The organism is Peptococcaceae bacterium (assembly GCA_024655825.1).
GTDB lineage: Bacteria > Bacillota > Peptococcia > DRI-13 > PHAD01 > JANLFJ01.
In genome coordinates this window covers 57,672-112,014 of record JANLFJ010000004.1, presented here as the reverse complement: position 1 = coordinate 112,014, position 54,343 = coordinate 57,672, and the positions used below count along the sequence as shown (strand labels likewise).

The window sequence follows — 54,343 nt, the reverse complement described above, 5'->3', positions numbered from 1 at the left end:
TTGTCACTGCCTGTCAGAGGCTGCGAAAAATTATTTTCCGCAGTCTTGTTTTTGTGTTGCCTTTTTACGGTCTATGGTTTTCAGGGTAGCGTTTGTACATGACCTGATATCGTTCCTCAGGAAGCTTTCCGAGTGCCAAATCCTCGTAGAGCTTGTTCAGTATTTTGTCCAGTTCTGCGATTCTCTTTTCTACGGTTTTGAGCTCGCGCTTGCATTTTTCGGTTTCCTGCTTTTTCTTCTCGGTCTTGGCGGTGATGAGCATATCCTTGTATTTTTGCGTCGCCAGCTTCGCTGCCTTCGCATTACGGCGGATGTCCTCCAGCACAAGCTGATTCATGGTTTTCCAGCCGATGGCGTGAGATGTGCATCGCTCCTTGCCATAGTTCTTGTAGACCCAACAGGAAAATCCGGTATACTTGCCTTTCTTCTTATCGAAGCTGACGTTAAGCGATGAACCGCATTTGGAACACTTGACCAGCCCCGCGAACATCTGTACCTCTCCGCTGCTGTTTTCACGTCTGCGGCTCTTCATCAACTGCTGCACTGTGTCCCAAAGCTCCTGTGAGATGATTGGCTCATGTGCGTTTTCGACTACAATCCAATCCTCCTCCGGCGACGGAATTCGGGTCTTGTCAAAGAAGCCCTTCGTCTTTGTTTTTCCGAATACAACCTGTCCTATGTATGCGCGGTTGGAGAGTATAGCCCGCACGGATGTGGCATGCCAGTCAAACGGTTTACGCCAGTAATCGCTTTTGTAGTAATCGGGATTGTTCTGATTGAAGTACGCTATTGGGTTCAGAATTTTCCGCTCTCTTAGGATTTTCGTCATGCGTACATAGCCGATACCATCAGCGAACAACTGGAAAATCTCCCTCACTATGTCGGCGGCAGTAGGGTCGATAATAAGGTGGTGTCGATCATTCGGGTCTTTCAGATACCCGAACGGAGCGTGACCACCGAGGTACATCCCCGCTTTCGCCCGCGCTCTGTGCGCCGCCTTGGTCTTTGTGGACGCCTGCCTTGCATAGTATGAGTTGATGACGTTGGTGAAGGGCAGCATGAGATTATCAACACCGCTTTTTGTATCTATATTCTCCGTCACCGAAATAAACCGGACGCCCTTTTCCTCGAAGTAATGCTCGATGTATAGACCCATCTGGGCGTATTCTCTGCCGAAGCGGGACAGGTCTTTGACTATGACCGTGTTGATCATCCCGGCCTCAATGTCGCCAATCATGCGCTGAAAATCCGGGCGGTCAAAGTTTGTTCCCGACCAGCCGTCATCACAATAATAACCACCGATGGTTATGCGATGGTCACTGCAGTACTGTGTGAGCAGCGTTTTTTGAGTTTGAATGCTGCCGCTCTCTCCGGTCTGACCGTCATCCTGGCTGAGCCGGCAGTAAATTGCCGCTTTTTCTGTTGCCATATATAACACCTCTCTTTCAGCAACACACAATACCATCAATCCTTTTCAATAGCTATACTATTTTTCGATATATTTTCATTCGGAACTGTGTCAGCCTGAGTTGCCCTAAAGGTCTGTTCGATAATGTCCCCGACCTTATCGAATATCAGCTTATCCCCATCGAAAAAGCTGAAGGTTACATACTGTACCCCGTGTATAATTGTGCTGTTGACTCTGAAATCTCCCTTGAATAAAAACGGCATAATGATCCTCCTTATCATAATTTTCAAATGCCTCCATCATTGCGTGACTCCGGCTATGACCCCGCTCTGGACTTCCTTTTTCTGCGGTAAATGCGGCATTTTTTCGTTGCGCGACCCCGAAGCCGACCCCAAGGGGCAATTTCTGACCCCGAAGAAAAATGCCATCCGACCCGCATTGCGGGGCGATGTTCGCCAGAGTGGGGGCGCTCTGCGACCCCGCTCCTTTAACCTGCCTCATTTTCGACCGTATGGTTCACCTCCTGAAATAGGCTGAATAAAGGTAACGGTTGTTTGCGCCGCCATTCCTTCACAAAGCCCCGACAATGGCATTGTCCTGCCTGCGGGTGTATGGTATCATCCTGCCGGGAAAAGGCGGTACAGAGGCGAACAGGCGGTGAATACGGGCTGTTGCCTGCCGGTGTTCATACTTCGTACCTCGTAAATAGTGAGCCAAGTTGGTTTAAGTATCGCTTGTCCGGATTTTGAAAGCCCAAAAGTGAGCCATGTTGGTGCAAGTTCCGCCTGCCGCAAACTGCGTGAAAGTTAGCCAACATGGTATACTTTTGCTGATGTCGGCCCCCGCCATGCCTCAAAGTTAGCCCACTTGGTTACACTTCGCTCCGCAAAGCTTCGGGAAGGTTGCAAGGATGCAAAGCATATAAGACATTGCACCCTTACATCCTTGAATCAGGAATCTGCCAGTACCATTGGCTCCCCAGCTTCACAGACCGAGCGCCGATATTTTTCTTTGCAATGTTGACGGTGCGCTCCGAAATACCCAGCTCTGCCGCCCTCCGGAATACTTCTTCAACAGAGACGGGATCGGTCAGCAACTTTTTCAGTTCGTCCTCCATCAGCATCGTCTTGGTCTTTACGGAGCCGGTTCCGGAAAGAACTTCGTCCACCGTGGCGTCGCAGTATCCTTTCCACTGAAAACCGTTCTCCGCATCCAGAGAAAACGCGATGGATTTTCCCTCAGGAGCCAGGCTGCTTTTATCGTGGGCAGCGATCCGGATACCTGGGTTATCTTTCAGTCTCCCGACCAGAAGCACGCTCCTTGCCGCCGCCCTGAAATCAATGGAGCCCAAACCACGGTAGGAAGCTTTCAATCCCTGCGCCTTATTCATGTGGCCGATGAGGATGACAGCGCAGCCGGTGCGGTCTGCCATGGAACACAGACGTTTAATTACCGGACGCACCTCGTTGGCACGGTACATGTCCACATCACAACCGAGATAGGCCTGCAGCGGATCAAGCACAATCAGACGCGCGCCGGTTTCCTGAACAGACTGCTCCAGTCTTTCATCGCACAGCGTTAACTCTTTGTCCGCTTCATCAATCACAAGCACTCGGGAACAGTCCGCACCCGATCGTTCCAGCCGGGGTTTGATGGTGTCCGCCAGCCCGTCCTCAGCCGACTGGTAGATGACGTTGATGGGAGGACTTGCAGCTTCTTCCTCCGGTAGCGGTTCGCCATTGGTCAGCAGCGCGATCATCGCCAGAACAAAAGATGTTTTTCCCTCTCCGGGATCGCCCTGAATGATGGTGACTTTACCGTAAGGAATGTACGGATACCACAGCCACCGCACCTGCTCTGACGGAATGTCGCTCATCCGGATAAGCCTGTTTTTCTTTTTCTGCATGATTCACCTCCGTTCGTAAAGAGATTTGCACCGCGCTCCCGGCCAGGTTTCTGCCCTGCGGCCTTGCGTGACCAACACGGCGTTCTCATTTCATTGGCACGCTCGCCTGCATTTGCAGGGTCCTGGCATGCTTCGCCTGAAAGTATCCACTCCGGGCGCGGTTATTCAGTTGTCAAAAATTTTTCCTCACTTCTTTAAGGAAAATATCGAGGGATTGAGCGGAGTAAAATTAAAAATTCCCTCTATTAATTTCCACGTTGAGAAGGCTATCTGCACGGAAAAGTTTTTGCTATTTCTGCATTTTCAGCAAAATGCATAAAAAAGACCTACCGGGTTAATGTAGGTCTTTCAATGTGAAACGGTATAAATCGATAATTCGAATCTTGAGGCCGTTTTCGTACATGTCCTCGACGATACTGCTAAAGTTCCCTCCACCGTTGTCCTTGATCCAGACGAAGCCGTGAATCTACACACCGCTTGCCGTCACCGACGGCTTTCGTTTCCGGCACGGGATCGTGTTTTTCAGATGGCGACGGATTGACCACCCCCATGCGAGATGGGCACCGAACTGTTTGGAAATAAAGTAAAGAGCTTGCCAATCTTCCGTCGACAAGCCCGAAGTATACGCCCATAAGAATAGGAGATGCTGGAGACTGTGAAAATGGGACTAGAGAGTAACGTGCAATAAACTTCAATATTAACTTGACATTTTCTCCAATCAGAGCTGTATTAGAACTACGGGAGTTTCCCAGACGAAAAAACGTCATAGCAGGCTGGTGCGATTCCGACACACCAGCCCTGCGAAAGGTGAAGCAGCCACCCCGCGCAACCGTAAACGGCACTATGACGTGATTATTCTAACACTTTTCATGGTGTTCCACAATTCAAAGTTTTCGGCGTATGCAAGGGGTCCTGGCAGCGATGCCGTCCGCCTTTGTGTACGCTTTTTTGTAGAGGGCATACCTTGCCCTCGGGAACCTTCCGACTACATTTGAAAGGTCGGGAGAAAATGAACATTTTTGAAAACGAATCCGGTATTCTTGGCAGTGCATCCGTGGATGAGTTAAAGCGATCATTTAAGGAATTTTTTAAACAGGCGACTGAAATACGTATAAGGCTTGAGAAGCAGGGGTATCTGCTGGACAAATACCTCTCGTACTTATTTGAGGCGACAAACGGGATACTGGCATATGAAGCTGCTTCCGAAGGCTTCGAAACTGAAAGTACCTTAAACAGCCTGTGTGCAGAAATACTCAGAGGTGATACAAAAAGCAACGATCATCCGTTTTACGAACAGGTCAGGACATTTATTGATGCTCATCCCTTAAAGTATCAGGAGAGTTTTACCAAGCTGTCTCTATATGATGTGATGCTTTCGAGCAGTTATCTGGAGTCTGCATACGAGCAGTATTATACAGATCTTGTTGCCGACATCAGGGCTTTCCTTGATATCGTAGACCTGAATAACCTCTACAACGAAATCTGTGAAGCTCTCGGCGGGGAAAATGAAATGGAGCATTTAAACCTGCTGTTTTGCCAGCGGTTCCTGATTGTTAAAGCAATGGATATTTTTCTTCAGGGGATAACCAACCAATTACTGTACTCGCTGACCTACCGGGACAGGGAAACGTCTAAGCAAGTATTTCAGTTGTTGTTGGATGAGGCGTTTTACTATTAATTGATGATAGTACAAAAAGGTGATAAATGTGAGTACAGTGGCCTGCGGAACATTCCGGCAGGCCGCTGTGTTTTTTTTCTGTTTTAATCCATTATCCCGATTTTATGGCCGTTCTCGTACATATCCTCGGCAACGGTGCCGACGTTTCCTCCGCCGTTGTCCTCTATCCAGCCGAAGCCGGGAATCCATACGCTTGGCTTACCATCGATGACGGCTTTCGATCCAGGTGCAGGAGTGAATTTTTCGGAGGGAAGAGTGTCATCTTCTCCCATGATACCAACCATCTTGTTGATGTCGCCTTTGCCGTCTACGATAGTGCCGCCGCCCATCTGTCCAACCTTATTGCCGGTAAGCTCATCTCCGGGACTGCCAACTATTGTTCCTTGTGCACCGCTTCCCTCATCCTTGACCCAGCCGAAGCCTGGAATCCACATACATCGATTACCGTCGATAACAGCTATTGTCCCCGGCTTGGGGTCAGATGAGGGCGGCGCGGATGAGGATGTCGGTTTGGGAGCCGATGAGGGCGTTGACGTCGGTTCTGGTGTACCGGTTGCTTCGGGTTCCAGTATGGCCTCATCAGGCGGTGATGACGCTTGTTCTTTCTCTGTTGTTGATTCTTCGGTTTCCGTCGGTCCGGGTGATTGCGTATCGGCAGAGAAAATGATTTGCATCAGTTCTTCCTGCGTTGCTGCCACGTCGGCGCTTATAACGGGTTTTTCCTGTTTGACGGGTATTACCTCATTCTCGGAGTTTTGAGGCCACACGGCGGCATACATTGCGACATAGGCGGTAATGGTAATGCAGGTAATAGTAATATATCTTTTCATTACGCTTCACTTCCTATTAAATGCCGAGCGGGCATCCGGCCTAACCTTATGGTCAACAGCCGGATGCCCGTCCTTGAAACTATTAAGTTGCTTTGTAATTTGCGATACCAGTGTTTTCGGTATGTAATCCATATGTGCCGCCTCCTATCAGCAACATACATTATCATACCTCAAGTCGAATAGCTATTACGAATTCAAATGTTTCTTAATAATTCCATCCACATCTGCAATATTGAATGAGACATCCCAGCACCACTCACCATAATCGCCAAGACCGTTCACAGCCTCAACCCACTCAGCCAATGCTTTTCGTTTTTCCCGATTTTGGCGGGTATCCTGCCCCTTTGTTTCCAGTACAAGCGTCTTGCCGTTGGAAAGCCTAATCAGGAAATCGGGAACATATTTGCGGACAACGCCATCGAAAACATAAATAATCTCAAATCCAAGGTGGTCGTTCTTTGCCCACGCCATAACATCAGGGTTCTTCTCCAGCACATAGCTTTCCGAGGCTTCCCATGTGCTGTCGAACACACAGTGGCTAATATGAGAGTGCTGTGTAATGAAACATGGCTTGCTTGTATACCATGTGATCATGTCACCGGTGCTGCGTACTTTACGGCTCTGATCGAATACCGGTATGAGCTTTTCCGTCTGCTCCAGCTTGATGAATCCCCAAAGGTGTTGGACTATCTTGTTCATGTTCATCATGTAAATAATCCGCTGGCGCACCGGGTCTGTGTTGAACAGCGGCGGATTAATCACAATTACTCCGGAATTCAGGTAATCCTCAACGAGTCGGATTGCCTGACCGAGCAAGGCAAACTTTGTTCCTTCAGCTTGCCATGAGGACTTCAGAAGGTCATAGACCTGTCCTGCGGTTTCAAATATTATCTGCTGCATACGAAGTCCTGAATCGAGCTTCTGCAAGTCGATTTCCGTACACTTCATCAGATCGGTCTTACCGTCGATGATAGGGGCTAGATCAGCGCGAAGCCGAGTATCTTGCGCCTCTATTACGAGCGTGTCAATCTTATCGATGTCCAGTGACAGTTTCGGCTTCCATACCCGGTCAATGCGAACGATGTTCGGCCAACTGATCTGATATGCGACTTTTTCTTTTAGGGCCTCTATCTGCGTCTTTGGAGGTGTGGTCGGAGCTTTACCGTCCTCTCCAGACTCATGCGGTAAAAACGAGAACGGAATACCGAAGATGTTAACATATTCCGGTGTAAACATATCGCTTCCTTCGGCCAGGTCATAAGATGTCCGACGCAGGCCGCGTCCGACCACTTGCTCACAGAGCAGCTGGCTGGAAAAGGCCCGCAGGCCGAGAATATGAGTAACGGTTTTTGCATCCCATCCCTCGGTTAGCATACCGACAGAGATAACATTCCTGATTTGCTCACCGCGTTTTCCACGCTTGCCGACAGTGTCAACCGTTTCGCGAAGAATGGCGGCTGCGTCTTTCTTGCTATAAGTTTTTTCGGTGCCGCCTTCTTCTTCATCGCTGCTTTCATCAATCTGCTCCGCTTGGGGTGCTTCATCCGCCGCATCGACTGCGTCAAGGACTTTTGAGTCAATATGAATTGTATATTCCGGCACACAGAGTTCATCAACCGGAATCCGTTTGTGGTCGAAAGCATACTTGATACGCGCCGCCGTCTCTGTGCGATTTGCGACAGTGATCATGACCGGAGGCACGACGGAGCCTTGCTCTTTCCATGATTTGTAGATTTCCAGCCAGTCCTTGCCCAGTAAATAGTACGCCTGATTAATCAAGTCGGGCAACGGTTCTTCCTCCTGTGCCTTTCGATTGATGTCCTCTTTAACGGTATCATCTGCGTAAATATGATATAGCTTGGATCGGAAGCTTTCCGCATCCGGCATGCCGTCATCGCGAACAACGACTCGTGGTGTTTTGACAAGTCCGGATTCGATACCGTCGTTGAGCCCAAAGTCGCTGACGATCCAGCCGAATAAAGCTTCTTCATCATTTCTTTTGCCTGACGGCGCAAAGGGCGTCGCCGAAAAATCATAGCAAGTAAGGATACCGCGTGTTTTTTGGATGCGGTCAAGACCTCCGATCCACACAGTGGCCTCCTGCTCCATTTCCTTTTCTTCTTTAGAAAGCTTTACTTTGATTTCGGGGTTTTTCCTCCACGCATGGTGTGCCTCGTCATTAATAACAAGGATATTGCTCGCACCGGCCATATCGCCCAACACTTCTCTGGTATATGCCTCGTCGCTCTTTGCACCACGCTTATCAACGCCTTTTTTCTTTGCCAATTTTTCTTCACTGTCCCACGCCAGCGCCTGCCAGTTGTTTATGATAACCTTGCCCTGACGGAGCTTGTCCATGAGCCCGACAGGCACAACGCTGAACTGCGTGTAATAATTGTCGTCGCCGCCGGTCTGCAGCACCTCCAGACGTCTCCTGACCGTAAGGCCGGGTGCGACGATGAAAACGTTTTTAGAAAAACGCTTGTCCTGCGGATAGGTAACTTTGTTGCAGACCTGCCAGGCGATGAGCATCGCCATGACGGTGGTCTTGCCACCACCGGTACAGAGCTTGGTACAGATACGGCGAAATGACCCACCGTCACCTGGTATATCAATCCCCACTTTATTTGCGTCGGGTGCTTCTGTTAACCAGATCAGCGTTTCGATCGCATCCTGCTGGCAAAAGAAAAACTGATATTGACGTGCGTCTCTGTCATTCCAATGCTCCAGCAGTTTTTTTGTCACTCCGGTTACGCCGGGATACCCCGCCTCGCGCCATGCTTTTACGCGCGGGCGAATTGTGTTCACCAATGGCAGCTCGACGAACTGCCCGATGTCATTGTATTGGTTGCTGCCCTGTCCGGCGATGAAATATCCGGCAGGGCGGCGGCCGGGCTCACGTATAAAGGACTGTGTGTTTAAGTCATATTTCCAGTGGCTTTCCGGCTCCCTGAAAGCCGAATTGATAATAAGTTGGTCGATACCTGCCATCAGCGGTCACCTACCTTTATTACCTTAAGGCTTTCAATGCCCCTGTCGTCGATAATCTTGACTGCGATCTGTGTATTGAATTCAACCTTGAACGGCAGGGACTCGTTACCGGCATATTGCTCGATGAGCTCCTGATCGATTTCGGCCCGCAGTGTCTTAGCCAGCTTGTTCCACCCATCTTTTTTGCCCCCCATCGGGAAAAACACCTGCATTGGTTCAACACACATGCCATCGTAATTAGTGTCCAGCATCCACATGGCAATGCGGTCGGAATTGCCGGATTCCACCGTGCCTTTCTTTACATCGTAATAATCAAAGCCGTTAACCCTGACCTTATATTTTCCTTTGTCCTTGCCTCTGTCGATTTCGATGAGTTCAACATCAGGCTGGCCCACCAGCCAGAAGCTCTGGTTGGAGGAACGCTTTTTCTTGAGGTCTTCGGTCATCAGATCGGTGTTCATCTGTACCTTCAGCAGTGTCATCCCGGGCCAGTTGGTATCGTCGATGTCTTTAGCCGCCTCCGGATCGAACTGAAAAGCGGCAAAAATGATGAGCTTGGGACTTGGCCGTAAATCCTGTGCCTCGTCAAGTGCCAGCGCCACCATGCGGGAATCCATCGGCTTTGTCTCACCGGCGAAGCAGATGACAGCGCGGCGCGGCGTATCTTCTTTTGTTTCAGCTTCGGCCTGCAGGAATTTGGTCCCGGCAAGCGGCTCGACTCGGGAGAACTCTATTTTCGCGCCGTTGCGGGCAAGAATGCCTGTAGCGCGGAGCTCCTCACGCCAGTCGGTCTGTTTGGCTCCAAAGTCTGCCTCCGGCTCCGCCGCATCGTCCAACGGCTTGACAACCGGCGCGGGCAGGGCCTCCACAGTGAACGGACCGGTGATGCGGATTTTGGTTTTATCCACTTCCGGCTGGTCATACAGGGTTTCCTGTGCAGGAGGCTCGTTGTTGGCAATACTCTTTAGCATTATGTGAGGCACGGTTTTGTAGACAAAGCCGCTGCCAACGCCTTGTTCTGGATGTGCCAGCTTATAGTAGTCATAAACTGCCGTCATAAGACGCTTTTTGGCTATTGCTAAGGAAACACGAGATGTATCGCAGGTAATCCAGCGTCGGCCCCATTGTTCGGCAACGTAGGCTGTTGTTCCGCTGCCGCAGGTAATGTCAAGCACAAGATCACCTGGGTCAGTTGACATCAAAAGACAACGCTCAATTACTTTTTCGGATGTCTGTACAACATATATCCGAGCGGTCCTTAATAAGAAATCCACCCAGATATTATTGATAGGCATAACAGGATAGTCGTCAATGTACATGACATATGCAAGATTCTTTCCAGTTGAGACGATCCTATTTGCCTTAATTAAATTGTACATCTTATCTATTGGGACTGACCACTGTCTATCATTTGGAGGATAGTATTCTTTACCTTCAAAAATCAGTGGCGTTGTGCGATGATTCGGATTATCATGTTGTGAACATGGATTAGACAGCTTATATGCTTTCCAGCCATTTGGAATCAGTGACGGATTCTTCTTTTCTTCTTGCGTCATCGGTCTACGAATTGTGCCATCAGGAGATTCCAGCTGGTCGTACCTTTCACCTGTTGACTCTCCTTCACCAACAACTTTGGCTTCAAATAATTGATGATACTTAATTTGCTTTTTGTCCTTGCCGTACCAAATGATGAAGTCAGCAATATTGCTAAGTTGCGAAGCTGTAGCTGTGCCACCTTTTTTATATATGATGATGCTAATAAAATTTTCTGCTCCAAAGACTTCATCGCAAAGATTTCTAACCAAATGAACGTTCTCATCGCTTATCTGTACAAACACACTTCCGCTATCAGACAGCAGTTCTCTTGCCAGCAATAGACGGTTGCGCAGGTAGGTCAGATAAGAATGGATGCCCAACTCCCAGGTATCCCGAAAGGCTTTAATCATTTCAGGTTCTTGGGTTAAGTCCTCATCCTTTTTATCCTTAACGTCGCGCTTGTCCACAAACGGCTGAAAATTGGAGCCGTACTTGATACCGTAAGGCGGGTCGATGTAGACCATCTGCACCTGCCCGGCCATACCCTCTTTTTCCAGCAGGGAGTTCATGATTACAAGGCTGTCGCCGGCAATGAGTCGGTTTGTCCAGTTGACGCCGTGTTGATAGAATTCGATAGCATCCCTGCGGCGGCGCATCCTCTCAACCGGCGTTTCAAATAGACTTATCTGCTTATCCTCATAATCGTCGCCAATGGCCTGCACCGCACGGATAATCTTGTGCGGCTTGATGGACTCATGGATATGTATAGAGGAAGTCGGCACGTCAAAACTCATGCCCTCGGCCTTGCCCGCCCATTGCAGCGTCGGGTCAAGATGCGGGTCAAACTGATAGGTCTTTTTCGTTTCCTGCACCTTGTCGTATTGCGCCATGCCCACAGGCGGATTATTAGTGCGTTTCTTATCCGAGTGTTCATAAGTCTCAATATCGCGCATCTTCGCTATATCGGCGTCGCTGAGCTGCTTTTTTCTTGGACGTGCCATAGTTATTTTGCCTCCTTATCCGCTTTTGGGAATAGTTCTGCGTGCTTTGATAGCAAATAATCCATCGTAAAATTGGGATCATTGCTCACTTCATAATTAAGCTTCTTCCTCAAAAACTCGTATCTGAATTTGTTTTTCTGATCAAGCTCCTTAAGTGTAAGAGTTAAGGTGGGACGTTTTAGTTCAATAACTAAATGTTCATAGCGTTCATAATCAGGACAAGACTGCTGAAACAAGCAAATATCAGGGATCCGCGTTAAATCCTCAGTTGCTTCAGGCGGAATTTCGGGAATAAGGTCATCCCTGCCCAAACATTGTATATGCGCCTTGAGTAAGTTTTTCAAAGAGAAATCGGATGTCCCTAGATAATACTTTTCTCCGAATATCCATAGTTCTTTGAGAAGAATTTTATGAAACTGCGTTCGCTCTTTGATGGGTTTTCCGATCGAGTCGTTATAAACCAACTGTTCAAGCATATAGATGAACGTCAGTCTGTCAGCAACCGTTTTTGCCGTATCGATTATTGCCGTAAGCGTCGTATGCTTCAACAATTCTGCCAGATCATCTTGCTGTTGCTGCGACAAATTGAAAACTTCTGTGAGGATGGTTTGGATACTGGATGGATTTGTGTTGATTGCTTCTTTGATAAGCCGATAGGTAAGTTTTTTCGTTTGCTTATTCGATGTTCTTAACTGAGGGACAGCACGATTTATCTCAACTGCAAATACATCGAATACCCTTTGCTCAACCTTTGCCATCTCATCCGACGGTTCAGATGGATATGGATAAATCCCTTCTTCCTTAATTCTAATGATTTCCGCAGTAGCATCATCTACTTCTTGGTCTTGTGTGAACTCCCTTGCAAATTTTCGTGCTTCGTTGACAAAGTAATCATATACAGGATCTGCCTTCCCAAAAGCTAGGGTGTTCTCCTGGTGCATCTTTTCATAATAGCTGCTCAACAAATAAATTGACGTGTCATTCTTTTGTAACGTAGTATAATCCCGCTCATCAAATACCACGCCGGATTCACCACATATATAGAGCTTACTAAAGTAGGATTCTATCCAGCGTATTGCCACGGCCTTAGCTGAAACGCTTTCTTTTACTTTTTCTCCATATTCATACACGAAGTCACGTTCATCGCGCTTCTTTATCAAATGTTCAGGGTCGATCTTTATGTCGTTATATGTAAGGGAAATATCATTATAAGCAAGAAGGTAAGGAGCAAAAGTGGACAAGATATCTGGGATCATAATTTGATTATCAGCCAGTTTTGAAATAGTACCTATGTTATCTTCGAGAATTCCAGTTATAGTCGCAACTGTTCCCGTGCTTACATCATTACCAACAAGCTCTGGTTTCTCACTGTAATCGACACTTAATCTTGACCCAGAATTAATGTTGATTTCATAACTATATTTTTTAGAATCAACTGCTTGATATACAGTTTTCCATTTTAAGAAAGTGCCGATTGCAAAACACTTATATCTGCCTTGCCCGAGCTTTCCGTGATACACGCGACCATTAGGGCTTTTATGACAGTATGTTTTATCCGAACTACCATATCGGCCGAAAATATCCTGAATTCGCTCAAAGGGAATACCTGTCCCATCATCCTTAACAGTAACGGCAGTAACATTATCTACTCCGATAAAGTTATCAATTTCAAAAGATACCTCTATATTTTTTGCATCGGCATCGCAAGAATTCCAAATAAGTTCTTTTACAGCATCCTTTGGTGAGGCTTTAATACTACGGTCAAAAAGTTCTGGGGTCATATTTAGCTGTATCGACTGATAGCCCATCTCCAAACCTCCTATATCGCATTGCATCCATTTTAAAGTACTTGCTATTCAATAAAACGGACTTATAATATAACGCGCTATAAAAACTATAAAATATTCTCATTTCTGATTCAATTTCGCCGCTTTTGTTCTTCCATCTATCGGTTTCTCGGCATCCTTCGGAATAGCCCAAACACGACCGAGGCGATAAGCTCCGGGGATACGGCCTTTATCGCAGAGCACTTCAACTCTGCGCTGTGTGAGACCCCATTCAATTGCTTTGTCCTTGGGGGTAACATAATCCATGGTAAAAAACTCCTGTCGAAGTATGTCAGCATTATTATACATCTCTCAAACGAACAATACAAGACGAATTTCCCTAATTAATGGATAATCAAATGAGCAATAAAAAACGTGCAGTCATTGAAACTACACGTTTTTTTCATTGGAGCTGGTGAGAGGAATCGAACCTCCAACCTGCGGTTTACGATACCGCTGCTCTGCCTTTGAGCCACACCAGCATATATGGGAGGGCGGGACTTCCGCCCTCGCTTTTATTTTATCAAAACTGTTTTTGCGTTTATATTACCTTATCAACAATTACAGACCTGCTGATTACGAATCAGCTGCTCTGCCGCTGAGCTACACCAGCAACAAATTTTCACATATCAATTATATTGAGGTTAGAGGCGATTGTCAACGAAATCGAGAACTGTTATTACACGGCAGGCATATTAATAAGCCGGGAGTTCTTCATTGAGCAGCCGGGCAGCTTCCCTTGCAGCCCACCGTATTTTATAGGTTACAAGCGATACTTCGATTAAGGCGTGCAAGCGGTAGCTTCCCGACGGGAAGCTGTCGTGCCAGCGGTTTAAGATGTCGTCCATTTTGCACCAGATGCGCGGCTCATCAACCTGAACAAAAGGACGGTTTTCAAGCTTGTTTTTCAATTCGTCATTATTCTTGACGAAAATATCAAGCGCGTTTGATAAAAGATCAAGCACTTCTTGAAATTCAGGACTGATAGGAAGATTACCGGCTTTTTTGCGCCTTTCTTTTCTTTCTTCCGCCAAAAAAAGGACGTCGCGCGTTCTTTGCCAGAGGCCCTTGTTATAGGCCAGGTATTCGTTAAAGTACCTGCTTACTACCTCTTGCTTGTTTTCCTGTTTTTCCGTATGTGGTCCGATGTCGAATCGATAAAGGTCATAAAGGTGCTGGCTTTCCCGAAAGAGGTTTTCTATTTTTTTGGTCATTGTTTCTTTCTCTTCCGCCGTGGGTAAAGAAAGGTGGAGAAAACCCTGCACGGCTTCGCAAAAATGCTGGGAAACCAGCATATTTAATTCGACCAGCTTTTTTTGCAAGGGCTGGCGATAACGGGGAGGAGCAATGGTCAGGTTGACAACCAAGGCTACGCTGACCCCGACAAAGATGGCCAGTGAACGGACCAGGGCATGGTTAAGAAACTCCGCATTGGGGGAAGCCAGGACAAATATAGCGGCCATTACTCCAGCGGAGATGCCGCCCCGCCACTTAAAAATCTTGCATAACTGGATAATTATTATGGTAGAAAGTCCTATGCTCAGCGGGCTGGTACCAATGGTCAAACCAAGAAGAATGGCGATGGAAACAGAAAGAAAATGCACAAGAAGCTGTTCCCTGGCGTTGTAAAGGCTCAAACCCAAGGAAGGCTGCATGTTGAGCACTGTGGCTGCTCCGGCGAAAAGTGACGGCTGAATGTTGAAATAATTGCATATAAACAGGCTTAGGGCAACGGCTATGCCTGTTTTAATAATTCTGGCTCCGGCAAACATGAGATATCCCCTCGTTATTTTATACAGTTGTATTCTAAATCATATCTTAGTATTTGAAAAACTATTTGTTATACTTTTGTTAAAGATTATTGAAAAAAGAGGTGGGAGCATAGTGCCTGGTGTAGAAAACCAGATAAAAAACTGTTTGCTTCTGCAAGAGGAAGCGCTCAAATTGGGGTGCGAGCGGGCACAACTTATTTGGGCGGAAGAAGTAGTCTTTGACCCGAGGGTCACTTTAAAATGCAGGCAGAACCTGTGTTCGCATTACGGCAAGAATTTCATGTGTCCTCCTTTTGTTCCCACCAGCGAGGAGTTTAAGACGGGCGCATCAAAATACAGGCTGGCCTTGCTGGTGGTAAAGGAGCAGGAAATAGAGGCGGGCCTTTCAAACAAAGAAAAGGATAAAGCGTTTAAAAGGTTGAGCCTTGAAATCCTTGGCATACTTACCACCCTGGAGAAAAAGGCGTTAGAGATGGGCTTTTCATTAAGCCTGGGTTTGGGCGGCGGCAATTGTAAACTCTGCGAGATATGCGGCGCGAAACTCGGGGCCGAAAGCTGCAATAAACCTGCCGAAGCCAGGCCGTCCATGGAAGCCGCAGGAATCGACGTGATGGAAACGTGCCGGAGAGCGCAGGTGCCGGTAAGTTTCCGGGAAGGCTCTATACAGGTGGTGGGGCTTCTATTGATAGTTTAAGGTCTGTTAGGCCGGCGAGTTCTTTTATTGCTGCCATTTGCTGATTATCTGCAGCCCTTGCAGGGGGATAGGAAGCGGCTGCAGGCTCAATAACGGGTCTTGCGTGTTCAGGTGATTGGTCACATATGCCCAGGCCCCTTCAAGTTCTATTTCGTCCCGGCGGGTAAAACCGGATGCGCGCTTGGTTTTAATGCTTGTTAAGGCCGCCTCGATAGGCAGAACTTGAAAACAAAGGCTGCCGTTTTGCCGAAAGCGGCGCGTTTTAATTGGTATGTAAGCTGCCTTCTTAAAATAAGGCTTTCTTGTAAGCGGGTCAATCCCGAAATACAGGTTGAGGATGATGCTTGATTCCCTTTCCAGGCCGCGCTGGTCTGAAATGAAGTTTCCAAGTGAATAGGCGGCGAACTTGTTTTTCTCTTCGCCGGTTTGCATGCTTCTCACAACAGCCGGTGGCTGCAGGACATGGGGGTGGTGACCGAGGACGACATCGGCGCCGGCCTCCAGGAAAGCGGCGGCAAGATTTATCTGTTCAGCGTTGGGGTGGGTTTGGTATTCAACACCATAATGCAGGCAGGTAATGACCAGCTGTGCTCCTTCGCTTTTAGCCCTGCCTATATCAAGTATTACTTTTTCCGCTTCCAGGTAATTTACGGAAAAAGGCCGGCTCTTATCCGGCAGTATGCCGTTCGTGCCAAATGTATAAGCAAGTACAGCAATTTTTATTCCCTTTCTTTCAACGACAAGTATTTTGTTGTGTTCTTCCTGGCTGCGTGCCGTGCCTGTGTGTAAAAGCCCTTCCCTGTCAAGGAAGTCCAGTGTGCTTGCCAGGCCGCTGTCACCTTTGTCCAGGCAGTGATTGTTGGCCGTGGTGACTACATGAAAGCCAGTTCTTTTGAGATTTTCAGCCAGGGCCTCTGGAGAATTAAACCTTGGGAAACCGCTGTAGCCGGCTTTTTTACCGGCCAAAGGAGTTTCCAGATTACCGATGACCAAATCGGATGCGCGTAACAATGGTGAAACATATTCAAAAAAACTGGAAAAGTCATAACTGCCGTCGGCAGGCCTGTAACCTGCCTTGATCTGGGTGTTGTGCATCATGATATCGCCAGTAGCCGTTATAACGATCAGTTCATCCGGCGGCGGTACGGCCAGGACTGTTTCAGCAGGCACGGGAGACGGCACGGCTGTGGCGCTGGCATCGGTTCCACAGCCGGCTAAACAAAGGGCTAAAAAGACAAATACCGGCAATTTGTAAAGTTTTTTCATTATCTTCACTCCCTGCCTTGTATTAAAACAATTATACCAATAAAACAAACGCGTTGTCCCCTTCAATGTAGCCAATTCCCTTTTCCCGGCATAAGGTAAATGGAAAGTTTATTTTATGTCAGGAAGGGGAACGAAAAAATGCCAGCTCAAGAAAAAAAAGAAACCTGGGTCAGGAAGGTCGTAACGGCCCGGGATGCCGCTTATTTATCTGATTTGCGCGAAGCTCTCAAAGCTTCCGACGGCAGGATAATAAAAGAACTGCCCCTGATCAACGGGTACCTCTGCGAGTTCCCAAAAGAAGGAAACGTCCTGGCTGAGGCTCGCATTTTATCGGAAAAAGTCAGGGTGGAAGACGATATTACGTTCAAGCTCTGCCTTTTCCCGGCATTGGTTGCTCCAAGGTCGATTTTTCCTTTTCCAGCATTTCCAAAACCTGTTCAGCTGCCCCCTGTGGCCCCGCCCGCACCGGTCAAAGGCGGCAGGATCGTGGACTGGGGGCTGAAACGGATCGGCGCGCCCAAGGTTTGGGGCAAGTTGAAAGAAAGAAGGGTTCGCGTCGGGATCATTGACACGGGAATAAACTATTATCATCCCGATTTGCGGAGAAACGTTCGCGACGGCACCAGTACCCTAGACGGCCAGGCAAGCTTCCTGGACGACTACGGGCACGGCACTCACATCGCCGGGATTATCGGAGCCTGCAACGTTAACGGGATGGTGGGGATTAACCCCTATGTCGACTTTTACGTTGTAAAGGCTTTTAAAAAGGATGGGAGCGGCAACCTTTCCGATATCGTTGAAGGGATGGACTGGTTAATAAGGAGGCAGGTCAGCGTGATTAATATGAGTTTTTCAACGTCTGAGACCAGCGAAGCCATTATTCGTGCCGTCAAAGCCGTTCACGCCAGGGGCATCCTGATGGTCGCCGCTGCGGGAAACGATGGTCAGGAGGTTAATTTTCCGGCGCGTTTGCCGGAGGTTATTGCCGTATCGGCGATTGATAAAAACGACCAGCTGGCCAGTTTTTCATCCTATGGCCTGGAAATCAACTTTTGTGCTCCGGGAGTGGACGTTTATTCGGACTGGCTGGGAACGGGCTATTCAAGAAAAAGCGGTACTTCTTTCGCCGCACCGCACGTAACCGGCGCCGTGGCCGACATTATTAATTATTACGGACCGCTGCCTTCCTCCCGCCTTAGGGAGATGATGTCGGAAAAGGCTGTTATTTTGGAAAACCTTGGCAGGGAGCAGCAGGGACACGGCCTATTGGAACTGCCTCGCCTGATCGACCAAACCTGAAAATAGATTGGATAATAGATATATGGTAATAATTCATTTAAAAAATCTTTTTATTAATATATTTCTAAAAGGGATTATTAACAAAAAGATAGAATAAATTAACATTATAAAAAGTTAACATTAAAATAAGGAGGGGAACAGTTGATCTACAGGCGACGGTTAAAGTATTACTTAATAAGGCTCTGCCGCCTTCATGATTCTCCGAAGTCTGTAGCGGGAGGGATCGCTCTGGGCACCGCTGTTCATTTTTATCCCACCTGCGGTCTTGGCGCTCTTTTTACGGCTGCCCTTTCCGGCCTGTTCAGGACCAACCTCGCTGCGGCCACCCTGGCCTGGGCGCTGACGATGCCTCTTTTTCCTCTCTTTTTTTATTTTAATTTTCTTGTTGGGGATTTTTTTGTTCAACCCGCCCGCCACAACCTTTGTTTTGCCGTCAAAAAAATGTCCCATCTGGGATGGCGGGATGTTCTTATCCTCGGCAAAGCCTTTGTGATAGGCTCTTTAATCAATGGGATCGCAGCGGTTGTTTTACTCTGGTGGTTAGGGTGCTTGCTCTTAAAGAGGCACAGGAAAAACGTGCTTAACTTTATCAGGCGCGCCTTATAAAGAGCAGGAGACGCCTAATGCCGGGCGTCTCCTTTTATCGTAGCGAATGGTTCCATCACCGTTTTTTCCCACAACTTGGGACGCTGGCGGTGCGAACCTCAAGGCTTGCAATATTTTTTCAGCACAGCTCTCAATCTTTCTATCTGGCCGGTTTTTTCCTCGATGAGTTGAGCGAAAAGGTCGCCTGCTTCCGTCGACCCGGCCTGTTCCACGTATTGCTTGTAGTTCCTCAGGATGGCTTCTTCATACGTGATAGAGCGCTGCAGCATTTCACTGGTACCCATGATTTACCTCCTTTCAAGCCCTGCGCAATAAGAAGTCCTGGTATTTGTTGTCGCCTTCGTTGATGACGTAGTCTTTGATAGCGAGAGGTGCATAGCGGGGGTGCTTTATTTTTAGATCATAGGTTCCCGGAGCAATGCCCCTGACTGAGTAAAAACCACGGCCGTCTGTGGCAATTTTGATGCTCGCTTCTATGCTGTCTTTTGGGCAGAATTCAATGATGCATTTGCCGATAGGTATCATAGTGAAGGAGTCCAGCACATAACCGCCGATCCTGCCTTCGGCGGCGTGGGAAAAGTTCATTTTTTTTTCAAGGCTGGTCACTTTTTTAACAAGTTCGTCAATTTGCCCGGAAAGCTGGATTAATTTATCTTCCAATGTTCTTTCCCTTGGTTCTTTTTCTTTTTTTGTTACTGTTTCTGTTCCGGGATCCTGCTCATTTGCGGGGGCGCTTTCCACAAAATCGATTTCGATCAATGTTTCCAGGGTCAGGTATAATGAGTACTTTTTCGAGGATGTTTCCTGAAGGAAGGCGGAAACGCTTCGCGGTTTCTTTTTATACGAGATAGAAAGCGCCGCCGGCAAATTGCCTACCCAATTCAACTCATCTTCCCAGAGAACAGGCAATTCCAGCAAGAGGGGTACCGACTGTCTGCCGCTGTCGTAAGGTTTATAGACAATTTGAATTTTCCAGTTGTCTTTTAGTTTCAGCGTATCTGGCGAGATGTCGTGCAGCGGCTGGGGTCCCGTTTCAACACGCAGCCCGAGTATCGTTATCTTATTATCCAGGGGAAACTGGTAGTCCTTTTGAAATTGTTTATACATGCTTACACCTCCCGTTTCACCTATGTATTTTATGTTGCAGGGCGGAACGGGGTTCATGGTAAAGAGGAAAGAAAGGATATTGCAAAACAAACAGGGCAAGATATAACAGGGGGGTGAGTATGATGAACCAATCGATTGAGCGTTTTCCCGCAGAGCTTTCCGCCGCCATTCGCGACGGCCTGGCGCACGGGCTGACCGATGAAATGATGATTAAGGGAATGGTCAGCATGGGGAACTTGCTGGGACATTTTGTGAAGCCCGATAATGTCGAGGAAGCGCTGATAAAAGAGATTTGGGAGAACGCAAGTGAAGAAGAAAAGAATATGCTTGCGGGTATAGTGCTCAGGATAGGGAAGAAAAAAATTACGCAGCATTAGCGTGGATGCTCAGCCACGCTAATGTTATTTTACTTTTCGGGGACTGCAGCTGATGACGGGTCGTTATCATTTTTAGTTCATTTTTAAGTAGCACTTAACACGTTCTTTTCTATAATGAATTAGAAACACCTTTTTGGGGGAGTACCGCATGGCGCATGTTCGTATAACTCTGTCCAAAGAAATGCTGCAGGCATTGATCAACAACCTGATCGACCTGAGATCCCCTGCCGGTGAGTTTGTGGTGGAGAATGATGTTGACGGAATCAACGAAATTACACGGATTATCAACCTGGCCAGCGGGGACGTTTTTGAACAGGCTGTCCAGAAGCACGAAAGTGACAGTTTAAAAAAAGAAGAGTGCAGGATATATGAATTTCCCAAAAAAAATGCCGCTGCGGATGAACCGGGAGAAGATTAAACTCAAACAAGAAACACTCCCTCAAAAAGGGGGTGTTTCTTGTTTGAGTTTAATCGTTTATAATGAATGTGATTTCAGATGTTGGAGGATCACATGAAGGCTGTGCTTTTCGATCTCGACGGGACGCTTTTGCCGGTTGAGTTCAACGAGTTTTTCAAGTCTTACCTGGAGGCAATTTCTAGTTACTGCTCCTGTTTGGCCAGCCCGGAGGCCTTTATCGAAGAACTCTTAAGATGCACCGCGATCATGATGCGGAACGACGGGTCCTGTACAAATGAGGAACTCTTCATGAAACATTTTCTTCCCGCGTTGAAATTGGAAAAGGAAGATGTTTATCCGGTTTTGGAAAGGTTCTACTCCACTGAATTCAAGAAACTTAAGAAATGTGTCAAACCAAGCGGGTTACCCTCGCGCGTCGTGGAAGCCGTCCTCGCCGCCGGCCGGGAGGTGGTCCTGGCGACAAACCCCCTTTTCCCGCTCGCGGCCGTTGAAGAACGGATGCGCTGGGCAGGTATAGATCGTTTCCCCTGGCGGCTCGTGACCAGCTATGAGACAAGCCGCGCCTGCAAGCCTAACCTTCTCTATTACCGGGATATTTTTGAGAGGCTGGGTCTGAAGCCGGAAGACTGCTGGATGGTCGGCAATGACCGCGAAGAGGACCTGGCGGCAGGCGAACTGGGCGTCAGGACGTTCCTGGTAACCGATTACTTGGTCGATAAAGGCAGGTCATCGACGCAGGCGGACCGCGAGGGGTCGCTGCAGGATTTATTGGAGTTTATCCTGGAAGGCGGTTTATAGCAAACCATTCGAGCTGTTGACAATATGAACGGGAGGCTGACCGGGATGGCACGCTGCCATTACTGCGAAGAAAAAGCCACGGAGCGCTGCGGCATCTGCGGGCTGGCAATTTGCGAAACGCATAAACATGCGGTGAACCGCTGGCACAACGTTTTTCACGCCCGCTGGATATGCGAAGGTTGTTACCAGGCAAAGGAAAGAAAAAGAAAATATGTTCTGGCGCCTGTTCTTGTGGTCTTTGCTTTTTTGATTGCCAGGAGCATGAAAGTCGAGTGGGGCTTGCGGGAGCCGACAACCTGGGGATATTTTCTGGCGCTGGCCAGCGTAGCCTTGGGGGTCCTGGGTGCCGCAGCGGTTTATCACGGGATAACCCGCTCGAAAAAATTCAAAACCTGGTTATACAGGCTGCTGGGAGCAGCGGCGTTATGGAGCGCGCTTTACCTTATTTATCGCGGGATGTGCGGGTGATAGGAGGGAAGTCCTGCCGTGGCGGGGATAAAAAAGAAAGAAACGCTGTATTACCGGGATATCGACAGCCCTCTGGGCACTTTTAGGTTGATAGCCGATGAAAAGTGCTTGCGTTTTGCCGGTTTTCACGATGGGGAACAGAATTTTATCCCGGCAGGATTCGAGCTTGTTGGTAAAAACACGCCGCTTCTTACCTGGGCCGGCAGCGAATTTGCAGCTTATTTCCGGGGAGGACTCAAGGTTTTCCAGATCCCTTACTCTTTTAGCGGAACGTCTTTTCAGGAAAAGGTTTGGTGTGAAATGGCCGGCATACCATACGGCGAGAGGATCAGCTACGGGGAGCTGGCTAAAAGGACCGGCAGTCCCAGAGCCTGCCGCGCTGTGGGCCAGGCCAGCAACCGCAATCCGCTGGCCGTTATAGTTCCCTGCCACAGGGTGGTAGGGCATGACGGGCGGCTGGTCGGATACGGAGCGGGCATTGCCAGAAAGGCCTGGCTGCTTGAACTGGAACAAAAGCATTAGTTTGGAAAGAGGGAGTCCTTTCATGATTATCGGCGCGCATGTCTCCATCTCCAGGGGACTGTCGGGAGCAGCAGCCGCAGCAGCGGAAATGACGGCAAATACGTTTCAGTTTTTTACCAGAAATCCCCGCGGCGGCAGCGCCAGGCGGCTGGAGGAAAACGACCTCGAAAAGGGCTTCGTGCTGATGGAAGAACATAAATTCGGGCCTATTGTGGCCCACGCGCCCTATACATATAACCTGGCATCGCCCAGGTCAGAGGTAAGAGAATTCACCATCAGCACTTTAAAGGATGATATGCTCAGGGCTAGTCAAATGAAAGCGCCGTATCTTGTGCTGCACCCGGGGACCCACGGCGGGCAGGAAGAAAAAACTGGCCTGATGCTTGTTGGGCAGGGGCTTAGGGAGCTCCTGCCGGTTCTTCCGGGGGACGTGAGCATTCTCATCGAAGGGATGGCTGGGGAAGGATCCGAACTGGGCCATAGCTTTGACCAGCTTCGCGCTATTCTCGAAGAGTGCGGCAATCACCCGCAGCTGGGCATTTGCCTGGATACTTGCCATCTTACTGCGGCCGGTTATGACCTTTCGAAGTGGAAAAAAGTGAAAGAAGAGTTTGACCGCAAAATCGGCCTGGGAAGGTTGAAAGTTGTGCACCTCAATGATTCCGTGTTCCCAACCGGCTCAAGACGCGACCGCCATGCCAAACTCGGCGAGGGCGTTCTTGGTCTGGAGGTTATCAAGGAAATAGCCTGCGACAGGGATTTGCGGGGAATACCCCTTATCCTGGAGACACCTAACGATAACGAGGGTTACGCCGGGGAAATTGCCCTGATTAAAAGGCTGTGCGGCGAATCGTATTGAACAGTTTTCAAGGGGTTGTTAAAGCGGAAAAAACGAATTATAATATACATTGATATGCGCGCATACGCGCTGGGGCAAATGAATAACAATCACTCATCCAGGTGCCCTTAGGGGAGAATAGGGAACGGGGTGCAAATCCCCGGCGGACCCGCCACTGTAACTGGGGAGCCGCTGTGCTGCAGTATGCAGACTGCCACCGCGTTTTGCGGGAAGGTCACAGCAGGCGAGGAGCCAGAGCCAGGAGACCTGCCTGAATGAATCAAAAACATGGATGATGGCAAAGTCCACGGTAATAGTACCGTGGACTTTTAAATTAATGAAGTAAAACATTTAAAGGAGAAGGTGCATATGGATCAACTGATGGCCGAAACCTTGAACAACATTGCTCCGCTTGACGAAACAGCTATGGCCAAAGCCCGTGACAGGCTGGACGGCTTGCTGAAGCCGCCGGGCAGCCTGGGTAAACTTGAGGACCTGGCGGTCCAGTTGGCCGGGATTTACGGCGAGACTCTTCCCCGGGTCAGGCCTAAGGGTATCGTCATGATGGCTGCTGACAACGGTGTTTATGAAGAAGGTTTTCACACCTATCCCCAGGAAATCACCAGGGTTGTGGCGGAACTGGCCGGACCAGGCCTGATTGGCGTTTCTGTGCTGGCGCGGCATGCCGGCTGCCGCCTGCTGGTTGTAGATGTGGGGATAAAGGGCGAAGTTCGAGGCGAACACATCCTGTCGAGAAAAATCAAGAACGGCACTGGCAATATCGTCAAGGGTCCGGCTATGACCAGGGAGGAAGCGATCAGGGCTGTTGAAGTGGGGATTGAAGCGGCCAATTTCCTTATTGAAAGCGGGATAGGGGTGCTGGGTACCGGCGAAGTAGGTATCTGCAATACCACCACTACTGCTGCTGTCCTGGCGGGGTTGACCGGCGTATGCCCCCAAGAGGTGGTGGGAGCAGGGACGGGAGGCGGCGATGAGGCTTACCGCTTAAAGTTGAAGGCTGTCAGGGAGGCGCTTGCCGTTAACCGGCCTGATGGGCGCGATCCCATAGACGTTCTGGCTAAGGTGGGCGGTCTTGATCTCGCCGGCCTGGTCGGGTGCTGCCTCGCTGCTGCAGCCCGCAGGACAGCCGTCGTCATTGACGGTTTTATTGCGGGGACAGCCGCGCTGGCTGCGGTCAGGCTGAACCCCCTGGTAAGAAACTACCTCATTCCATCGCACCTTTCGGCGGAAAAAGGGGCCAGGCTGGTTTTGGAGAAGCTGGAAATGGAACCGCTGCTCCTGATGAACATGCGCCTCGGAGAAGGGACGGGTGCCGCCCTGGCTTTTTCCCTCATTGATGCGGCCTGTAAAATAATCAATGAAATGGGTTCTTTTGCCGACCTGGATAGTGTTTAACTGTTTGCATTCCTGTTATAATAAAGAAAGGTAAAGCTCGCCATAAGGAGGTTCCCGTGAAACGCATCCTGGTCCTGACGAGCCTGATTATCTTTGCGGCCGTAGTTATTGCTTACCTTTCTTTATTCCGGTACGCCCGCCAGGTTATTCTTCTCGTGCCCCTGGACAGCCGGCCGGTTAACACCCAGTACGCGCAAATGCTGGGGAAACTCGGCGGTGCGGAAGTAATCCTGCCGCCCCCGGAAAAACTTGATTTGTATTTGAAGCCTGCGCCGGCAGACGAGTTGCTGGCGTGGCTGGAGGAAAACCGGGACCTGGCGGGGAAAATGGTCATCAGCGTTAACGAAATAATTAATGGGGGGCTTATTGCTTCCAGGGATGCTGCTTCTTACAGCGATCTAAGAAGCAGGCTTGACCGGCTGGCGACATTTTTAAAAAATAATAAAAACAAAGATATTACACTTCTATATATAGTGCCGCGTCACCTTCCCAGCCAGTTCACAGATCTGTGGAACTACCGTGAAGATTTGGCGCGCTGGGCAGAATTGGTCGGCAGGCTTGAAAATGATGATCGCCAGCAGTTTACGGAAAAGGAAGAAGCGTTCTTGCGGGTTGAGGTCTCCAGGCTGGAAAGAAAACTGCCCCCACAAATCCTGGCGTCCTACAAGGCAGTCTATCAGGGAGCTGAAAACCTGGCAGGCGCCCTGTTTGATCTGACGCAGGCCAGCCTTTGCAAAGAATTGGTGGTGGGGATTGACGATGCGGTTCCTTACGGGTTAAACAGCAGGGTATTCGAAAGGCTGCAGGCCGCAGCCGCGCAAAAAGGCCTGGGGGAGAGAATAAAATTCATTCACGGGGCGGATGACCTGACTATGCTGGTTCTTGCCAGGAAGATTGCCGGCCCGGCGAAAAAAGCGTCGGTTGCCGTAACCTGGTTAAACCCCGCGGATCAGGAGACGATCTTTCCTTACGAAGGTGTTTCGGCGGGAGAGATGACAAGGGAAAGAGTGGAATACCTGGGAGCAAGCCTGGAAGAAAGCGGCCGGATTGCGGTCTATATACACAGCCAGCCCCTGCGTGATCCTGCTTATGCCCGGTCTTTATGCGATACGCTGCAGGGCCGCCGGAGCCGGGACGGCATCATCGCTTTGGCTGATATAGCCTGCACAAACAGGGCGGATGAGGGTTTGCTTGAGGCCGTGGGTGTGGATAAACTGTACGAGACGGCGGATGCCTATGCCGGCTGGAACACGGCGGGGAACAGCATCGGGACCGTTCTGGCGCACGGGCTGCTTTTGGATTATCACCACAGCAGGTTTCCCAAGGACTTGAAGGGACTGGAAGCCCACCGGGATTTCCAGGCGGTGAGAATTATAGACGACTATTTGTTCCAGGGCATAGTCAGGCGCGAATTTAACAGGTGGGCGCAAAAGGAAGGAATCGACACGGCTGATTTTGGCTCGCGATGGGGTGAGGCTAACCAAAAGCTGCGGGAATTGATGACACCGCACTTGCAGGATTTGGGTTACGAAAAATACACGGTTGTTTTTCCCTGGGCCCGCTCCTTTGAAATAAAAGTGACGGTTCCCGTTTCCGGCCAGGCGGCTAAAAGGTCCTCCTGAAACCTTCGCCCAAAACTTCATGCACGTCGTTGACAATGACAAAAGCGTGCGGGTCCTGGTCCTGCACGATTTTTTTCAGGCGCAGCAGCTGCTGCCGGCCCACTACCACATAAAGAACATCCCTTTCCCTGCCGGTATAAGCCCCGTATCCCCGCAAAACCGTGGCCCCGCGGTCCAGTTTGTTGATGATATCCTGGGTGATGGCCGCCGCGGCCCGCGAGATGATGATGACCGCTTTGGCTCCGTTAACCCCTTCAATAACCCGGTCGATCACCTGGCTGAAAACAAACAGGGCCACCAGGGTATAAAGGGCCTTTTCAAGCCCGAACAGTAAAGCAAAAAGCGTGAGAACCGCAAAATCAAAGGAAAAATAGATTTTCCCCATGCTGATGCCGTATTTTTCATGGATAAAACGGGCGATTACGTCAATGCCGCCTGTTGTTGCGCCTGAACGGAGGACTATGCCTGTGCCTACGCCGGAAAAGGCGCCGCCGTACAGCGCGCCGAGCAGCAGGTCGTGCGTGGGCACGCCGAGCCCCTGGGTCAGGTCCACGGTTGCGGCAATGATCAGCACGCTGAGCAGTGTTTTGAAGATAAAGGAAACCCCCCACCTCGACCAGCCCAGGAGCAGCAGGGGAACGTTTAATACTGCCAGTGTTAAGCCTGTGGGCAGCGCGGCAAGGTAATGCGCGATCAGGGCTAAGCCGGTTAAGCCTCCCTCGGCCAGGCCGTTGGCGATAAAGAAGAAGTTGAGGCTCAAGGCAAAGATGACCGAGCCGGCGGCTATGCCCGCATAAGATGCAAGTGCCTTCATCAGATGATTCACCTCTCCAGCAACTGTTTTTAGTATTTCCATTTTTTGCAGTTCGCTCCTTAAAGGTAGCCGTCCAAAGCATCGAAAAAGGTAAGCAGCAAATATCTTGTATACCGCTGATCGTCCGGAAGGATAAATCCTTCTCCGTGGCGAAAAGGGAAGGTAGAAAAATGAAGGAGGTGTTAACATGGTCAAGCAGATTTCTTTATTCCTTGAAAACAAGAAGGGCCGCCTGGCCCAGGTGTGCCGGGAACTTGGCGAAGCGGGAATAAACATCAGGGCTCTTTCCGTCGCCGACACCACGGATTTCGGCGTGCTGCGCCTGATTGTAAATGACCCTGACATGGCCTATGAGGTGCTCAGGGAAAAAGGGTTTGTCGTCAGCATCACGGATGTGCTGGCCGTGCAGGTTCCCGATAATCCTGGAGGACTGGCCGGGGTCCTGGAGAAACTGGAACAGGCCGGCATAAACGTGGAATACGCTTATGCTTTCATTGGAACGGCCAGGAAAGACGCGGTGGTTATTATCCGCGTGGAGAATCCCCAGCAGGCCCTGAGCGCGATTGAAAAGGCTGGGGTTTCGCTGCTGCGCGGCGAACAGCTTTACGCTCTATAATTGTCTTTGTATTGAACTCCGGTGGTTAATCAATAATATTAGCATTAGCAGAATAATTTAAAAGGCAACAGCTTCTGCTGCAGGGAGGCTGAAGATAACAATGGATATTAACCCTGTCGCTTTTTCGCTTGGTCCCCTGACGGTTCGCTGGTATGGAATCCTGATTGCTTCAGCGGTGCTGCTGGGTACGTTATTAGCCCTCCGGGAAGCGGAACGTAAAAAATTGAACGCCGACCATTTCTTAAATGTAATTATTGTCACTTTACCGGTGGCTTTTATCGGCGCCCGTTTATATTACGTCATCTTTAACTGGGATTACTACAGCCGGTACCCTGGCGAAATCGTGGCGGTTTGGCACGGCGGCCTGGCTATTCACGGCGGCTTGATAGCTGCTTTTATTGCGGCTTACTTCGTTTTGAAAAGGTACGGGATCAGCTTCTGGCAGGCGGCCGATATATCCGCTCCCAGTATTGTGCTGGGTCAGTCCATCGGCCGCTGGGGCAACTTCTTCAACCAGGAGGCGTACGGTTACGAGGTGGATCCGGATAAAATCCCCTGGGCCATGTATATTGACGGCGCCTACCGGCACCCGACGTTCCTTTACGAGTCGCTCTGGGATCTGGGCATTTTTCTTTTTCTCCTTTGGCTGAGAAGGAGGCCTAAAATAAAAGAAGGTGACGTTTTTCTCAGCTATGTCCTGTTTTATTCCCTGGGCCGCTTTTTTATCGAGGGACTGAGGACGGACAGCCTCATGCTGGCTTCCGGTTTGCGGGCCGCCCAGGTTGTCAGCGCCCTGGCGGCCGTTGTTGCGGGCGGGCTGCTTTTCCTGCACCGCAAGAGCGAGTAATTGCTTTAATCTATTACAATATCTTGACTGTGTTGCTATAATGTGCTAATATTCACAAAGCGGATGATTTCCGCGCATAAAACAAAGAGAGAATAAATAAACAGAGACTTAATAATTGGGGGGTAAAAGTAAAGATATGGAGGAGAATGACCTTGGAGCATTCACTGGGTACTCAACTGCCCCTTTTAGCGGGACTGCCGTTTGCCTGCATGCTGCTGTCGATTGCGTTGTTTCCGGTTTTGGCGCCTGAGTTTTGGCATCACCATTATCCCAAGGTTTCTTTTTTTTGGGCCGCGGTCGCGGCAGTGCCTTTGATTATGCTTTACCACGGGGAAGCGGCCTATGAGTTGCTGCACATTATTATTGTCGATTATATTCCGTTTATTATTTTACTGTGGGCCCTGTATACCGTGGGCGGGGGAGTGCTGCTCCGCACCACGTTGAAAGGCACTCCCCTGGTCAATGCGGGTTTCCTGGCCGCCGGGGCCACCCTGGCGTCGTGGATGGGCACGACGGGGGCTGCCATGCTGCTTATCCGCCCGTTTCTGAGGATCAATAAATACCGCAAGTACCGGGCTTTCATGGTCGTCTTCTTTATTTTCTTTGTGGCCAACGTGGGAGGGGCCCTGACACCACTGGGCGACCCGCCCTTGTTCCTTGGTTTCTTACACGGCGTGCCCTTTTTCTGGACCCTGCGGCTCATTGTTCCCATGCTGCTGGTATTGGTTGTTTTGCTGCTGGTTTATTTGGCCTTTGATTTTTACTACCTGCGCAAGGAACAGGCAGGCACAGTCAATCTTTCGCCAAAAGAGGAAGTGGTGGCGGCAAACGGATCCGGCAAAGTCCTGGAAATACTGGGCGTTTATAACTTCCTGCTGCTGGGCGGCATCGTCGGTTCCATCCTGATGAGCGGCAGCGTCCACTGGGGCGAGGTCAGCATCCTCGGAGTGCACCGCGCCGTGCAGGACCTGGTCCGGGATGGGCTGCTGATATTGATCGGCATAATCTCGCTTCTAGTGACTCCCTGGAAGCTGAGAGAAGAGAACGAGTTTACCTGGGCTCCCATCCAGGAAGTGGCTTACCTGTTCTTTGGCATATTTATAACGATGGCGCCGGTGCTTTCCATGCTGAAAGCCGGCGAAACCGGTTCGCTGGGATTCATCACCAGCGCGGTGCAGCAGCCGTATCACTATTTCTGGATAACGGGAGGTTTGTCCAGCTTTCTGGATAACGCGCCGACCTATCTCACCTTTTTCAGCACGGCTTTGGGCCGGTTCTACCCCGGGATGGCGGAACCTGCTGCTGTGGCCAGGCTGCTGGTAGAGCATCCCATTTACCTGATGGCTATTTCGGCGGGCGCGGTATTCTTTGGCGCAAACACCTATATCGGCAATGCCCCGAACTTCATGGTGCGCTCCATCGCCGAGGAGGGCGGGGTTCCCATGCCGAGCTTCTTCGGATACATGCTCAAGTACAGCATACCCATACTTTTGCCCATCTTCGTCCTGGTCACCCTGGTGTTTTTCCTGTAATATGCAATTCCAAACTTAAAGACTTCGCCCGCGCTTGGAGGGTGAAGTCTTTAAAGTGAAAAGGCAAAAGGAAGAAGATAGTTGTCATAAAACCTCTCCTTTCCAAGTATAAGTATTAGTGATGAGTGGAAGGAAGGGGGATGAAAAAGAAATGAAAAAAGCAGCGCTCCTCTTACTAATAATGATGCTGTTTTGTACTGTTTTGAGCGGGTGCTTTTTGACGGACAAAATATCTGCCTTAAAACAGGGGTTTAACAAGAACCAGGGGAAAACCGGTACGGATACGTTGATTCCGACTGTCGTCATTGAGAACCCGAATGCCGCAGCTCCGGTGAGCGGTGAAACCAGGACGGTTGCCCTCTATTTTACTGACAAATCGGGGAAACTGGTTATGGAGGAACGGGTAATCCCTAAAGTTGTGGGAATTGCCAGGGCTACTATTGAAGAACTGATTAAAGGCCCGACACAAGCTGGTTTGCAGCCGACCCTGCCGGCCAGCACAAAACTCCTGGACATTAATGTCAAGCCGGACGGGCTGGCGATTGTTGACTTAAGCGGCGATTTGATTAAAGACTTGCCTGCTTCGGCTGATGCGGAAAAACTGGCTGTTTATTCGATAGTCAATACGATTACCCAGTTCCCGACAGTGGAAAAAGTGGAACTGAGAATCGACGGCAAACGGGTCAGCACGCTCCTGGGGCATGTAAAAATAGACCAGACCCTGGCCAGAAACACCAGCCTGATCAAATGAGCGCCGCGAGGCGCTTTTTTTCCACCATTTACCGTGACATTTTTAGAGGGAATTCGACAGGGCGGGGCGAATAAAGATCAGGGTCAAAGACGAGGCGTTTTCCTGGGAAGGAGGCGATTCAGTGATTTTTACATACCCGAAGAAAGCGTTGCTTTTTGCCCTCCTCTTTGTTTTCTTATGGCCCCTAACACCCGCCTGGGCAGGTGAAAAGGGTATTGTAACCGGTAGTGTTGTCAATGTGCGAAAAGGTCCTGGGCTGAACTTTGCGGTAGTGGCAAAGGCTCAAGCCGGGCAGGAAGTGGAGACGCTTGAAAAGTCGGGCGACTGGTTGAAAGTCCGTTTAAATAGCGGTGGAACCGAAGGATGGGTACATAAGAGCCTGGTGCAAATAAACACTGGTCAAAAAACGGTCAAGGTTACCGGCAGCACCGTAAACATACGCAAAGGGCCTGGCGCCGGTTATGCCAAGGTAGGGCAGGTCCGGTCCGGCACGCTGCTTGTGGTTTCCGATGAAAAAAACGGCTGGTACCTTGTTCAGGCGCCAGGCGGTGTTAAAGGCTGGATTGCCGGGTGGTATACGGTCGTGGAGCCTGTCGCCGTTCAAAGCGGGACGATACCGGAACAAAACGGGCGGCAGTATATCACGGTGACCACGGAGGTCCTCAATGTCAGGAGCGGCCCGGACACGGAGTACCCGCTGGTGACCAAGATCGGCATGAACGAAAAGCACCCTGTTACCGCCGCTCAGGGCGGGTGGTACAAAATAGCGGTTGGCGACGTCGAGGGTTGGGTTTGTGGAGAATATGTCAGGCTTTCCTCTGAAGCATCTCCGGAGAACACACCGCTTGACACGGTTATAGTTACCGGCAGCACAGTCAACATCAGGCAGCAGGCTTCTATCGAAGCGGCGGTGGTTGCCCAGGTCAAAAAAGGCGACCGCCTGGCTGTCACGGGAAGAGATGGCGAGTGGCTGGAAATCAGGCTTTCCAATGGAACGAAAGGGTGGATCGTGAACTGGCTGACAAGTCCTGACTCACCAGGTGCCGCTTCCCGGGGGACAATACTGGAGAGCGAAGCGCTGATTGCACCAATTAGCGAGGGCAGGAATTTCAAGATAATCGATTCTTCCGGAAGGCCCATATTGCTGCTGGAAGGGTGGACAAGCAGCCAGTACCAGATCAAGACCGCTAAAGATAAAAACACCATTACCCTGGAGCTGGAAGGCGCCACTGAACGAAATTACGAGGGAAAGATCACCAGGCTGGGGATCAGCGGGATAAAGATTTATTCCCAGGCTGATAAGGCCATAATCGAGCTGACTTTTTCCTATGCTCCCACCCAGACGGTGAGTTTTGACGATACGGCAAAAGTGACCAGGATCCAGATTGGAGTTGTCCAGACTGCAGGATTGAGCGGGAAAATCATCGTCGTTGATCCCGGCCATTCCAGCGTCCAGCCGGGAGGTTGGCTTGATCCCGGAGCGATAGGCATAAAGACGGGGCTTAAGGAAAAAGATGTTAATCTGGATATTGCCTTTAAGCTCAAAAGGCTGCTGGAACAGGCGGGGGCCAGGGTCATCATGACCCACACCGGGCAGACAGAACTTTCGCTGGCGGAGCGTGCCTGGTTGGCCAACAACAGCCGTGCCGATATTTTTGTCAGCATCCATGCCAATTTTTCCGATAACAAGAAAATAAAAATTTCTGGGCATTCGACATATTATTACGCTCCCTTGAACAACAGCGAATTGAGTGACCAGAGATACAGCAGGCAAAAGCTTGCCACTCTCGTCCAGCGAGAACTGGTTAAAGCCGGCGGCAGGAACGACCTGGGGGTCCTCCAGGAAAACTTTGCCGTGTTACGAGAGACCAGGGTGCCTTCCATCCTGGTAGAAACCGCCTTCCTTTCGGATTCCGAAGAAGAAACCCTCCTGGGGACAGACTCTTTCAGGCAAAAACTGGCTACAGGCATTTTTAACGGGATAAAGGCCTATTTCGAATAATAAACATCCCGCCTGCGGGCGGGATGTTTATTATGGTTTAGCGCTGGTTCTAATGTTATACTAAATTAGGCAGCAGTTTTTTGGCCAACAATGTTTTGACCCCGGGGGGAAAGGGTATGTTCAATATAATAGGGGGATACCTTTTTATCTTTTGCGCGCGGATTTGCGATGTTTCGCTTTCCACCATGAGGACGCTGATGATCGTAAGGGGAGAAAGGCTTTATGCCGCTTTAATCGGTTTTTTCGAGGTGATTATATATATTGTCGCGTTAGGTAAAATCATTTCCGACCTGAACAACCCGTTAAACCTGGTTGTTTATGCAGCCGGTTTTGCCACCGGCAACGTCGTGGGCAGTTTTATCGAAGAAAAGCTGGCAGTCGGGACCTTGACCGTACAGGTGATCACCCTTAAATCCCCGCACGAGCTCACGGAAAGACTGCGCTGCTGCGGTTTCGGCGTTACGGTCATTGAAGGACAGGGCCGGGAGGGTAAACACTATATTCACCAGATTATCCTGCGGAGAAAAGACGTTCCCAGGCTGCGCAAGGAAATAGACAACTGGGACAGGGAGGCCTTCTGGACCGTTTTTGACGCCCGTTCCACCAGGGGCGGAATTTTTAACCGCAAGGGGAAATAAAATAAAATAAAAAATGGATGGTACGAGGATGAAGCCAATGAACAAACATAACCTGGCGCCTATTGGAGTGTTTGACTCCGGGATAGGCGGGTTGACAGTCGTTGCGGAGATGCTGCGCCAGATGCCGCATGAGTCCTTGATCTATTACGCCGATACCGCTCATGTTCCTTACGGGCCCAGGGACCCTCGCGAGCTGAAGGGTTTTGCTTTCGGCATAACCCGGTTTTTAATTGGCCTGGGCTGCAAAATGGTCATTATTGCCTGCAATACCAGCACCTCTTTGGCTTATGAGGAAATGCAGGAAACATATGACATCCCGCTGGTGGGGGTAATAGAACCAGGCGTGGATAGAGCCCTTCAGACCACAAAAAACGGGCGCATTGGGGTCATTGCCACAGAGGCCACCGTAAAAAGCGGTTCCTACCAAAAAATGTTGATTAAAAAGAATGCGGCGGTAGAAGTTGTGGCCCAGCCCTGCCCTCTATTTGTTCCGTTTGTCGAGGAAGGCAGGCTGGATGGTGAGGAGGTCGAAAGAGCGGCTCGTTCCTACCTGGGGCCGCTGTGTGAAAAGGATATTGACACCCTAATCCTGGGATGCACGCATTACCCCTTTTTATTGCCCGTGATAACCCAAACGACCGGGCCGTTCGTAACGCCTGTCGACCCCGCGCGGGAAACGGTGAAACGGGCCGTGGACAAGTTGAAAGAACTGAATCTGCTGCGGGAAGAAGGGAACCCCGTTTGCCGTTATCTTGCCAGCGGAGACGCGGCAGTCTTCGCTCGTTTGGGCAGTTTTTTCCTTAAACGGGAAATCGGACCCGTGGAAAAGGTGCCTCCCGTGGAAACGGCATTTTCGGATAAAGCAGCCACAAGAATCATGAGGTGAAAGAGAATGGAACGATTGGACGGAAGAAAGGCCGAACAATTAAGACCAGTAAGAATTACCACCTGTTATACCCGGTATGCGGAAGGGTCGGTTTTGATTGAAATGGGAGAAACCAGGGTCATCTGTAATGCCACTGTCGAAGACAAAGTCCCGCTGTTTTTAAAAGGTTCCGGCAAGGGATGGATTACGGCGGAATACTCCATGCTGCCCAGGGCTACTCCCGTCCGCAACCAGCGGGAAGCCAGCAGGGGAAAAATCAGCGGGCGGACAAACGAGATACAGCGTTTGATAGGGCGCTCCCTGCGTGCCGTTGTTGACCTGGAAGCCCTGGGTGAACGGACCGTTACCCTGGATTGTGATGTGATCCAGGCCGACGGCGGTACGCGGACGGCTTCCGTTACCGGCGCGTTTGTAGCCCTCGTCCTGGCGCTGGATAAGCTGGTGCAAAACGGCCAGCTTCCCGCGCTACCCATCAGGGATTGGTTGGCTGCGGTTAGTGTGGGAAAGGTTGGAGACAGCCTGTTATTGGACTTGTGTTTTGAGGAAGACTCGCAGGCAGCGGTCGATATGAACCTTGTGATGACCGGCAAGGGCGAGTTCGTGGAAATCCAGGGAACCGCCGAAGGCTATCCCTTTACGGAGGAAGAACTGCAAGAGCTCCTTTTTTTGGGGAAGAAGGGCATTGCCAGGCTCATCGAGCTGCAGAAAGCAGTTCTTGGTGAAAAGTATGAATTTGGTAAGAACTGACAAAACAGCCCTGTTCGTGGCGACCCGCAACCGCGGTAAGGTCCTGGAACTGGTGAAACTGCTGGACGGATTGGACGTGGAAGTCCTTTGCGCGGACGACTTTCCCGGGATGCCAAAGGTCGAGGAGAACGGCGCAACATTCCTGGAAAACGCGTCAATCAAAGCCCTGGCGGGAGCCAGGGCCAGCGGCCTTCTTACCGTTGCCGACGACTCCGGCCTGGAGGTGGACGCCCTGGAGGGGCTTCCTGGTGTCCGCTCGGCGCGTTTTGCCGGAGAGCCGCCCGACGATTACAAAAACAACATGAAACTTCTGAAACTGATGGAAAGAGTGCCGTTCCCGCGAAGGACGGCGCGCTTCACCAGCATTATCGCTGTTGCCGCTCCCGGCGGCAGAATTTATCCGGCGGAAGGAAAATGTGAAGGATTAATCCTGGAAGAACCGCGGGGCAGCGGGGGGTTTGGCTACGATCCCCTTTTTTACGTACCGGCCCTGGGAAAAACATTCGCCGAAATGACCCTGGAAGAAAAGAACATGGTGAGCCACAGGGGCAAAGCGCTGAAAAACGCAAGGAACATCCTGCAAAAGCTGCTTGTGGGGATTTAACTGCGCTGCAGCAAACTGCGCTGCGGCAGGTTGACATTAACTCTTATATTTGATAAGATAACATTTGCTGTAATAAAAGGTATTGCTGTGCCCATAGCTCAGCTGGATAGAGCAACGGCCTTCTAAGCCGTGTGTCCGGGGTTCGAATCCCTGTGGGCACGCCATGGATGGTGGCTGTGGCGAAGCGGTTAACGCACCGGATTGTGGCTCCGGCACCCGGGGGTTCAAGTCCCCTCAGCCACCCCATCTTATCATTACCATGTTCCAGTATGATGTGAGCCATTAGCTCAGTTGGCAGAGCACCTGACTTTTAATCAGGGTGTCGATGGTTCGAATCCATCATGGCTCACCATTCCATTAAAATTAAAATGAAATTAAAGCGACATGTCTAACCATCAACCACCGTTAGTTTTCTTGCCGGCTTATCATGCGGGAGTGGCGGAACTGGCAGACGCGCTGGATTTAGGATCCAGTGGGAAACCGTGGGGGTTCAAGTCCCTTCTCCCGCACCATATTCTACCAGCCGGAGCACTAAAACTACCAGCTGCCAGTTGCCAGTTATACACTTTCAATTACAAGACACAAATCATTACTTACCAGAATTCCGACCAGCGCGCGGAAGTGGCTCAGCGGTAGAGCATCGCCTTGCCAAGGCGAGGGTCGCGGGTTCGAATCCCGTCTTCCGCTCCATTCGCTCCAATTCTAAAGGCAGGATTAGTGCTAAGCTAAAGAGCGCTAGTCTTTTCTTTATTTTTCGATGCGCTGTCTTGCGGCTTTTATAACCACGAATTCATTATGTGCAGCAACACAAAAATAATGTTTGGAGGAGAACCAATGAGAGTAACCGCTGAAAGAATCGATAAGGTCAAAGCCCAGGTGACGGTGGAAATACCAGAAGATGAGTTTGAAATATCTTTACAAAAAGCTTATAAAACGGTCGTCAAAAAAATAAACGTGCCGGGCTTTAGAAAAGGCAAAACCCCGCGCCGCATCTTGGAAAAGATGTACGGCCGGGAGATACTGATGGAGGAGGCTTTAAAAGACGCGATTCCCAGCGCGTACGACAAGGCGCTTGCAGAAATAAAAGATGAGTACACAGCCGTAAGCGAACCTCAATATGAGCTGGTCCAGACTGAAAAAGAAAAACCCATAATTTTCAAGGCGGTTTTTGATATTAAGCCGGAAGTAAAACTTGGGAAATACAAGGGATTGGAACTGACGAAGCAGCCTGTCGATGTTAAAGAGGAAGACATAGATGCCGAGATCGACAGGATGAGGGAAAGATATGCCAAGCTGAAAGCGGTGGAAGAAGCGGCCGCCGAAGGTGACATCTTGACGATAGATTTTGAAGGAAAATTGGACGGCGAAGCCTTTAGCGGAGGTTCGGCGGAGAATTATTCTTTGCAGATAGGTTCTCACAGCCTGATTGAGGGTTTTGAAGAACAGCTGGTCGGCAGCAAGCCGGGCGAAACCAGGGAAGTGGAAGTAACCTTTCCTGAAAACTACCATTCGCCGGAGCTGGCGGGTAAAAAAGCCGTGTTTACGGTTACCGTTAAAGAAATAAAGCGCAAAGAACTGGCGCCTTTGGACGATGAGTTCGCCAAAGACGTATCCGAATTCGATACGCTGCAGGAATTAAGACTGGATATAGAGAATAAATTAAAGGAAGCGGCTAAAAAAAGGTCTGAAAACGAACTGCGCTCGGAGGCCGTAAAAAAAGCTGCGGAAAACGCCCAACTCGAAATTCCCCGGTCCATGATTGAAAGACAGGCTTACCGGATGGCGGAAAACTTCGCCATGCAGCTGCAAGGTCAGGGGCTTTCGCTGGAATATTATTTTAAGGCGACCGACACAAAACCGGAGGATTTGATTAAGAGCTACCTGCCTGCGGCTGAGGATACCGTGCGCACCGACCTTGTCCTGGAAGCGATTGCCAAAGCTGAAAACATCAAGGTCTCCGCCGAAGAGATCGAAGCGGAGATAAGCAAAATGGCGGAGCAGCTCAAACAGGAGCCGGCCAGGGTTCGAGAAGTTGCGGAAAAACAGGGACAGATTTCTTCGCTTGAATTTGGTATAATGATAAGGAAAGCTGTAGACCTTATTATTACGGAAGCAACAATCAAAAATGCCGGTGAATGAACGGAGGTTTCGATTTATGATTTACTACGAAAAGAAACGGGAGTCGATCACACCGGGTCTTACCACGCTTATCCCTATGGTGGTGGAGCAGACCAACCGCGGAGAGCGGGCTTACGATATATATTCGCGACTGCTGAAAGACCGCATTATCTTTTTAGGGACGGCCATCGACGACCATGTGGCCAACCTGGTCATTGCCCAGCTCCTGTTCCTTTACGCGGAGGACCCGGATAAGGACATTTCCCTGTATATAAACAGTCCCGGCGGTTCAATTACCGCGGGAATGGCGATATACGATACCATGCAGTACATCCGGGCTGACGTTTCCACGATCTGTGTGGGGCTCGCTGCTTCAATGGGCGCTTTCTTGTTGGCGGCAGGGGCCAAGGGAAAACGTTACGCCCTTCCCAATGCCGAAGTGCTCATTCACCAGCCTTCCGGCGGTGCACAGGGCCAGGCTACGGATATTGAAATTCACGCCAAGAGAATAATTCATTTGAGGGAGAAACTGAATAAAATATTAGCGGAGAATACAGGGCAGAACATTGATAGGATCAGGCAGGACACGGAACGCGATTACTTTATGGATGCCCAGGAAGCCAAAGAATACGGAATTATCGATGACCTGCTTGTGCGCATACCTGATACCCCCAAGAACAAGTAGTTAAGAGGTGAAATTATGTATAAATTTGGGGACGACAAAGGGCAGTTAAAGTGCTCTTTCTGCGGAAAACTTCAGGATCAGGTCAAGAAACTTGTTGCAGGTCCAGGGGTATATATTTGCGACGAGTGTATCGAGCTGTGCAATGAAATAATCGAAGAAGAGCTCTCCGAGGAAACCAGCCTGGAAATGGGAGATATTCCCAAACCAAAAGAAATCAAGGCTATCCTCGACCAGTATGTGATAGAACAGGAAGAAGCCAAAAAAACACTGGCGGTGGCGGTATACAACCATTATAAGCGCATCAAGATGGGCGCCAGGATTGAGGATGTCGAACTGCAAAAGAGCAATATTATCATGCTGGGCCCGACCGGCAGCGGCAAGACTTTGCTTGCCCAGACCCTGGCGCACATCCTCAACGTGCCTTTCGCTGTAGCGGACGCCACTTCTTTGACCGAAGCGGGATACGTGGGCGAGGACGTGGAGAACATCCTGCTCAAACTGATCCAGGCCGCTGATTACGATGTGGAGAAAGCCGAAAAGGGTATCGTCTACATCGATGAAATCGACAAGATCGCCAGGAAGTCGGAAAACCCTTCCATTACGCGGGATGTTTCAGGCGAGGGAGTGCAGCAGGCCCTTTTAAAAATATTAGAAGGGACCGTGGCCAGCGTGCCGCCCCAGGGTGGACGGAAACACCCTCACCAGGAGTTTATACAACTGGACACAACCAACATCCTGTTTATATGTGGAGGCGCTTTCGAAGGCATCGACAAGATTATCCAGAACCGTATCGGGAAAAAAGTCATGGGCTTTGGTGCTGAAGTAAGAGGCAGGCAGGATATAAAAGTGGGAGATATCCTTAAACAGATACTGCCCATTGACCTGATCAAGTACGGCTTGATACCCGAATTTATAGGGCGACTGCCTGTGGTGGTAACCCTGGATGCCCTTGATGAAAACGCCCTGATCAGGATCCTGACGGAACCGAAGAATGCCCTTATAAAGCAGTACCAGAAGTTCTTGGAGATGGATAACGTGAGCCTGGAGTTCAAGCCTGACGCCCTGCAGGCGATTGCCAGCGAGGCTATCAAGAGAAACACGGGAGCGCGCGGTTTAAGGTCCATTGTTGAAAACCTCATGAGGGACGTGATGTATGAAATACCTTCACGGGGTGACATTAACAAGTGCATAGTAACCAAGGAGTGCGTGAAAAACAACGAAGAACCGCTCCTGGTAACGACCAGCGAGAGGAAGAAAAAGAAAGAAGAAAGCGCATGAAAAAAATCTGATGAAAACATTAATAGCCAGGCAAAAGCCTGGCTATTGAGCTTTTTAACCGGGGTCACCCGCCATTCAAATTCCTTTCGGCCATTTCAATGGCGGCTCTCACCATGCTGCCGCAGTTGCGGGAAGAGACATCCCCGAAATCGCCGCGCGCCACCTCGGGACTGTAAAAACCCAGTTCCCTGGCAATTTCCATTTTCAGGGCATCGGACATGACACCGCGACGCCTGGCCATGAAAACCCCCCTTTGTTTTTTGCTCAATTATAGTATGCCCTGCAGTTAGAGAGGGCAGTTTTGATAATTTTGGCCGGAGTGCCAGTTCTCACAGCCGGGATAAAAGCGTTTTTTGCGGGTAAAATAAAAAAAACACGGGACGTTGAAAGGAAAGAAAAGCGGTGGATTATGCCGGGTTTGGCAGCTTTTTTGTGATGATCCAAATATTTTTCATTGTTGTCGTCGGTCTATATTTTTTAAACCTGCTCCGCGGACAGCAGGGTTCCAAGATAGCGGTAACCAAGGAATCGAGCAAAGAACTGGAAAAGCTTGAAAAAATGCGCAGGATAAAACTGAGCGAGCCGCTAGCCGAAAGAACCAGGCCGGCTACCTTTTCGGACATCGTGGGGCAGGAAGAGGGAATCCAGGCCTTACGGGCGGCTTTGTGCGGCCCTCACCCCCAGCATGTCATCGTTTACGGGCCTCCCGGCGTAGGGAAAACAGCCGCGGCCCGGCTGGTCCTGGAAGAGGCCAAGAAAAGCCCGCATTCCCCTTTCAACGAAGAATCAAAATTTCTGGAGGTTGATGGGGCGACTTCCCGTTTTGACGAGCGGGGAATAGCCGATCCGCTCATCGGTTCGGTGCATGACCCCATTTACCAGGGGGCCGGCGCCATGGGCATTGCGGGTATTCCCCAGCCCAAACCCGGGGCGGTGACCAAGGCGCATGGCGGGATCCTGTTCATAGACGAGATCGGGGAACTTCATCCCATCCAGATCAATAAACTGCTCAAGGTCCTGGAAGACCGCAAGGTAATACTGGAAAGCGCCTATTATTCCTCCGAGGATACCAATATCCCGGGCCATATTCATGACATCTTCCAGAACGGCCTGCCGGCCGATTTTCGTCTGATTGCGGCTACGACCCGCCAGCCTCAGGAGATTCCGCCCGCTATTCGTTCACGCTGTGTGGAGATCTATTTTCGCAGCCTGCTTCCTCATGAAATAAGCGTTATCGGGGAGAAGGCTGCCCGGAAAATAGGGTTGCCCATCAAAAAAGAAGCCCTTGATGTCCTGGTTAGATATGCGACAAACGGGCGGGAAGCCGTAAACATCATCCAGATTGCAGCGGGAATCGTTATCATGAATAACGGCCAGGAAATAAAAGAAAGCGATGTGGAATGGGTCGTCAACTACGGGCGTTATTCTCCCCGGCCGGATAAAAAAATACCTCCCGTTCCCCAGGTCGGCCAGGTCAACGGCCTGGCGGTTTACGGGCCCAATATGGGAATGCTCCTGGAAATAGAGGTTTGCGTCATCCCGGCGGAAGAAAAGAACGGCAAAATAATCATTACAGGCATTGTGGAAGAAGAAGAGATGCACGGGATGGGCGGGCAGACCGTCCGGCGGAAAAGCATGGCCAAAGGTTCCGTGGAAAATGTTTTAACCGTTTTAAGACACAGGCTTAACCTTGACTGCCGGAATTACGACATCCACGTCAATTTCCCCGGCGGGATACCGGCTGACGGGCCGTCGGCGGGGGTGGCCATTGCTGCGGCTATTTATTCCGCGGTGAACAACATACCGGTTGACAATGAAATCGCCATGACGGGAGAAGTCTCCATTCGCGGCGCCGTTAAACCCGTCGGCGGCATCCTGGCTAAAATCGAGGCGGCGCGCCTGGCGGGCGCAAGCCGCGTCCTTATTCCAAAAGACAACTGGCAGTCGCTTTTTGCCGGGATAAAAGGAATAAAAGTGATCCCCGTGCAGTTTTTGGAAGAAATAATAGAACAGGCCCTAATTCATAAACCGGCCGACAAGCCCAAAATCGCGCGACAAAACCAGAACAATGTATGCCCATTGATTTCCTAAAAATACTAGCCGCAAACAGCGGCTTTTTTAGTTGTTTATTTGAAAAATATGATAAAATCTATTTTGTAGATAAACTTGGTCTCAATTTGCGGTGACTCACCCAAGGAGGTACGGACCTTGAAGAAACAGGATAAAAAAAGCAGGGTATTGCCGCTCCTCCCGTTGCGGGGAGTGCTTGTATTTCCTTATATGGTCATTCACCTTGACGTGGGAAGAGAAAAATCTGTCAGCGCGCTGGAGGAGGCTATGCTGCACGACAGGGAGATTTTTCTTGCCGCGCAAAAGGATGCCCAGATGGACAACCCTGGCCCCGACGATATTTATACCTTTGGAACGGTCGTAGAAATCAGGCAGCTTCTCAAGCTGCCTGGCGGCACTATCCGTGTGCTTGTGGAGGGCCTTCACCGGGGCGAGATTGCCAAATACCTTGAAACCGAACCCTTTTATCGTGTCGAAATCCTGGAGTACGAAGAAGAAGCCGAAAAAACGCCGGAAATTTCAGCCCTGGTTCGCAACCTGGTTTTCCAGTTTGAGCAGTATGTGAAGCTGAGCAAAAGAATAGCTCCCGAAACGGTGGTGAGCATTGTTACCATTGAGGAAGCCAACCGGCTGACAGACCTTATCGCCGCGCATCTGAATCTGAAGATACCGGAAAAACAGTCCCTGCTGGAAGCGGTCGATATCCGCGCCCGCATGGAGAAGCTCGCCTCCATTATTGCCAGTGAGATTGAGATCCTGGAGTTGGAGCGCAAGATTAACATGCGGGTGCGCAAGCAAATGGAAAAAACCCAGAAGGAGTACTACCTGCGGGAACAGATGAAGGCCATCCAGAAAGAACTCGGCGAAAGGGACGATAAGGTTGCCGAGGCGGAGGAGTACCGGTCAAGGATAAAAGAAGCCGGGCTCCCTGAGGATGTGGCGGAGAAAGCCCTCAAGGAAGTGGAGCGCCTGGAAAAGATGCCGCCAATGGTTGCGGAATCCGCCGTGATCAGGAATTACCTTGACTGGCTGCTGGCAATGCCCTGGAACAAAATGACGGAGGATAAAATTGACATCAGACGGGCCGAAGAAATCTTGAACGAGGACCACTACGGGCTGGTAAAGGCCAAGGAGCGCATCCTCGAGTACCTGGCCGTGCGAAAGCTGACAGAAAAAATAAAAGGCCCGATAATCTGCTTTGTCGGTCCGCCCGGCGTGGGTAAGACGTCGCTGGCCAAGTCCATTGCCCGGGCTCTTGACCGGAGATTCGTGAGGATGTCCCTGGGCGGGGTGAGGGACGAGGCTGAAATTCGCGGTCACCGGCGCACTTATGTCGGAGCGCTGCCGGGCAGGATCATCCAGGGACTGCGTAACGCGGGCACAAAGAACCCGGTCTTTTTGCTGGACGAGGTGGACAAGATGAGCATGGATTTCCGGGGCGACCCGTCTGCCGCCCTGCTGGAAGTTCTTGACCCCGAACAGAACTGTACTTTCAGCGACCATTACCTGGAAGTGCCGTTCGATTTGTCCCAGGTACTGTTCATCACCACGGCCAACGTTTCTTACAACATTCCCCGGCCCCTGCTGGACAGGATGGAACTGATCCCCATTTCCGGCTACACGGAAGAGGAAAAACTCAATATCGCTCTCAGGCACCTGCTGCCCAAGCAGGTCAAAGAACACGGGCTAAAGGAAAACCAGTTGGAGATTAAAAGCGCCACGGTCCTCAGCGTGATCAGGCATTATACGAAAGAAGCCGGCGTAAGGAGCCTGGAACGCGAGCTTGCCGGCCTGTGCCGCAAGGCGGCCAAGATCATCGCCGAGGGGTCGCAAAAGAAAGTGGCCATTACTACCCGAAATTTGGGAAAATACCTGGGGATACCGCGTTACCGCTACGGGGTTTCGGAAAAAGAAAGCCTGGTAGGCGTGGTTACCGGACTTGCCTGGACCGAGGTGGGAGGCGACATCCTGCACATCGAAGTAACCCTGATGAAAGGCAAAGGCCAGCTTATCCTCACGGGCAAGCTGGGCGACGTGATGAAAGAATCGGCTCAGGCGGGTTTTACCTACATCCGTTCCAGGGTCCAGTCGCTGGGGATTGAAGAGGATTTCCATGAAAAGTATGACGTGCATATCCATGTGCCGGAAGGCGCCATTCCCAAGGACGGCCCTTCCGCCGGGATTACCATGGCTTCCGCCCTGGCTTCCGCTCTCACCGGCAGGAAAGTAAGAAAAGAAGTGGCCATGACCGGCGAGATCACCCTGCGCGGGCGGGTGCTTCCCGTGGGCGGCATCAAAGAAAAAATCCTGGCTGCGCACAGGGCCGGGTGCAAGGTGATCATCCTTCCCCTGGAGAATAAAAAGGACCTGGAGGACATCCCCGCCAACATCAAAAAGGACCTTAAGTTCGAGCTGGTCGAGCATATGGACAAGGTCCTGGAACTGGCCCTTGAAAAAGCCGCTCCGAAGGGTGATGAGGCTGCCGCCGCCCGGGAAACGCAAGAGCTGGTGGAAGCATGAAAATTACCAAAGCCGAATTTGCCGCCTGCGCGGTAAACCCTTCCCAGTACCCTGCCGGCGGTCAGCCGGAAATTGCCCTGGTTGGCCGTTCCAACGTGGGTAAATCTTCGCTTATCAATAAATTTCTCAACCGGAAGAATCTGGCCCGGACCAGCAGCCAGCCAGGCAAGACACAGACCATCAATTTCTACCGTATCAATGACAGCTGGTATTTCGTTGACCTGCCCGGCTACGGGTACGCCAGGGTTTCCAAAGAGCTCAAATTGTCCTGGGCCAGGTTTATCAACGATTACCTGGAAAAAAGACCGCAGCTTGCGGGCATCATCATGATTGTCGATATCAGGCACCCGCCCTCCGGGGATGACGTCAGGATGTTTGTCTGGCTCGAACACTCGGGTCTGCCGTTCATCATCGTGGCCACCAAGGCGGACAAAGTGCCGCGCGGCCGGTGGGCCGCCCATCGGCAGGCCGTGGCCCGGGGTTTGAAGCCGGACGGGGTTGAGTTGCCGGTCGTAATTTTTTCCGCCCAGACCGGATACGGCATGGAGGAGCTGGCGGCATGGGTCGAGCAACGGGTGGCGGGCGGATTGACGGATAAATAAACGAATCAAGCTTGGGCAGGCTGGAAAGCCTGCTTTAATTATCGGGCCAAGACGGTTATAATTAACTGGGGCAATTGCGTGTTTTAAAAAATGCAAGAGGTGATAAAAATGCCTGAAAACCTGTATAAATCGCGGACCAACAAGGTCATTGCCGGCGTGTGCGGCGGGCTGGCCGAATACTTCAAAGTTGACGCCACCCTGATCCGGCTGGCCTGGGCCCTGGCCATTTTTGCCGGGGGCAGCGGCCTGATCCTCTATATCCTGGCCGTGATCATCATGCCGGAAGCGCCGGCGAACAAGACCGGGGCTGAGGGAGCACCGGCTGAGCCTACTGATGCCGAAGGAGCAGGCCGGGAAACAACCGGGGCGGCAGGGGCGGAACCGCCGGCCGGCAGCGGCGGCAAGGCGGAAGGGGACGCCAGGAAGCGGCAGGTATTCGGCCTGATCCTGATCGGCCTGGGCCTGTATTTCATACTTAACCGCTACATCCCGTTTTTCAGCATGCATAACTGGTGGCCGCTGGTCCTGATCATCATTGGCCTGGTCATCATGTTCAAAGGCAAGGGGGAGAAACGCCCGTGAAGGAAAGGCGCGTCTTCGGCGGACTCTTTCTCATATTGTTGGGCACAGTGTTCCTCCTCAACAACCTGGGCCTGATCAGCTGGGACATCTGGTGGGCGTTTCTTGAGTTCTGGCCCCTGCTGCTGATTGCCATCGGGTTCAGGCTTATTTTCCGCCACAACCCCTGGCTCCAGGCGGTGGTATTTCTGGTATTGGTCGCCATCCCCCTGGTTTATTATTACTGGTACGGCGGCGGGTATTTTCCGCGCTGGATATAGTTCGTCAAGAAAAACATAAAATTTGGAGGATATGTTGGTCATGAAGCCTTTAGTTTATGTCACCCGCCGGATACCGGAGGAGGGCTTGAACATTCTGCGCGAAAATGCGGAAGTGAAGGTGTGGGAAGGAGAACTACCGCCGCCGTATGAGGTGCTGCTGGAAGAGATCAGGGAGGTGGAGGGAATCCTCTGCCTGCTAACCGACAGGATAGACCGGAAACTGCTGGAAGCAGGAAAAAAACTGCGGGTCGTCAGCAACTATGCGGTCGGCTTTGACAACATAGACATACAGGCCGCTACTGAAAAGGGCGTCATGGTCACCAACACACCGGACGTTTTGACCGAGACGACGGCGGACCTGGCATTTGCCCTGATGATGGCGGTGGCCAGACGGATTGTGGAAGGAGTCCGCTATGTTGAAAATGGCAGGTGGAAAACCTGGAGTCCCATGCTGCTGTTAGGCCAGGACATTCACGGGTCCGTTCTGGGCCTGATCGGTCTGGGCAGGATTGGCACCGCCGTGGCCCGCAGGGCCAGCGGTTTTGGCATGAAGGTCCTTTACCACAGCCGTACCCGCAATGAGATGGCCGAAAGAGACCTGGACCTGACCTGCGCCGGCTTGGAAGAACTCCTGCGGGAGTCGGACTTTGTCAGCTTACATGTGCCGTTGACTGACATGACAAGGGGCATGATAAACAGACAGACCCTCTCTCTGATGAAAAAGTCGGCTGTGTTAATCAATACCGCGCGGGGAGCGGTGGTAAACGAAAAAGACCTGTACGAGGCCCTGAAGGAGGGTATCATCTGGGGGGCTGGCCTTGATGTGACTGATCCCGAGCCTATGAGAGCCGACAACCCCTTGCTGAGCCTGGATAACGTTGTTGTCGTGCCGCATATCGGCAGCGCTTCCGTCGTCACCAGGACCAGGATGGCGGTTATGGCTGCGCGGAACATGGCGGCGGGACTAAAGGGCGAGAAGCCGCCCAACCTGGTGAATGCCGCCGTGATGAAGGGGTAAAGCCTCGCCGGCAACGCAAGCCCAGCCGTTCAGAACCGGTTTTGGAGGGGGCAAAAATTTGCTGCGCAGCAAACTGGACCTGGAAAAAATAATAATCATCGCCATAGTGACAACTTTCATGGGGCAGATTTATATCAGCCCCATACCCGGTTATTTCAGGCTTTCAATGGCGGTTTTGACGCTTTCAATACTGCTGATTCATTTCAACCAGGTGCCGGTTATGCTTGTATGCAGTTTGATTGCTGTGCTCACACCATTATTCCGCACCTTTGTAAATTACACTACCTACCAGGACGCCACCTTTTTACAGGTATTTTCCAATTATTACCCGGTAGCCATCTACTACCTTTTATAAAGAACGGAAACGCCCGACGAACGGGTTAGAATCAAAAGAGTCCTTGCCCAGCTTGGAGTGCTCGGGGAAGCAGGGTGCCAGGACATAGTCGAGATTGTTTTATGGTTGAAAAAGAAAGGGTCGTTGGTTGACGGGGCACAGGAGGCATACAGGCTTTCCGGGGCCTTTGATTACCTCAGAGAAAAGTATGAAACGGAGCAGGGCATTTCAATGAATACGGCGGCTATCGAGCAGAGAATCAGAAGAACAATCAAGAGCGCGTTGAAAAATTTGGCAAACCTTGGCCTGGAAGACTATTACGACGAGGTATTTACCAGGTACTCTTCGGTTCTTTTTGACTTTGGCGAGGTCAGAAAAGAAATGGACTTCGAGAGGGGGAAAAGCAGATACGGCGGAAAGATCAACGCAAAAAAATTCGTGGAGGGAATATTGATTTTGCTTATGGACAAAGTATAAAAATGAGCAAAGCAGAAAGTTCCGGCAGCCGGCCGGGCTTTTTTTATTCTATCATTTTTTACCAGGCTCAGCGCATACATCTTTAACTGACAATTCGCAACAGTCGAAGATTTTTTGTGTATGATTTGGTATGAATATGTAGTGAAGGCATTAATATCAAAATAACAGCAGAGTGCCGGGGAGGTGGTGAGAAAAAACGGGCCATTTTGAAAGATATGACAAAATTTTATGAAAAGGAGGAGAGTATTCTTGAAAACACTGTCACTGTCAACCAAAATCCTAATAGGGCTAATTCTCGGCATAATTATCGGCCTGATCCTGCCCAAGGCCGCGGGACTAACTGCTCTCTGCAAGCCAGTGGGCAGCATATTCATTAATTCAATCAAAATGGTAATCGTACCGCTGGTTTTAAGCTCGCTGGTGGTTGGCGCCGCATCTGTCGGAGATGTAAAAAAATTAGGCCGCATCGGGGCTATGACTCTCGGCTATTATTTGGCAACAACAGCTTTAGCCGTAACTATTGGTCTAATCCTTGGCAATATACTTGATCCCGGTATAGGCCTGATTCTCCCAGAAGGTGCCAAGTATGCGCCTGGAACTCCTGCACCTATCGCGGACGTGATCGTAAACCTTATACCTAGTAACCCGCTGGATGCGCTGGTCAAAGCCAATATGCTACAGATCATATTTTTTGCCTTGTTTGTGGGTATAGGCGTGACCCTGGTCGGGGAGAAAGCACAGCCCGTTGTTTGGTTTTTTGAGGGATTCGCTGAAGTGACCTACAAAATTGTCGGCTTAATCATGGCGGCGGCTCCTGTTGGCGTGTTCGCACTGATCGTGCCTGTCGTGCAGGCTAACGGCCCTTCCGTTCTTTTTCCGCTGGCTAAAGTAATAGCCGCAGTATATATAGCCTGTATTCTTCATGCCGGCCTTGTCTATTCCGCGGCTGTCAAAACCCTGGGCGGCATGAGTCCTGCCAAATTTTTCGCCGGTTTTTTGCCAGCAATAACGGTAGCCTTTACAACTTGCAGCAGTTCGGGTACGTTGCCGGTTTCCATGAAGTGCGCCGAAGAAAACCTTGGCGTAAGCAAGGATGTTGCCAGTTTTGTTCAGCCGTTAGGCGCAACTATAAACATGGACGGGACCGCTCTTTACCAGGGAGTTTGCGCTCTGTTCGTCGCTCAGGTATATGGCATCGATCTGACACTTGGCAACCAATTGACCATTATCCTGACGGCTACACTAGCATCGATCGGTACGGCTGGAGTTCCCGGAGCCGGCTTGATCATGCTTACATTGGTGCTGACTTCTGTCGGCCTGCCTCTTGAGGCAGTTGCTTTGATTGCAGGAATAGACCGCATACTGGACATGGCCAGGACCGCTGTTAACGTGACGGGGGACGCTAGCGCCGCTGTGATAGTTGAAAACTGCGAGAAAAAATATGCTGCTCGACAGGGAAGCGTTGCCGCTTAATAACGGCGGCCATGCGCTCTGTTGTTTGCCTCACGGGCTGCCGGCATCTGCCAGATGCCGGCAGCCTTTTCAGTGCGCCCGGCATGGCGGACACAAATTTTGCCGTTGCGCCGATGACTGCAACATCTATGCAAAGAGCCAACGTGCCGGAGAAAGGGTCATGCAAAGCATAACCAAATATTTGGAAGGCACGCTGAAACTGAGAGCCAACAGGGAGAAAAGCGCTGTGGTCAGGCCGCGGAAGCGAAAGTTTCCGGGCTTCTCTTTCTACTGCAAAGAAGGAGCCGTGCGAACACGGGTTCACGCCAAATAGCAGCAACATACAATTTGTTAATTGACTATAAGTTGTAGGAATGATAACATATAATTGTTAAAAAAATAAAAGAGGAATAGACTTGGAGGTGGAAATTGTGTTGCAATGCAACCATAGAAAGGTTTTGCCGATAACGTTTTTGCTGGCAATCTTTATTGTGGCGATGGGAATTGCGGGATGTGCCAAGAAAGAAGCGGGCAGACAGGCAGAACAGCCGGAGCAAAAGCCAACCCTGGTTTTCGCTGATGCAGGCTGGGACAGCATTCGCTTTCATAACGATGTAGCTGGTTTCATAATCAAAAATGGCTATGGCTATAAAACGGATGTAATAACCGGCAATACGCCTGTTACCTTTACGGGTTTAAGAAGAGGCGATATTGACATCTACATGGAGGTCTGGACCGACAACATTATCGACGAATATACGGATGCCCTGGAAAAAGGTGATATCATTGAGGTTTCGGTAAACTTCGACGATGATATGCAGGGATTGTACGTTCCAACCTACGTGATCAAAGGTGACCCGAGTCGCGGGATTAAGGCTTCGGCTCCCGGACTCAGGACAGTCAGTGATTTGGCCAAATACTGGCAGGTTTTTCGGGATCCGGAGGACAAGAATAAGGGACGAATTTACGGGGCCATTCCTGGATGGGCTGTCGATAAGATAATAACAGAAAAAATCAAAAACTACGGCCTGGACAAGTACTATAATATTTTTCACCCAGGATCGGATACGGCTCTTTCCACTTCCATGGTTCAGGCCGTGGAAAAAGGCGTTCCCTGGGTGGGCTACTACTGGGAGCCGACCTGGATTATTGGGAAATACGACATGACCCTGCTTCAGGAAGAGCCTTACAGTAAAGAAAAATGGGAGAAGGGGTACATGTGCCAGTTTCCTGCTGTTAAAGTGACAGTAGCTATTAATAAAGACCTTACCAAGGATGCACCTGATGTGGTGGAATTTCTCAAAAAATATAAAACCAGCAGTTCTATCACCAGCGAGGCTCTGGCTTACATGCAGGAAAAAAATGTCGGGACCGATGAGGCGGCCAAATATTTTCTGAAGAATCACAAGGATACGTGGACAAAGTGGGTCCCGTCCGAAATTGCTGGAAAGATTGAAGCTGCGCTGAATAAATGATATTATTTGGGTGGAAAGAGGTGAAATGGTTGCCGCATACTCTCCTGCGGCAACCAAAATATTTATGACGAATTTTCCTGAATATCTGAGTTTTAAAATCGGAGTTTACGTTGATGTGTTTGTCAAGTGGCTTTTGCACAGCTTTGGACAGGCTTTTGATGTGTTGATAGCTCTGCTGCTGTGGGTGCTGCTTAAAATTGAGCTGTTTTTGCTTTGGTTGCCCTGGTGGTCCGTAGTCGCTATTGTTTTCTTGCTGGGCTGGCGGCTAAAAAAATTCTGGGCGGGAGCGCTTTATGCCCTGCTGGTTTTTATGATCGGCGCGTTTGGCTTGTGGGACGAGATGATGTCAACCCTGGCCGTGGTAATGACCTCGGTGATCATATCCCTGTTATTAGGAATTCCTGCCGGCATCCTGGTCGCTTACAATGATAAAGTGGGGGTTGTGGTAAAGCCTACCCTGGATGCTATGCAGACTATGCCCAGTTTTGTTTATCTAATCCCCGCCATGATGCTTTTTGGGCTTGGCAAGGTGCCGGCCGTGTTCGCCACCATCATCTATTCGATACCGCCGGTTATCAGGCTTACGGACCTTGGAATAAGAAGCGTTCCCAAGGAAATGGTGGAGGCTGCTCACTCCTTTGGCTCTTCGACCTGGCAGACGCTGGTCAAGGTCCAGCTGCCCCAGGCCCTGCCTTCCGTTATGACCGGTATCAACCAGACCACGATGATGGCGCTGGCGATGGTTGTTATCGCCTCCATGGTCGGGGCCAGGGGCTTGGGAATGGAGGTCCTGATTGCCATTAACCGGATTGACATCGCCCGGGGTTTTGATGCCGGTTTAAGTATCGTTATCCTGGCAATCATCATTGACCGTTTGCTGCAGGGGGTTGTTAACCGCTATAAGATACCTGACAGCTGATTCAATTATTTTATTTTATGAAGCGGGTGGATGCGCAAATGACTGTTAAAGTGAAGGTTGAGAACCTATCCAAAGTGTTCGGGCGAAACCCGAAAGCGGTTCTAGAAAAAATAAAAAGCGGTGTGCCTAAGGACGCAGTTCTGAAAGAAACCGGGCATACCGTAGGCGTCAACAATGCCTCGTTCGAAGTAAAGGAAGGCGAAACATTCGTAATTATGGGCCTGTCGGGGAGCGGCAAATCTACGCTTATACGCTGCCTGAACATGTTGAATACGCCTACGGAGGGCAAGATCTATGTCGACGGGGAAAATATTGTCGAATATGACAGGAAAAAGCTGCGAGAATACAGGCAAAAAAAGGTGGCCATGGTCTTTCAGCATTTTGGGCTTTTTACTCACCGGACGGTCTTGGGTAACGTCGAATACGGGCTGGAAGTAAGGGGCATTCCCAAAGAAGAGCGCTGCAAAAAAGCGAAGAAGGTATTGAGCACCGTTGGATTAGAAGGCTGGGAGAATTATTATCCCCGGCAGTTGAGCGGCGGCATGAAACAGCGAGTAGGCCTAGCCAGGGCCCTGGCCAACGACCCGGATATTCTCCTGATGGATGAACCCTTCAGCGCACTGGACCCGCTGATCAGGCGGGATATGCAGCTCGAACTTTTGGATATCCAGGCCAAGTTGAAAAAAACCATCATATTTATTACCCATGATGTCAATGAAGCATTTAAACTGGGGGACAGGGTCGCGGTGATGAAAGACGGGGTCATCCAGCAGATAGGCACTCCGGAGGAAATCCTGGAAAAACCGGCCAACGATTATATCGCCGACTTTGTCCAGGATGTAGACAGGACAAAAGTGCTCCAGGCCAAAAACATCATGTTTCTTCCCGGCTCCCTTGTCTTCCTGAAAGATGGACCGCATGTTGCGCTAAAAGAGATGGAGAAAAGCGGATTGTCAAGCGTGTTCGTCGTTGACAGCGAGCGCAGGCTGCAGGGACTGGTGACGGTGGATGACGCCGTCAGAGCGCTGAAAGAACATTGGCCGTTAAAAGATATTTTAATAAAAGAGTATGCAACGACTACCCCCGATACTTACGTCCAGGACCTGATTCCCCTGGCTACGGCAAGCAAGTATCCGATAGCCGTGCTCGACGGGAATAACAGGCTTTTGGGAATAATCGCCAGGGTATCGGTCTTGTCCGCCCTAGTATAGGAAAGAGGGGACGGCGCACTCGGGCTGGTAGGAATAATGACTTAAAGGAGAAAAAGGCAGTACAGCTGTAAATTTGCCAACGATAGGAGAAGGTTGTCGTGAAGCCAAAAATGATTTCACTGCATAAACCACAAAAAAAGACTTCTCTAAATCGTAATAACTTTATATGGAAGAACTGCTGTATCAGCATCCACGTGCCGTTGACCAGCCAGACGAGGGATATGATCAATAAACAAACCCTCTCCCTGATGAAAAAAACGGCCGTGTTGATCAATACTGCGCCGGCGCCGCTGTAATTATTGAAAACAGCGAGAAAAAATACGCCGCCAGGCGGAGTGGTATTGCCGCTTGATAACTGGCCGTAATATACTCTGCTGAATTTAAAAAGGTTGCTGACATTGCCAAGTGCCAGCAGCCTTTTTAAATGGGCGCAAAAGAAGGGATAGCCTGCCCTGCGGTCAGCTCTGGAGAAAAGTTGACAAAACAATATGACATAACTGTTGACAACCCCCGGACAAGAGAGTAAAATAATAACAGAAAATGCAAAAAAATGTTAAAAAATGATACACATGGAAACACGTATTCTGAAGCAGGGTGGTTTATAATATAGTACACAATTAATCTGGCAATTAAGATAAGAAAGAAACGCTTTGAAACAAGAAGTCTATATGTTCATAAATTATACAAAATTATATAATATATAAAAATATAACAATAAATGGCGCGGATACCGCGGTATTAAACGGCTGCAACCGGGAAGGAGGCGGAGCCGTGAAAGAAAACGTCTTGCTGGTATATGCCCCGATGGACGATTACTACTACACCGAAGGCGTCAACGACAGCCCGCCGCTGGGGCTGGTCGCCTTGCAGAATTACGTGTTGAGGAACGAGGGTCTGCGGGTTAAGGTGGACATCATCGACGGCGAGTATCACGACCTGCAGGAAATCTGCGAAATGATCGACCAAGGCGATTACGACCTGGTTGGGATCCAGCCCATGATGGCGTCATACAGCAACACCCTCGGCATATTGCAAAAAGCCAAGGAGAAAGGCATAACCACGGTTATGGGGGGGCATCACGCCACGCATTTGGCGGACAGGATCATAAAAAACAGGAGCGGGCTGGTGGATTTCATCATTGTCGGGGACGGGGAAGAAGCGTTCGCTTCCCTGGTAAAGGAAGAACCCCCGGAGAGGATACCCAACCTGGTCTACCTGCATCCCGAAACAAGAGAGGTCGTTTGCAACGAGACAAGGAATGTCCCGATTGATGACGGCAAAATCGATTATATCGACGAAAAAGTCTTGCAGCAGTACAGGAACGGCAACCACAAAACGCTGGAAAGAGGCGAAGCCCTGGCCAGTTTCAGGGCTTACAGCCACAAGGGGTGCAGCAACAGGTTGAACTCGCAGTACTGCTTTTTCTGCGGGAGGGCGGACCGGGGCGTGAGGTTCAAAAAACCGGAGGTGTATCTCGAAGAGTTGAAATACCTGGCCGGCATGCCCTCAGTCAGGTATGTCTTCGAGAT

General features: G+C 50.3%; 53 protein-coding genes, 6 tRNA genes, 1 pseudogene and 1 riboswitch (1 of these 61 running past the window's edge). Of the genes and pseudogenes, 44 read left to right on the top strand and 16 right to left on the bottom strand.

What is annotated here, in order from left to right:
* Window positions 1-64: 64 nt before the first annotated feature.
* The 3 genes from NUV48_02975 to NUV48_02965 all read right to left on the bottom strand — a co-directional run bounded on the left by NUV48_02975 (window position 65) and on the right by NUV48_02965 (window position 3,314).
* On the bottom strand, window positions 65-1,429 hold the full coding sequence (locus NUV48_02975) for a recombinase family protein (protein ID MCR4441099.1): 1,365 nt from the start codon (window positions 1,427-1,429) through the stop codon (window positions 65-67).
* A gap of 35 nt (window positions 1,430-1,464) precedes the next feature.
* Window positions 1,465-1,689, bottom strand: a complete 225-nt coding sequence (locus NUV48_02970) for a hypothetical protein (protein ID MCR4441098.1) — start codon at window positions 1,687-1,689, stop codon at window positions 1,465-1,467.
* A 656-nt stretch (window positions 1,690-2,345) separates the two neighbouring features.
* On the bottom strand, window positions 2,346-3,314 hold the full coding sequence (locus NUV48_02965; GenBank protein MCR4441097.1) for an AAA family ATPase: 969 nt from the start codon (window positions 3,312-3,314) through the stop codon (window positions 2,346-2,348).
* 1,009 nt (window positions 3,315-4,323) lie between these two features.
* On the opposite strand from NUV48_02965, the gene NUV48_02960 reads away from it, so the two are divergent.
* On the top strand, window positions 4,324-4,992 hold the full coding sequence (locus NUV48_02960; GenBank protein ID MCR4441096.1) for a hypothetical protein: 669 nt from the start codon (window positions 4,324-4,326) through the stop codon (window positions 4,990-4,992).
* A gap of 83 nt (window positions 4,993-5,075) precedes the next feature.
* On the opposite strand, the gene NUV48_02955 is transcribed toward NUV48_02960, so the two are convergent.
* The 8 genes from NUV48_02955 to NUV48_02920 form a co-directional block, all read right to left on the bottom strand.
* Window positions 5,076-5,822 carry a hypothetical protein gene (locus tag NUV48_02955; protein ID MCR4441095.1) on the bottom strand — a complete coding sequence of 249 codons (747 nt, stop codon included), beginning with the start codon at window positions 5,820-5,822 and terminating at the stop codon, window positions 5,076-5,078.
* A 6-nt stretch (window positions 5,823-5,828) separates the two neighbouring features.
* Entirely contained in the window at window positions 5,829-5,954 is a 126-nt protein-coding gene (locus tag NUV48_02950) for a hypothetical protein (GenBank protein MCR4441094.1), read from the bottom strand.
* A gap of 54 nt (window positions 5,955-6,008) precedes the next feature.
* A complete protein-coding gene (locus NUV48_02945; GenBank protein MCR4441093.1) occupies window positions 6,009-8,813 on the bottom strand; it encodes a DEAD/DEAH box helicase family protein in 2,805 nt (934 codons plus the stop codon).
* A complete protein-coding gene (locus NUV48_02940) occupies window positions 8,813-11,350 on the bottom strand; it encodes a site-specific DNA-methyltransferase (GenBank protein ID MCR4441092.1) in 2,538 nt (845 codons plus the stop codon). The genes NUV48_02945 and NUV48_02940 overlap by 1 nt, the downstream gene beginning before the upstream one ends.
* Window positions 11,351-11,352: 2 nt before the next feature.
* Window positions 11,353-13,158: an ATP-binding protein gene (locus tag NUV48_02935; protein MCR4441091.1), complete on the bottom strand. Its 1,806-nt coding sequence runs from the start codon at window positions 13,156-13,158 to the stop codon at window positions 11,353-11,355.
* A 99-nt stretch (window positions 13,159-13,257) separates the two neighbouring features.
* Window positions 13,258-13,443, bottom strand: a complete 186-nt coding sequence (locus tag NUV48_02930; GenBank protein MCR4441090.1) for a DNA-binding protein — start codon at window positions 13,441-13,443, stop codon at window positions 13,258-13,260.
* Window positions 13,444-13,583: 140 nt separating this feature from the next.
* Window positions 13,584-13,658: transfer RNA gene (locus NUV48_02925), tRNA-Thr, on the bottom strand.
* Between the two features lie 213 nt (window positions 13,659-13,871).
* Window positions 13,872-14,948: an aromatic acid exporter family protein gene (locus NUV48_02920; GenBank protein ID MCR4441089.1), complete on the bottom strand. Its 1,077-nt coding sequence runs from the start codon at window positions 14,946-14,948 to the stop codon at window positions 13,872-13,874.
* Window positions 14,949-15,060: 112 nt separating this feature from the next.
* Here NUV48_02920 and NUV48_02915 point away from each other — a divergent pair, with 112 nt between their 5' ends.
* Complete coding sequence (locus NUV48_02915) at window positions 15,061-15,642, top strand: DUF2284 domain-containing protein (GenBank protein MCR4441088.1); 582 nt, start codon at window positions 15,061-15,063, stop codon at window positions 15,640-15,642.
* A 24-nt stretch (window positions 15,643-15,666) separates the two neighbouring features.
* Here NUV48_02915 and NUV48_02910 read toward each other — a convergent pair whose 3' ends face one another.
* Window positions 15,667-16,908, bottom strand: a complete 1,242-nt coding sequence (locus NUV48_02910) for a CapA family protein (protein ID MCR4441087.1) — start codon at window positions 16,906-16,908, stop codon at window positions 15,667-15,669.
* Between the two features lie 138 nt (window positions 16,909-17,046).
* On the opposite strand from NUV48_02910, the gene NUV48_02905 reads away from it, so the two are divergent.
* Together NUV48_02905 and NUV48_02900 are read left to right on the top strand one after the other, a co-directional pair.
* Window positions 17,047-18,207 carry a S8 family peptidase gene (locus NUV48_02905; protein MCR4441086.1) on the top strand — a complete coding sequence of 387 codons (1,161 nt, stop codon included), beginning with the start codon at window positions 17,047-17,049 and terminating at the stop codon, window positions 18,205-18,207.
* A gap of 141 nt (window positions 18,208-18,348) precedes the next feature.
* Window positions 18,349-18,813, top strand: a complete 465-nt coding sequence (locus tag NUV48_02900) for a DUF2062 domain-containing protein (GenBank protein MCR4441085.1) — start codon at window positions 18,349-18,351, stop codon at window positions 18,811-18,813.
* 98 nt (window positions 18,814-18,911) lie between these two features.
* Here NUV48_02900 and NUV48_02895 read toward each other — a convergent pair whose 3' ends face one another.
* Both NUV48_02895 and NUV48_02890 read right to left on the bottom strand, forming a co-directional pair.
* Window positions 18,912-19,097: a hypothetical protein gene (locus NUV48_02895; GenBank protein MCR4441084.1), complete on the bottom strand. Its 186-nt coding sequence runs from the start codon at window positions 19,095-19,097 to the stop codon at window positions 18,912-18,914.
* 13 nt (window positions 19,098-19,110) lie between these two features.
* Window positions 19,111-19,920: a carboxypeptidase-like regulatory domain-containing protein gene (locus tag NUV48_02890; GenBank protein ID MCR4441083.1), complete on the bottom strand. Its 810-nt coding sequence runs from the start codon at window positions 19,918-19,920 to the stop codon at window positions 19,111-19,113.
* Window positions 19,921-20,039: 119 nt separating this feature from the next.
* On the opposite strand from NUV48_02890, the gene NUV48_02885 reads away from it, so the two are divergent.
* From NUV48_02885 to NUV48_02850, 8 genes are all read left to right on the top strand, one after another.
* Window positions 20,040-20,297: a DUF3243 domain-containing protein gene (locus NUV48_02885; protein MCR4441082.1), complete on the top strand. Its 258-nt coding sequence runs from the start codon at window positions 20,040-20,042 to the stop codon at window positions 20,295-20,297.
* Between the two features lie 148 nt (window positions 20,298-20,445).
* Window positions 20,446-20,715: a hypothetical protein gene (locus tag NUV48_02880; protein MCR4441081.1), complete on the top strand. Its 270-nt coding sequence runs from the start codon at window positions 20,446-20,448 to the stop codon at window positions 20,713-20,715.
* 93 nt (window positions 20,716-20,808) lie between these two features.
* Window positions 20,809-21,513, top strand: a complete 705-nt coding sequence (locus NUV48_02875) for an HAD family hydrolase (GenBank protein ID MCR4441080.1) — start codon at window positions 20,809-20,811, stop codon at window positions 21,511-21,513.
* 45 nt (window positions 21,514-21,558) lie between these two features.
* Window positions 21,559-21,981 (top strand): hypothetical protein, encoded by a 423-nt coding sequence (locus NUV48_02870; GenBank protein ID MCR4441079.1) that lies wholly within the window; start codon window positions 21,559-21,561, stop codon window positions 21,979-21,981.
* An 18-nt stretch (window positions 21,982-21,999) separates the two neighbouring features.
* Window positions 22,000-22,503, top strand: coding sequence for a methylated-DNA--[protein]-cysteine S-methyltransferase (locus NUV48_02865; protein ID MCR4441078.1), 504 nt, complete (start codon window positions 22,000-22,002; stop codon window positions 22,501-22,503).
* A 22-nt stretch (window positions 22,504-22,525) separates the two neighbouring features.
* Window positions 22,526-23,362: a deoxyribonuclease IV gene (locus tag NUV48_02860; GenBank protein MCR4441077.1), complete on the top strand. Its 837-nt coding sequence runs from the start codon at window positions 22,526-22,528 to the stop codon at window positions 23,360-23,362.
* A gap of 82 nt (window positions 23,363-23,444) precedes the next feature.
* A riboswitch (cobalamin riboswitch) is annotated at window positions 23,445-23,631 on the top strand.
* A 79-nt stretch (window positions 23,632-23,710) separates the two neighbouring features.
* On the top strand, window positions 23,711-24,757 hold the full coding sequence (gene cobT, locus NUV48_02855) for a nicotinate-nucleotide--dimethylbenzimidazole phosphoribosyltransferase (GenBank protein ID MCR4441076.1): 1,047 nt from the start codon (window positions 23,711-23,713) through the stop codon (window positions 24,755-24,757).
* Between the two features lie 56 nt (window positions 24,758-24,813).
* A complete protein-coding gene (locus NUV48_02850; protein ID MCR4441075.1) occupies window positions 24,814-26,379 on the top strand; it encodes a DUF4127 family protein in 1,566 nt (521 codons plus the stop codon).
* Here the strand turns inward: NUV48_02850 and NUV48_02845 are convergent.
* Window positions 26,363-27,193 carry a YitT family protein gene (locus tag NUV48_02845; GenBank protein ID MCR4441074.1) on the bottom strand — a complete coding sequence of 277 codons (831 nt, stop codon included), beginning with the start codon at window positions 27,191-27,193 and terminating at the stop codon, window positions 26,363-26,365. The two genes, NUV48_02850 and NUV48_02845, sit on opposite strands and share 17 nt — an antisense overlap.
* Before the next feature lie 187 nt (window positions 27,194-27,380).
* On the opposite strand from NUV48_02845, the gene NUV48_02840 reads away from it, so the two are divergent.
* The 17 genes from NUV48_02840 to clpX all read left to right on the top strand — a co-directional run bounded on the left by NUV48_02840 (window position 27,381) and on the right by clpX (window position 39,897).
* Window positions 27,381-27,809: an ACT domain-containing protein gene (locus NUV48_02840; protein MCR4441073.1), complete on the top strand. Its 429-nt coding sequence runs from the start codon at window positions 27,381-27,383 to the stop codon at window positions 27,807-27,809.
* A gap of 100 nt (window positions 27,810-27,909) precedes the next feature.
* Window positions 27,910-28,656 (top strand): prolipoprotein diacylglyceryl transferase, encoded by a 747-nt coding sequence (gene lgt / locus NUV48_02835; protein MCR4441072.1) that lies wholly within the window; start codon window positions 27,910-27,912, stop codon window positions 28,654-28,656.
* Window positions 28,657-28,808: 152 nt separating this feature from the next.
* Window positions 28,809-30,188 carry a sodium:proton antiporter gene (locus NUV48_02830; GenBank protein MCR4441071.1) on the top strand — a complete coding sequence of 460 codons (1,380 nt, stop codon included), beginning with the start codon at window positions 28,809-28,811 and terminating at the stop codon, window positions 30,186-30,188.
* 151 nt (window positions 30,189-30,339) lie between these two features.
* Entirely contained in the window at window positions 30,340-30,939 is a 600-nt protein-coding gene (locus NUV48_02825) for a GerMN domain-containing protein (GenBank protein MCR4441070.1), read from the top strand.
* Window positions 30,940-31,060: 121 nt separating this feature from the next.
* Window positions 31,061-32,941 carry an N-acetylmuramoyl-L-alanine amidase gene (locus NUV48_02820; GenBank protein ID MCR4441069.1) on the top strand — a complete coding sequence of 627 codons (1,881 nt, stop codon included), beginning with the start codon at window positions 31,061-31,063 and terminating at the stop codon, window positions 32,939-32,941.
* Window positions 32,942-33,057: 116 nt separating this feature from the next.
* Window positions 33,058-33,579: a DUF2179 domain-containing protein gene (locus NUV48_02815; protein ID MCR4441068.1), complete on the top strand. Its 522-nt coding sequence runs from the start codon at window positions 33,058-33,060 to the stop codon at window positions 33,577-33,579.
* Window positions 33,580-33,616: 37 nt separating this feature from the next.
* A complete protein-coding gene (murI, locus tag NUV48_02810; GenBank protein MCR4441067.1) occupies window positions 33,617-34,465 on the top strand; it encodes a glutamate racemase in 849 nt (282 codons plus the stop codon).
* A gap of 6 nt (window positions 34,466-34,471) precedes the next feature.
* Window positions 34,472-35,212 carry a ribonuclease PH gene (gene rph, locus NUV48_02805; GenBank protein ID MCR4441066.1) on the top strand — a complete coding sequence of 247 codons (741 nt, stop codon included), beginning with the start codon at window positions 34,472-34,474 and terminating at the stop codon, window positions 35,210-35,212.
* Window positions 35,193-35,816, top strand: a complete 624-nt coding sequence (locus NUV48_02800) for an XTP/dITP diphosphatase (GenBank protein MCR4441065.1) — start codon at window positions 35,193-35,195, stop codon at window positions 35,814-35,816. Before rph ends, NUV48_02800 begins: the two co-directional genes overlap by 20 nt.
* Window positions 35,817-35,903: 87 nt before the next feature.
* Window positions 35,904-35,980: transfer RNA gene (locus NUV48_02795), tRNA-Arg, on the top strand.
* A 6-nt stretch (window positions 35,981-35,986) separates the two neighbouring features.
* Window positions 35,987-36,062, top strand: a tRNA-His gene (locus NUV48_02790).
* A 30-nt stretch (window positions 36,063-36,092) separates the two neighbouring features.
* A tRNA-Lys gene (locus NUV48_02785) sits at window positions 36,093-36,168 on the top strand.
* A gap of 77 nt (window positions 36,169-36,245) precedes the next feature.
* Window positions 36,246-36,328 (top strand) — tRNA-Leu (locus tag NUV48_02780).
* Window positions 36,329-36,431: 103 nt separating this feature from the next.
* Window positions 36,432-36,506, top strand: a tRNA-Gly gene (locus NUV48_02775).
* A gap of 144 nt (window positions 36,507-36,650) precedes the next feature.
* Complete coding sequence (gene tig / locus NUV48_02770; GenBank protein ID MCR4441064.1) at window positions 36,651-37,955, top strand: trigger factor; 1,305 nt, start codon at window positions 36,651-36,653, stop codon at window positions 37,953-37,955.
* Window positions 37,956-37,971: 16 nt separating this feature from the next.
* A complete protein-coding gene (clpP, locus tag NUV48_02765; protein MCR4441063.1) occupies window positions 37,972-38,619 on the top strand; it encodes an ATP-dependent Clp endopeptidase proteolytic subunit ClpP in 648 nt (215 codons plus the stop codon).
* A 15-nt stretch (window positions 38,620-38,634) separates the two neighbouring features.
* Window positions 38,635-39,897, top strand: a complete 1,263-nt coding sequence (gene clpX / locus NUV48_02760; GenBank protein MCR4441062.1) for an ATP-dependent Clp protease ATP-binding subunit ClpX — start codon at window positions 38,635-38,637, stop codon at window positions 39,895-39,897.
* Window positions 39,898-39,961: 64 nt separating this feature from the next.
* Here clpX and NUV48_02755 read toward each other — a convergent pair whose 3' ends face one another.
* On the bottom strand, window positions 39,962-40,138 hold the full coding sequence (locus tag NUV48_02755; GenBank protein ID MCR4441061.1) for an alpha/beta-type small acid-soluble spore protein: 177 nt from the start codon (window positions 40,136-40,138) through the stop codon (window positions 39,962-39,964).
* 194 nt (window positions 40,139-40,332) lie between these two features.
* Between NUV48_02755 and lonB the strand changes: the two genes are divergently transcribed.
* The 15 genes and pseudogenes from lonB to NUV48_02680 all read left to right on the top strand — a co-directional run.
* Window positions 40,333-41,988, top strand: a complete 1,656-nt coding sequence (gene lonB / locus NUV48_02750) for an ATP-dependent protease LonB (GenBank protein MCR4441060.1) — start codon at window positions 40,333-40,335, stop codon at window positions 41,986-41,988.
* A gap of 117 nt (window positions 41,989-42,105) precedes the next feature.
* Entirely contained in the window at window positions 42,106-44,487 is a 2,382-nt protein-coding gene (gene lon / locus NUV48_02745; GenBank protein MCR4441059.1) for an endopeptidase La, read from the top strand.
* On the top strand, window positions 44,484-45,089 hold the full coding sequence (yihA, locus tag NUV48_02740; GenBank protein ID MCR4441058.1) for a ribosome biogenesis GTP-binding protein YihA/YsxC: 606 nt from the start codon (window positions 44,484-44,486) through the stop codon (window positions 45,087-45,089). Before lon ends, yihA begins: the two co-directional genes overlap by 4 nt.
* A gap of 108 nt (window positions 45,090-45,197) precedes the next feature.
* Window positions 45,198-45,671: a PspC domain-containing protein gene (locus NUV48_02735; GenBank protein ID MCR4441057.1), complete on the top strand. Its 474-nt coding sequence runs from the start codon at window positions 45,198-45,200 to the stop codon at window positions 45,669-45,671.
* On the top strand, window positions 45,668-45,928 hold the full coding sequence (locus NUV48_02730; protein MCR4441056.1) for a DUF5668 domain-containing protein: 261 nt from the start codon (window positions 45,668-45,670) through the stop codon (window positions 45,926-45,928). Before NUV48_02735 ends, NUV48_02730 begins: the two co-directional genes overlap by 4 nt.
* Before the next feature lie 40 nt (window positions 45,929-45,968).
* A complete protein-coding gene (locus tag NUV48_02725) occupies window positions 45,969-46,946 on the top strand; it encodes a D-glycerate dehydrogenase (GenBank protein ID MCR4441055.1) in 978 nt (325 codons plus the stop codon).
* Window positions 46,947-47,004: 58 nt separating this feature from the next.
* On the top strand, window positions 47,005-47,301 hold the full coding sequence (locus NUV48_02720; GenBank protein MCR4441054.1) for a hypothetical protein: 297 nt from the start codon (window positions 47,005-47,007) through the stop codon (window positions 47,299-47,301).
* A gap of 30 nt (window positions 47,302-47,331) precedes the next feature.
* Complete coding sequence (locus NUV48_02715; GenBank protein ID MCR4441053.1) at window positions 47,332-47,757, top strand: DNA-binding domain-containing protein; 426 nt, start codon at window positions 47,332-47,334, stop codon at window positions 47,755-47,757.
* Between the two features lie 258 nt (window positions 47,758-48,015).
* Window positions 48,016-49,230, top strand: coding sequence for a dicarboxylate/amino acid:cation symporter (locus NUV48_02710; protein ID MCR4441052.1), 1,215 nt, complete (start codon window positions 48,016-48,018; stop codon window positions 49,228-49,230).
* Window positions 49,231-49,318: 88 nt separating this feature from the next.
* A pseudogene (locus NUV48_02705) lies at window positions 49,319-49,501 on the top strand (group II intron reverse transcriptase/maturase).
* Between the two features lie 139 nt (window positions 49,502-49,640).
* Window positions 49,641-50,684: an ABC transporter substrate-binding protein gene (locus NUV48_02700; GenBank protein ID MCR4441051.1), complete on the top strand. Its 1,044-nt coding sequence runs from the start codon at window positions 49,641-49,643 to the stop codon at window positions 50,682-50,684.
* A gap of 115 nt (window positions 50,685-50,799) precedes the next feature.
* On the top strand, window positions 50,800-51,603 hold the full coding sequence (locus tag NUV48_02695) for an ABC transporter permease subunit (protein MCR4441050.1): 804 nt from the start codon (window positions 50,800-50,802) through the stop codon (window positions 51,601-51,603).
* A gap of 38 nt (window positions 51,604-51,641) precedes the next feature.
* A complete protein-coding gene (locus tag NUV48_02690) occupies window positions 51,642-52,814 on the top strand; it encodes a glycine betaine/L-proline ABC transporter ATP-binding protein (GenBank protein ID MCR4441049.1) in 1,173 nt (390 codons plus the stop codon).
* Window positions 52,815-52,912: 98 nt separating this feature from the next.
* The gene (locus NUV48_02685) at window positions 52,913-53,110 is read left to right on the top strand and encodes a hypothetical protein (protein MCR4441048.1); all 198 of its coding nucleotides are present in this window, start codon (window positions 52,913-52,915) and stop codon (window positions 53,108-53,110) included.
* Window positions 53,111-53,585: 475 nt separating this feature from the next.
* A protein-coding gene (locus NUV48_02680; protein ID MCR4441047.1) for a B12-binding domain-containing radical SAM protein crosses the window boundary here: on the top strand, window positions 53,586-54,343 show its 5' portion. The gene runs 658 nt beyond the window's last position; the window shows 758 of its 1,416 coding nt (coding positions 1-758); it begins with the start codon at window positions 53,586-53,588; its stop codon lies off the right edge, out of view.

What these genes read in the sequence shown, in the direction of transcription:
- clpP (MCR4441063.1), top strand. Translation starts at nt 37,972, where the DNA reads ATGATTTACTACGAAAAGAAACGGGAGTCGATCACACCGGGTCTTACC.
- NUV48_02910 (MCR4441087.1), bottom strand. Translation starts at nt 16,908, where the DNA reads ATGAAAAAACTTTACAAATTGCCGGTATTTGTCTTTTTAGCCCTTTGT.
- NUV48_02800 (MCR4441065.1), top strand. Translation starts at nt 35,193, where the DNA reads ATGAATTTGGTAAGAACTGACAAAACAGCCCTGTTCGTGGCGACCCGC.
- NUV48_02815 (MCR4441068.1), top strand. Translation starts at nt 33,058, where the DNA reads ATGTTCAATATAATAGGGGGATACCTTTTTATCTTTTGCGCGCGGATT.
- NUV48_02955 (MCR4441095.1), bottom strand. Translation starts at nt 5,822, where the DNA reads ATGAAAAGATATATTACTATTACCTGCATTACCATTACCGCCTATGTC.
- NUV48_02930 (MCR4441090.1), bottom strand. Translation starts at nt 13,443, where the DNA reads ATGGATTATGTTACCCCCAAGGACAAAGCAATTGAATGGGGTCTCACA.
- NUV48_02860 (MCR4441077.1), top strand. Translation starts at nt 22,526, where the DNA reads ATGATTATCGGCGCGCATGTCTCCATCTCCAGGGGACTGTCGGGAGCA.
- NUV48_02885 (MCR4441082.1), top strand. Translation starts at nt 20,040, where the DNA reads ATGATGAACCAATCGATTGAGCGTTTTCCCGCAGAGCTTTCCGCCGCC.
- NUV48_02825 (MCR4441070.1), top strand. Translation starts at nt 30,340, where the DNA reads ATGAAAAAAGCAGCGCTCCTCTTACTAATAATGATGCTGTTTTGTACT.
- NUV48_02845 (MCR4441074.1), bottom strand. Translation starts at nt 27,193, where the DNA reads ATGAAGGCACTTGCATCTTATGCGGGCATAGCCGCCGGCTCGGTCATC.
- NUV48_02870 (MCR4441079.1), top strand. Translation starts at nt 21,559, where the DNA reads ATGGCACGCTGCCATTACTGCGAAGAAAAAGCCACGGAGCGCTGCGGC.
- NUV48_02975 (MCR4441099.1), bottom strand. Translation starts at nt 1,429, where the DNA reads ATGGCAACAGAAAAAGCGGCAATTTACTGCCGGCTCAGCCAGGATGAC.
- yihA (MCR4441058.1), top strand. Translation starts at nt 44,484, where the DNA reads ATGAAAATTACCAAAGCCGAATTTGCCGCCTGCGCGGTAAACCCTTCC.
- NUV48_02895 (MCR4441084.1), bottom strand. Translation starts at nt 19,097, where the DNA reads ATGGGTACCAGTGAAATGCTGCAGCGCTCTATCACGTATGAAGAAGCC.
- NUV48_02690 (MCR4441049.1), top strand. Translation starts at nt 51,642, where the DNA reads ATGACTGTTAAAGTGAAGGTTGAGAACCTATCCAAAGTGTTCGGGCGA.
- rph (MCR4441066.1), top strand. Translation starts at nt 34,472, where the DNA reads ATGGAACGATTGGACGGAAGAAAGGCCGAACAATTAAGACCAGTAAGA.
- NUV48_02970 (MCR4441098.1), bottom strand. Translation starts at nt 1,689, where the DNA reads ATGATAAGGAGGATCATTATGCCGTTTTTATTCAAGGGAGATTTCAGA.
- NUV48_02725 (MCR4441055.1), top strand. Translation starts at nt 45,969, where the DNA reads ATGAAGCCTTTAGTTTATGTCACCCGCCGGATACCGGAGGAGGGCTTG.
- NUV48_02890 (MCR4441083.1), bottom strand. Translation starts at nt 19,920, where the DNA reads ATGTATAAACAATTTCAAAAGGACTACCAGTTTCCCCTGGATAATAAG.
- NUV48_02735 (MCR4441057.1), top strand. Translation starts at nt 45,198, where the DNA reads ATGCCTGAAAACCTGTATAAATCGCGGACCAACAAGGTCATTGCCGGC.
- NUV48_02945 (MCR4441093.1), bottom strand. Translation starts at nt 8,813, where the DNA reads ATGGCAGGTATCGACCAACTTATTATCAATTCGGCTTTCAGGGAGCCG.
- NUV48_02875 (MCR4441080.1), top strand. Translation starts at nt 20,809, where the DNA reads ATGAAGGCTGTGCTTTTCGATCTCGACGGGACGCTTTTGCCGGTTGAG.
- NUV48_02935 (MCR4441091.1), bottom strand. Translation starts at nt 13,158, where the DNA reads ATGGGCTATCAGTCGATACAGCTAAATATGACCCCAGAACTTTTTGAC.
- lonB (MCR4441060.1), top strand. Translation starts at nt 40,333, where the DNA reads ATGATCCAAATATTTTTCATTGTTGTCGTCGGTCTATATTTTTTAAAC.
- NUV48_02965 (MCR4441097.1), bottom strand. Translation starts at nt 3,314, where the DNA reads ATGCAGAAAAAGAAAAACAGGCTTATCCGGATGAGCGACATTCCGTCA.
- cobT (MCR4441076.1), top strand. Translation starts at nt 23,711, where the DNA reads ATGGATCAACTGATGGCCGAAACCTTGAACAACATTGCTCCGCTTGAC.
- NUV48_02940 (MCR4441092.1), bottom strand. Translation starts at nt 11,350, where the DNA reads ATGGCACGTCCAAGAAAAAAGCAGCTCAGCGACGCCGATATAGCGAAG.
- NUV48_02755 (MCR4441061.1), bottom strand. Translation starts at nt 40,138, where the DNA reads ATGGCCAGGCGTCGCGGTGTCATGTCCGATGCCCTGAAAATGGAAATT.
- tig (MCR4441064.1), top strand. Translation starts at nt 36,651, where the DNA reads ATGAGAGTAACCGCTGAAAGAATCGATAAGGTCAAAGCCCAGGTGACG.
- NUV48_02905 (MCR4441086.1), top strand. Translation starts at nt 17,047, where the DNA reads ATGCCAGCTCAAGAAAAAAAAGAAACCTGGGTCAGGAAGGTCGTAACG.
- NUV48_02960 (MCR4441096.1), top strand. Translation starts at nt 4,324, where the DNA reads ATGAACATTTTTGAAAACGAATCCGGTATTCTTGGCAGTGCATCCGTG.
- NUV48_02950 (MCR4441094.1), bottom strand. Translation starts at nt 5,954, where the DNA reads ATGGATTACATACCGAAAACACTGGTATCGCAAATTACAAAGCAACTT.
- clpX (MCR4441062.1), top strand. Translation starts at nt 38,635, where the DNA reads ATGTATAAATTTGGGGACGACAAAGGGCAGTTAAAGTGCTCTTTCTGC.
- lgt (MCR4441072.1), top strand. Translation starts at nt 27,910, where the DNA reads ATGGATATTAACCCTGTCGCTTTTTCGCTTGGTCCCCTGACGGTTCGC.
- murI (MCR4441067.1), top strand. Translation starts at nt 33,617, where the DNA reads ATGAACAAACATAACCTGGCGCCTATTGGAGTGTTTGACTCCGGGATA.
- NUV48_02880 (MCR4441081.1), top strand. Translation starts at nt 20,446, where the DNA reads ATGGCGCATGTTCGTATAACTCTGTCCAAAGAAATGCTGCAGGCATTG.
- NUV48_02920 (MCR4441089.1), bottom strand. Translation starts at nt 14,948, where the DNA reads ATGTTTGCCGGAGCCAGAATTATTAAAACAGGCATAGCCGTTGCCCTA.
- NUV48_02840 (MCR4441073.1), top strand. Translation starts at nt 27,381, where the DNA reads ATGGTCAAGCAGATTTCTTTATTCCTTGAAAACAAGAAGGGCCGCCTG.